The 57,671-nt window shown below is 59.1% G+C and carries 52 protein-coding genes (1 of these 52 cut by a window edge); 37 read left to right on the top strand and 15 right to left on the bottom strand.

The genetic code is table 11. The features are described from left to right. The first annotated feature begins 186 nt into the window (after positions 1–186). Together PP263_RS09875 and PP263_RS09870 are read left to right on the top strand one after the other, a co-directional pair. Complete coding sequence (locus tag PP263_RS09875) at positions 187–1,365, top strand: PepSY domain-containing protein (RefSeq protein WP_308368257.1); 1,179 nt, start codon at positions 187–189, stop codon at positions 1,363–1,365. Next, positions 1,362–1,538 (top strand): hypothetical protein, encoded by a 177-nt coding sequence (locus tag PP263_RS09870; RefSeq protein ID WP_308368256.1) that lies wholly within the window; start codon positions 1,362–1,364, stop codon positions 1,536–1,538. Before PP263_RS09875 ends, PP263_RS09870 begins: the two co-directional genes overlap by 4 nt. Here the strand turns inward: PP263_RS09870 and PP263_RS09865 are convergent. From PP263_RS09865 to pyrC, 6 genes are all read right to left on the bottom strand, one after another. Beyond that, positions 1,535–4,726 (bottom strand): DEAD/DEAH box helicase, encoded by a 3,192-nt coding sequence (locus PP263_RS09865; protein WP_308368255.1) that lies wholly within the window; start codon positions 4,724–4,726, stop codon positions 1,535–1,537. The two genes, PP263_RS09870 and PP263_RS09865, sit on opposite strands and share 4 nt — an antisense overlap. A 101-nt stretch (positions 4,727–4,827) precedes the next feature. Further along, a complete protein-coding gene (locus tag PP263_RS09860) occupies positions 4,828–5,157 on the bottom strand; it encodes an AzlD domain-containing protein (protein ID WP_308368254.1) in 330 nt (109 codons plus the stop codon). Further along, on the bottom strand, positions 5,157–5,867 hold the full coding sequence (locus PP263_RS09855) for an AzlC family ABC transporter permease (protein ID WP_308368253.1): 711 nt from the start codon (positions 5,865–5,867) through the stop codon (positions 5,157–5,159). The genes PP263_RS09860 and PP263_RS09855 overlap by 1 nt, the downstream gene beginning before the upstream one ends. A 268-nt stretch (positions 5,868–6,135) precedes the next feature. Further along, positions 6,136–6,975, bottom strand: coding sequence for an AraC family transcriptional regulator (locus PP263_RS09850; protein ID WP_308368252.1), 840 nt, complete (start codon positions 6,973–6,975; stop codon positions 6,136–6,138). 56 nt (positions 6,976–7,031) lie between these two features. Then, complete coding sequence (rnt, locus tag PP263_RS09845; protein WP_308368251.1) at positions 7,032–7,691, bottom strand: ribonuclease T; 660 nt, start codon at positions 7,689–7,691, stop codon at positions 7,032–7,034. Between the two features lie 151 nt (positions 7,692–7,842). Further along, positions 7,843–8,883, bottom strand: a complete 1,041-nt coding sequence (pyrC, locus tag PP263_RS09840; protein ID WP_308368589.1) for a dihydroorotase — start codon at positions 8,881–8,883, stop codon at positions 7,843–7,845. Positions 8,884–9,174: 291 nt separating this feature from the next. Between pyrC and PP263_RS09835 the strand changes: the two genes are divergently transcribed. The 11 genes from PP263_RS09835 (at position 9,175) to PP263_RS09785 (ending at position 21,656) form a co-directional block, all read left to right on the top strand. Then, complete coding sequence (locus PP263_RS09835; protein WP_308368250.1) at positions 9,175–10,395, top strand: argininosuccinate synthase; 1,221 nt, start codon at positions 9,175–9,177, stop codon at positions 10,393–10,395. A gap of 338 nt (positions 10,396–10,733) precedes the next feature. Then, the gene (gene ccoN / locus PP263_RS09830) at positions 10,734–12,188 is read left to right on the top strand and encodes a cytochrome-c oxidase, cbb3-type subunit I (RefSeq protein ID WP_308368249.1); all 1,455 of its coding nucleotides are present in this window, start codon (positions 10,734–10,736) and stop codon (positions 12,186–12,188) included. Between the two features lie 11 nt (positions 12,189–12,199). Beyond that, a complete protein-coding gene (gene ccoO / locus PP263_RS09825; protein ID WP_308368248.1) occupies positions 12,200–12,817 on the top strand; it encodes a cytochrome-c oxidase, cbb3-type subunit II in 618 nt (205 codons plus the stop codon). Between the two features lie 15 nt (positions 12,818–12,832). Further along, positions 12,833–13,057 (top strand): cbb3-type cytochrome c oxidase subunit 3, encoded by a 225-nt coding sequence (locus PP263_RS09820; protein WP_183462704.1) that lies wholly within the window; start codon positions 12,833–12,835, stop codon positions 13,055–13,057. Beyond that, entirely contained in the window at positions 13,054–13,962 is a 909-nt protein-coding gene (gene ccoP, locus PP263_RS09815) for a cytochrome-c oxidase, cbb3-type subunit III (RefSeq protein WP_308368246.1), read from the top strand. Before PP263_RS09820 ends, ccoP begins: the two co-directional genes overlap by 4 nt. A 146-nt stretch (positions 13,963–14,108) precedes the next feature. Continuing rightward, positions 14,109–15,527, top strand: a complete 1,419-nt coding sequence (gene ccoG, locus PP263_RS09810) for a cytochrome c oxidase accessory protein CcoG (RefSeq protein ID WP_308368245.1) — start codon at positions 14,109–14,111, stop codon at positions 15,525–15,527. A gap of 114 nt (positions 15,528–15,641) precedes the next feature. Then, the gene (locus tag PP263_RS09805; protein ID WP_308368244.1) at positions 15,642–16,166 is read left to right on the top strand and encodes a FixH family protein; all 525 of its coding nucleotides are present in this window, start codon (positions 15,642–15,644) and stop codon (positions 16,164–16,166) included. Then, positions 16,163–18,610, top strand: coding sequence for a heavy metal translocating P-type ATPase (locus tag PP263_RS09800; RefSeq protein WP_308368243.1), 2,448 nt, complete (start codon positions 16,163–16,165; stop codon positions 18,608–18,610). Before PP263_RS09805 ends, PP263_RS09800 begins: the two co-directional genes overlap by 4 nt. 42 nt (positions 18,611–18,652) lie before the next feature. Continuing rightward, a complete protein-coding gene (gene ccoS, locus PP263_RS09795) occupies positions 18,653–18,820 on the top strand; it encodes a cbb3-type cytochrome oxidase assembly protein CcoS (RefSeq protein ID WP_308368241.1) in 168 nt (55 codons plus the stop codon). Beyond that, the gene (locus PP263_RS09790; protein WP_308368240.1) at positions 18,820–19,527 is read left to right on the top strand and encodes a sulfite exporter TauE/SafE family protein; all 708 of its coding nucleotides are present in this window, start codon (positions 18,820–18,822) and stop codon (positions 19,525–19,527) included. The genes ccoS and PP263_RS09790 overlap by 1 nt, the downstream gene beginning before the upstream one ends. Positions 19,528–19,949: 422 nt before the next feature. Further along, a complete protein-coding gene (locus PP263_RS09785) occupies positions 19,950–21,656 on the top strand; it encodes a glycosyl hydrolase family 18 protein (protein WP_308368239.1) in 1,707 nt (568 codons plus the stop codon). 152 nt (positions 21,657–21,808) lie between these two features. On the opposite strand, the gene PP263_RS09780 is transcribed toward PP263_RS09785, so the two are convergent. Together PP263_RS09780 and nadC are read right to left on the bottom strand one after the other, a co-directional pair. Further along, on the bottom strand, positions 21,809–22,042 hold the full coding sequence (locus PP263_RS09780; protein ID WP_308368238.1) for a hypothetical protein: 234 nt from the start codon (positions 22,040–22,042) through the stop codon (positions 21,809–21,811). A 58-nt stretch (positions 22,043–22,100) separates the two neighbouring features. Continuing rightward, on the bottom strand, positions 22,101–22,955 hold the full coding sequence (gene nadC, locus PP263_RS09775; RefSeq protein ID WP_308368237.1) for a carboxylating nicotinate-nucleotide diphosphorylase: 855 nt from the start codon (positions 22,953–22,955) through the stop codon (positions 22,101–22,103). 255 nt (positions 22,956–23,210) lie between these two features. On the opposite strand from nadC, the gene PP263_RS09770 reads away from it, so the two are divergent. The 4 genes from PP263_RS09770 to PP263_RS09755 all read left to right on the top strand — a co-directional run bounded on the left by PP263_RS09770 (position 23,211) and on the right by PP263_RS09755 (position 28,933). Beyond that, positions 23,211–25,496 (top strand): DUF1631 domain-containing protein, encoded by a 2,286-nt coding sequence (locus PP263_RS09770; protein WP_308368235.1) that lies wholly within the window; start codon positions 23,211–23,213, stop codon positions 25,494–25,496. 106 nt (positions 25,497–25,602) lie between these two features. After that, on the top strand, positions 25,603–26,166 hold the full coding sequence (gene ampD / locus PP263_RS09765; RefSeq protein ID WP_308368234.1) for a 1,6-anhydro-N-acetylmuramyl-L-alanine amidase AmpD: 564 nt from the start codon (positions 25,603–25,605) through the stop codon (positions 26,164–26,166). Positions 26,167–26,442: 276 nt separating this feature from the next. Continuing rightward, entirely contained in the window at positions 26,443–27,324 is an 882-nt protein-coding gene (ampE, locus tag PP263_RS09760) for a regulatory signaling modulator protein AmpE (RefSeq protein WP_308368233.1), read from the top strand. A 178-nt stretch (positions 27,325–27,502) separates the two neighbouring features. Next, on the top strand, positions 27,503–28,933 hold the full coding sequence (locus PP263_RS09755; RefSeq protein WP_308368232.1) for an aldehyde dehydrogenase family protein: 1,431 nt from the start codon (positions 27,503–27,505) through the stop codon (positions 28,931–28,933). A gap of 144 nt (positions 28,934–29,077) precedes the next feature. Here PP263_RS09755 and fabF read toward each other — a convergent pair whose 3' ends face one another. Beyond that, complete coding sequence (gene fabF / locus PP263_RS09750) at positions 29,078–30,343, bottom strand: beta-ketoacyl-ACP synthase II (protein ID WP_308368231.1); 1,266 nt, start codon at positions 30,341–30,343, stop codon at positions 29,078–29,080. Positions 30,344–30,428: 85 nt separating this feature from the next. Here fabF and PP263_RS09745 point away from each other — a divergent pair, with 85 nt between their 5' ends. The 4 genes from PP263_RS09745 to PP263_RS09730 all read left to right on the top strand — a co-directional run bounded on the left by PP263_RS09745 (position 30,429) and on the right by PP263_RS09730 (position 34,224). Continuing rightward, a complete protein-coding gene (locus PP263_RS09745; RefSeq protein ID WP_308368230.1) occupies positions 30,429–31,094 on the top strand; it encodes a TetR/AcrR family transcriptional regulator in 666 nt (221 codons plus the stop codon). A 155-nt stretch (positions 31,095–31,249) separates the two neighbouring features. Next, a complete protein-coding gene (locus PP263_RS09740; RefSeq protein ID WP_308368229.1) occupies positions 31,250–32,251 on the top strand; it encodes a threonine/serine dehydratase in 1,002 nt (333 codons plus the stop codon). 71 nt (positions 32,252–32,322) lie between these two features. Continuing rightward, entirely contained in the window at positions 32,323–32,829 is a 507-nt protein-coding gene (locus tag PP263_RS09735) for a YbhB/YbcL family Raf kinase inhibitor-like protein (protein ID WP_308368228.1), read from the top strand. Between the two features lie 78 nt (positions 32,830–32,907). Continuing rightward, a complete protein-coding gene (locus tag PP263_RS09730; protein WP_308368227.1) occupies positions 32,908–34,224 on the top strand; it encodes an AmpG family muropeptide MFS transporter in 1,317 nt (438 codons plus the stop codon). Here PP263_RS09730 and PP263_RS09725 read toward each other — a convergent pair. Continuing rightward, complete coding sequence (locus PP263_RS09725) at positions 34,221–34,556, bottom strand: MGMT family protein (RefSeq protein WP_308368226.1); 336 nt, start codon at positions 34,554–34,556, stop codon at positions 34,221–34,223. The two genes, PP263_RS09730 and PP263_RS09725, sit on opposite strands and share 4 nt — an antisense overlap. A gap of 35 nt (positions 34,557–34,591) precedes the next feature. Between PP263_RS09725 and PP263_RS09720 the strand changes: the two genes are divergently transcribed. The 3 genes from PP263_RS09720 (at position 34,592) to PP263_RS09710 (ending at position 36,901) form a co-directional block, all read left to right on the top strand. Next, complete coding sequence (locus PP263_RS09720; protein ID WP_308368225.1) at positions 34,592–35,623, top strand: DUF481 domain-containing protein; 1,032 nt, start codon at positions 34,592–34,594, stop codon at positions 35,621–35,623. Between the two features lie 78 nt (positions 35,624–35,701). Next, positions 35,702–36,463, top strand: a complete 762-nt coding sequence (locus PP263_RS09715; protein WP_308368224.1) for an SDR family oxidoreductase — start codon at positions 35,702–35,704, stop codon at positions 36,461–36,463. Between the two features lie 36 nt (positions 36,464–36,499). After that, positions 36,500–36,901, top strand: a complete 402-nt coding sequence (locus PP263_RS09710) for a four helix bundle protein (RefSeq protein ID WP_308368223.1) — start codon at positions 36,500–36,502, stop codon at positions 36,899–36,901. Between the two features lie 17 nt (positions 36,902–36,918). Here the strand turns inward: PP263_RS09710 and PP263_RS09705 are convergent, their stop codons facing one another. Both PP263_RS09705 and cfa read right to left on the bottom strand, forming a co-directional pair. After that, entirely contained in the window at positions 36,919–38,145 is a 1,227-nt protein-coding gene (locus PP263_RS09705) for an IS256 family transposase (protein WP_308368583.1), read from the bottom strand. Positions 38,146–38,280: 135 nt separating this feature from the next. Continuing rightward, positions 38,281–39,429: a cyclopropane fatty acyl phospholipid synthase gene (gene cfa, locus PP263_RS09700; protein ID WP_308368222.1), complete on the bottom strand. Its 1,149-nt coding sequence runs from the start codon at positions 39,427–39,429 to the stop codon at positions 38,281–38,283. A gap of 145 nt (positions 39,430–39,574) precedes the next feature. Between cfa and PP263_RS09695 the strand changes: the two genes are divergently transcribed. The 3 genes from PP263_RS09695 (at position 39,575) to groL (ending at position 42,214) form a co-directional block, all read left to right on the top strand. Next, a complete protein-coding gene (locus tag PP263_RS09695; protein WP_308368220.1) occupies positions 39,575–40,027 on the top strand; it encodes an FxsA family protein in 453 nt (150 codons plus the stop codon). Positions 40,028–40,239: 212 nt separating this feature from the next. Next, positions 40,240–40,533: a co-chaperone GroES gene (gene groES / locus PP263_RS09690; protein WP_183462666.1), complete on the top strand. Its 294-nt coding sequence runs from the start codon at positions 40,240–40,242 to the stop codon at positions 40,531–40,533. Between the two features lie 40 nt (positions 40,534–40,573). Then, on the top strand, positions 40,574–42,214 hold the full coding sequence (gene groL / locus PP263_RS09685; protein ID WP_308368219.1) for a chaperonin GroEL: 1,641 nt from the start codon (positions 40,574–40,576) through the stop codon (positions 42,212–42,214). A gap of 127 nt (positions 42,215–42,341) precedes the next feature. Here groL and PP263_RS09680 read toward each other — a convergent pair whose 3' ends face one another. Further along, entirely contained in the window at positions 42,342–43,379 is a 1,038-nt protein-coding gene (locus tag PP263_RS09680) for an integron integrase (protein ID WP_308368218.1), read from the bottom strand. Positions 43,380–43,703: 324 nt separating this feature from the next. Here PP263_RS09680 and PP263_RS09675 point away from each other — a divergent pair, with 324 nt between their 5' ends. Further along, the gene (locus tag PP263_RS09675; protein WP_308368217.1) at positions 43,704–43,970 is read left to right on the top strand and encodes a hypothetical protein; all 267 of its coding nucleotides are present in this window, start codon (positions 43,704–43,706) and stop codon (positions 43,968–43,970) included. On the opposite strand, the gene PP263_RS09670 is transcribed toward PP263_RS09675, so the two are convergent. Beyond that, on the bottom strand, positions 43,962–44,903 hold the full coding sequence (locus PP263_RS09670; RefSeq protein WP_308365347.1) for an IS1595 family transposase: 942 nt from the start codon (positions 44,901–44,903) through the stop codon (positions 43,962–43,964). The genes PP263_RS09675 and PP263_RS09670 overlap by 9 nt on opposite strands. 524 nt (positions 44,904–45,427) lie before the next feature. On the opposite strand from PP263_RS09670, the gene PP263_RS09665 reads away from it, so the two are divergent. After that, positions 45,428–45,949: a hypothetical protein gene (locus PP263_RS09665; protein WP_308368216.1), complete on the top strand. Its 522-nt coding sequence runs from the start codon at positions 45,428–45,430 to the stop codon at positions 45,947–45,949. Positions 45,950–46,031: 82 nt separating this feature from the next. On the opposite strand, the gene PP263_RS09660 is transcribed toward PP263_RS09665, so the two are convergent. Beyond that, on the bottom strand, positions 46,032–46,982 hold the full coding sequence (locus PP263_RS09660) for an IS5 family transposase (protein WP_308365102.1): 951 nt from the start codon (positions 46,980–46,982) through the stop codon (positions 46,032–46,034). On the opposite strand from PP263_RS09660, the gene PP263_RS09655 reads away from it, so the two are divergent. The 8 genes from PP263_RS09655 to PP263_RS09620 all read left to right on the top strand — a co-directional run. Further along, on the top strand, positions 46,981–47,802 hold the full coding sequence (locus PP263_RS09655) for a hypothetical protein (RefSeq protein ID WP_308368215.1): 822 nt from the start codon (positions 46,981–46,983) through the stop codon (positions 47,800–47,802). The two genes, PP263_RS09660 and PP263_RS09655, sit on opposite strands and share 2 nt — an antisense overlap. 272 nt (positions 47,803–48,074) lie before the next feature. Continuing rightward, positions 48,075–48,554 (top strand): lysozyme inhibitor LprI family protein, encoded by a 480-nt coding sequence (locus PP263_RS09650; RefSeq protein ID WP_308368214.1) that lies wholly within the window; start codon positions 48,075–48,077, stop codon positions 48,552–48,554. A gap of 363 nt (positions 48,555–48,917) precedes the next feature. Continuing rightward, entirely contained in the window at positions 48,918–50,288 is a 1,371-nt protein-coding gene (locus PP263_RS09645; RefSeq protein WP_308368588.1) for a transposase, read from the top strand. A 1,183-nt stretch (positions 50,289–51,471) separates the two neighbouring features. Then, positions 51,472–52,779 (top strand): reverse transcriptase domain-containing protein, encoded by a 1,308-nt coding sequence (locus tag PP263_RS09640; RefSeq protein WP_308368213.1) that lies wholly within the window; start codon positions 51,472–51,474, stop codon positions 52,777–52,779. Between the two features lie 35 nt (positions 52,780–52,814). Continuing rightward, complete coding sequence (gene ltrA / locus PP263_RS09635; protein WP_308364412.1) at positions 52,815–54,020, top strand: group II intron reverse transcriptase/maturase; 1,206 nt, start codon at positions 52,815–52,817, stop codon at positions 54,018–54,020. A gap of 10 nt (positions 54,021–54,030) precedes the next feature. Continuing rightward, positions 54,031–54,630 (top strand): group II intron maturase-specific domain-containing protein, encoded by a 600-nt coding sequence (locus PP263_RS09630; protein WP_308368212.1) that lies wholly within the window; start codon positions 54,031–54,033, stop codon positions 54,628–54,630. Between the two features lie 664 nt (positions 54,631–55,294). Further along, positions 55,295–56,851, top strand: a complete 1,557-nt coding sequence (locus PP263_RS09625; protein ID WP_308368211.1) for an IS1182 family transposase — start codon at positions 55,295–55,297, stop codon at positions 56,849–56,851. Between the two features lie 249 nt (positions 56,852–57,100). After that, positions 57,101–57,671, top strand: the 5' portion of a protein-coding gene (locus PP263_RS09620) for a hypothetical protein (RefSeq protein ID WP_308368210.1). 53 nt of this gene lie beyond the right edge of the window; 571 of the gene's 624 nt are visible here — the first part of the coding sequence; the start codon lies at positions 57,101–57,103; its stop codon lies off the right edge, out of view.

Here is a 57,671-nt window from a genome sequence, read left to right as displayed (position 1 = left end):
TCTCCAGGGCGGGCGGGGTGCCTCTTTCCGGGACCGTATGAGGCATGGATGCCGATTACGAGCGTACAGGGACGTATTAAAGGGGGGCGCCCAGCCCGTGTCCCGGAAAGAGGCACCCCCGCCCGACCCCGCGCTGGGCGTGCAGCACCATAGAACGTAAACAGGCTCTAAGGGGGGCTTGGTGAAATGAAGGCGCAATCCATCCGCAACTGGTACCTGGTCCACAAGTGGACCAGCCTGATCTCCACCCTGTTTCTGTTGATGCTGTGTGTCACCGGCCTGCCGCTGATCTTCTACCACGAGATAGATCACGCCCTGGGCAATTCGGTGGAGCCGCCGGAGATGCCCGGGGTTGCCGCGACGGCCAGCGTCGACGATATCGCGGCGGCGGCCGCCGCGCGCAGACCGCAGGACGCGGTGCAGTACCTGTACCGGGAGCCTGAGGAGCCGGAGGCCTGGTACGTGGGGATGGCAAAAACGGTGGACGCCGCGGAGGCCACGGCCTTCTTCATGTACGACGCCCGCACCGGGGAATTCCTTCACGAATATCCCCTCCAGCAGGGATTCATGTATGTGTTCTACCGCCTGCACCTGGATATGTTCGCCGGGCTCGGCGGCACCTTGTTTCTCGGCTTTATGGGATTGCTGCTGGCGGCATCGCTGGTGTCCGGCGCAGTGGTCTACGGCCCGTTTATGTCGAAGCTGAAGTTCGGCACCGTGCGCCGCAACCGCTCGCCGCGGCTGAAATGGCTGGATCTGCACAACCTGCTCGGCATCGCCACCCTGGTGTGGGTGATGGTGGTCGGCGTCACCGGCGTGATCAACACCCTCGCGCTGCCGATATTCGGCCAGTGGCAGAACAGCGAGCTGGCGGCGATGACCGAGGACTACCGGAACGACGCCGTGTCCGAAGGTATGGACCACTCGGTGGTGCGTGCACTGGAAACAGCGCGGGCGGCGGCGCCGGAGATGGAGCCAAGCTTTATCGCCTTCCCGGGCAACCCTTTCGCCAGCCCGCATCACTTCGGCGTCTTTATGCAGGGGAATACGCCGTTTACTTCCAAGCTGATGACGCCGGTGCTGGTGGAAGCGGCCAGCGGCGAACTGACGGCGGTGGCGGAGATGCCCTGGTACGTGACCGCGTTGCTGCTGTCCCGCCCGCTGCACTTTGGCGATTACGGCGGCCTGCCGTTAAAAATTCTCTGGGCCCTGCTGGACCTTATCGCCATCTTGGTACTGGGCAGCGGCGTCTATCTGTGGGTGAAGAAGCGCAACGTTTCCATCGAGGAAAAACTCGCGGGGCTGCGCCCGGCTGAAAAAAAGTTCCCGCCGTTGGCGGCGCGGCAATCACAGGAGGCGCTGTGAGCAGGAAATTGACCCGCTCCCGGATATGGGGCGCGCCCATAGTGTTGGGGGTGCTCAGTGCCGCCAGCCTGTTGGCGGCGCTGCTGTCCGACGGCGCCGGAGATTGGCTGGCCTGGGCGACGCTGGCGGTGCCGGTAGTTGTCAGCGGTTGGTATTCTTTTCGGGAGAGTTAACGAAACAGCTCCAGAATCTCCTCCCCGCTCAACCGCGACAGCGCGCTGCCTTCGCCACTGAGCAGGGCGTCGGCGAGGGACTGCTTGCGCTGCTGCAGTTCCTGGATGCGCTCCTCGATGGTGCCCTCGGCGATCAGCTTGTAGACGAAAACCGCTTTCTGCTGGCCGATGCGGTGGGCGCGGTCGGTGGCCTGGTTTTCCGCCGCCGGGTTCCACCAGGGGTCGTAGTGGATCACCGTGTCCGCCGCGGTGAGGTTGAGGCCGAAGCCGCCGGCCTTGAGGCTGATCAGGAAGAGCGGCACCTCGCCGGACTGGAACAGATTGATCGCCTCGTCCCGCTTGCGGGTGCGCCCGGTGAGTTTGCTGTGGGCGATGCCGCGCTTGTTCAGTTCGCGCTCGACAATCGAAAGCATGCTGGTGAACTGGGAAAACAGCAGTATTTTGCGTCCCTCGGCGAGCATCTCCTCGAGCATTTCCAGCAGTGCCTCCAGCTTGGCGGAATGCTTGACCTTGGCCGCGCTGGGAATTTTCACCAGCGCCGGATCGCAGCAGATCTGGCGCAGCTTGAGCAGGGCGTCCAGCACCTGGATATGGCTCTTGGCCAGGCCCTTGTTCTGCAGCAGCTTGCGCACGGCTTTTTCCATGCTGGCGCGCACCGTCTGGTAGAGTTTCTGCTGGCTGCTACCGAGAGTTACCGTCTGTACGATTTCCGTCTTCGGCGGCAGTTCGCCGGCCACCTGCCCCTTGGTGCGCCGCAGCATAAAAGGCGCGGTGCGGTTGCGCAGCTGGCGCTGGCGTGCCTCCTCGCCGTGCTTTTCGATGGGGTTGCGGTAGAGACGGTTGAAGGATTTGTCATTGCCCAGCAGTCCCGGCATCAGGAAATCGAATTGGGCCCAGAATTCCCCCAGATGGTTTTCCAGCGGCGTGCCGGTGAGACACAGGCGCTGCGCGGCGCTGTACTGACGCAGCGCCTGGGAGACCTTGGCGCGGGGGTTCTTGATCGCCTGGGCCTCGTCCAGCACCAGCAGGCTGAAGGGGTGGGGGGCCAGAATCTCGGCGTCCCGCTGTGCCAGGGCGTAGCTGGTGATCACCAGGTCGTAGTCGGCGAGTTTGCGCAGTATTGGCTTCCTGTCGGTGCCGTGGCTGATTGCGACCCTGAGACCGGGAGTGAATTTCTCCGCCTCGTGCAGCCAGTTGCCCAGGAGGCTGGTGGGGGCGACGATCAGTGCCGTCGCGGGCAGTTCGCCGCGCTCTTTCAAGTGGAGAATAAATGTCAGGGTCTGCAGGGTTTTGCCCAGACCCATGTCGTCCGCGAGTATGCCGCCGAAGCGGAAGCGGTGCAGAAAGGCCAACCAATTGAGGCCCTCTTTTTGATAATCGCGCAGCTCGGCCCGCAATCCCTGTGGCGGCGCCACCGCTTCGATGCCCTGCAGGTTTTTTAGCTGCTGCGCCAGGGCGCGGCGCTCCTCGCCGCCACTCCACTGGAATTCGCGTTCGCCCAGCGCGTCCTCGAGTTGGCTGAGAGGTGCCAGGTTGTGGTGGTGCAGCCTGAGGCGGCCGTCGGCGTCGAGATCCGGCTCCTCGTGCAGCTCAATCAGGGTATCGAGCACCGGGCGCAGCCAGTCGCTGGGGATATTCAGCCACTTGTCCGGTTCCAGTTCCACCATCAGCCCGCCCTCGGGCAGTTGGTCCCCATATTCGAGGGCGCGCACCAGCAGCGGCAGCAGGGCGAGTTGTTCACCGCCGAAATTGACCCGGATGCCGAGGCTGTCTTCTCCCAGCTCGCCCGACAGGCTGTCGGCGCGGGTGATATTGAGCTGGAAACTCGGGTCCGTTTCCACCCGCCAGCCCTGTGCGCGCAGGGCTTCCGCGTCCCGCTCGAGGAATTCCTGCCAGCGCAGCGGCGAGGGGAGCATCTCGTCGTCGGGCAGCAGGAAGCCGATATCGCCCGGGTCCCCGGCGGACAGGCGGTAGCCGGTGAAGCCGCGCCTTTCCAGTTCGTCCTCGGCGTCGCTCTCGAAATCCCCGTTGCGCGCCAGCAGCCGCTGGCCATCCGCCGTCTCCACCATCTGGGTGGACCGCGAAGGGAAGGCCGGCACGCGGTGCTCCCCATAGAGGAAATACAGACTGGCGTAGAGGAAGCCCTGGGGCTCCCGGCGTGCCAGCCGCAAAAGCGGCACCGGCTTGCCGGCGACGTTGGCGGGTTGCTCCACTGGAAGCGGCAGGCTGTTGGCGGGCAGCTCCTCCGCCAGCAATTGGGCCGTTTCCAGTCGCGAGTGCTCCGGTACCGGGGGCATTTCCTGCAGCAGCAGTATCTGCTCGCCGGTGAGGGGGGTGTTGATCGGGCCGCAGAGGCCAGTTGCCAGGTCCAGGTAGTGGGGCGGTTCGGTGACGGCGACCAGCCACTCACCGGTGCAGTCTTCGATCGCAGCTTGCAGCCGCGTCTCCCCATCGGCGTCCTCCCAGGTGAAGGTCAGGCGGCGCTCGCCGCCGGCGGTGACAGGGATATTGCCGGAGGCGAGGAAGGCGCGGCCCGTGGCCAGTATTTCTGCCAGCGCGAGGGCGCCGAGGCGGCCGTCGGGGGCGAACTCCCAATTCGCGTTGCCGCAATTCGCGAGCAGTTCCGCGATGGTGCTGTCCCGGGCGGAAAGGTGATCGTTGCTGTTGTAGGACCAGGGGTTGCCGGGAATGGCTATTATCTTGCCCCAGCCGCCGTTCTTTCTGCGCCTTACCCGGCGCATAGCCACTTCGAGTTCGCCGTCGCTGTCGCTGTCGCGGTCGAACAGGTAGATCACCCGCTGGTCGCGGCGCTCCGGCAGCGGGGTGGAAGTTCGACTGAGGGCGTGCAGGCGCCGCTGCCAGCCGGACAGGGCGAAATTGCCGTTAGAAGCGTTGCCGCTTTCCAATTGCTGCATGACGGTCAGCAGCGCGGCGGCTACATGTTTGCAGTTGTGCCCTACCGGGCAGTCGCAGTAGCCGCTGATACGCGCCTGCCGCTGTCCCGGGGTCAGGTGGATTTCCTGTTCGTAGACGTCGCCGCCGGCCACCTCGCTGTAGACGACGCCGGCTTCCCCGTCGACCCTGATGTCCGTTACCCGCTGGTCCTTAGCGTACTGCTGGCCGCGCTGAAAAGCGCCGGCGCCACAGGCGGCGAGTATGGCACCGCGGGTGACGGTCGGTAACGGCATGGGAATGGCTCCGTGCGGGGAAAAGGCGAAATCCTATGCCAGTGTCGGGGAGGTGTCGAGGGGCTGGCACCTGCCGCGATACCCGGTCGGCAAAACCGCCTTCAGAGCGGCAACTGGCCCAATGCCCAGCGCAACAGGAAGAACACCAGCAGCCCGCCGCCGATGGTCGCCAGCAGGTGCCGGCTGAGGGCGGCGATGGCGATGGTTGCCAGCCCGGCCAGCAGGTAGGCATTGTCCGGGCCCAGGGACCAGTGCTCGCCGTCCGGCAGCAGCATGCCCGGCACCACGATGGCGGTGAGCACCGCGGTCGGCACGTAGTGCAGGCCCTGGCGCACCAGCGGCGGGAAGCGCAGGTCGGGAAAGGCGAACAGGCTGTAGCGGATCGAAAAGGTGATCGCCAGCATGCCGAGAATCAATAGCCAGTTGTCCATCAGGCCAGCTCCTCCACCATCTGTTCCTTGCGCCGCTCCAGCAACACGCCGACGGCTATCCCGCTGAATGCCGCCGCCATCAGGCCGAGCTTGTACGGCAGGCCATGACAGGCCAGGGCCACCGCGGCCGCCACCAGGGCTGCCGCCACCTGGGGGCTGTTGCGCAGCGTGGGCACGACGATGCCGATAAAGGTCGCCAGCATGGCGAAGTCCAGCCCCCACGCGCTTAGATTTGGCACGCTCTTTCCGAACAGTACGCCGATCAGGGTACTCAGTTGCCAGTTCAGGTACATGGCCAGCGCCGCGCCGAAGAAATACCAGTGCTTGTTCGGCGAGACATCGGCGTCGGTATAGCGATGCAGTACCACCGCGTAGGCCTCGTCGGTCAGCCAGAAGGCCAGCGGCATCCGCCAGCGCTTGGGCAGATGGCGCACGAAGGGCTGCAGGCTGGCGCTGTAGAGGGCGTGGCGCAGGTTGACGACGAAGGTGGTGAGCAACAGCACGATCAAGCCGGTGCCGGCGTTGAGCAGGCTGATGGCGATAAACTGGGCCGAGCCGGCGAACACCAGCAGCGACATGCCGAGGGTCTGCCAGGCGCTCAGCCCGGCGGCGCCGGCCAGGCTGCCGAAGATGATGCCGAAGGGCATGGCGCCGAGCAGCATCGGCAGCATGTCGCGGGCGCCCTGGGTGAATTCCTGCAAGCGGGTCATGGACGTTCTCCTCCTGACCCGGAAGCCTACCGCTACGCCATCGCCGGGTCTTGAACGATCTTGCGCAATGGCTTGTAAGAGCCTGTTTGGAATCTTGCACAGGGCTCTCCGGCCGGGCGGGGTGCCTCTTTCCGGGACCGTATGAGGCATGGATGCCGATTACGAGCGTACAGGGAAGTATTTACAGCGTGTCCTGGAAAGAGGCACCCCGCCCGGTCCCGCACTTAGGGTGGGAAAACGAGGAATTCAAACAGGCTCTAAGAGATATCTACCGGCTGCGAGTGCCGCAGGCCCTGCGGTATTCGCCGGGGCCGACGCCATAGGCCTGCTTGAACTGGCGGGTCAGGTGGCTCTGGTCGGCGAAGTCAAGCTGCAGGGCCACGTCGAGCGGCGCGCAGCCGTCCTTCAGCAGGGCGCGTGCATGCTCCAGGCGTCGCTGCCTGAGCCAGGCATGGGGCGGCAGGCCGGTGGCGCGGCGAAAAACCCGGGCGAAGTGGAACGGCGACAGGTTGACCGCCGCCGCCAGTTGCTCCAGCGATGGCGGCTCGGCCATACGGCTGCTCAACAGTTCCTTCGCCAGCGCCACCGCCTGCGGCTCGCGCCCCGGCGACGGCGCCTCGGGAATATGGGCATGGCGCTGGAACAGCAGGAGGATCGCCTCGCGCCAGGCGGTCTGTTGCTGCAAGGCGCTGGCGCCGCCGTCGAGCAGGCGGTGCAGCTGGGCAAAGCGCCGGTGTAACTGCGGGTCATGCAGCACGCTGGCCGAGAATGTGGGCAGCCCCCTCCGGCCCAGCTGCAGCTCCTCCAATACTCCGACAACCTGGGCATTGTCCGGGTAGAAACCGCGGTAACTCCATCCCTGCTCATGCGCCTTGGAGCCGGTGTGCACTTCGTCGGGATTGATCAGCACCATGCTGCCCACCGGCGCCAGGTGTTCGCCTCCCTTGTGACGGAAGCGCTGGGCACCCCGCTCGATCACCGTGAACACAAAGCCTTCATGCACATGGGGGGCGAAGCGCTGCTCAAGATATTGCGCGTGCAGCAACTCCACTCCGCCGAGCTCGCGGGATTGCCAGAAACGGGTCTGTTCGCTGCTGCCCTTGGCCATCGTTTACGCGCTGAATTCTTTCGGTTGTTGCTTGCGGCCAGTGACCGTCGAACAAGTCACTCGCCGCTCGATTCCTGCAGGGGCCATCCGCCCAGTTCCCGCCATCGATTCACGATACCGCAGAACAGTTCCGCGGTTTTCTCCGCGTCGTACTCGGCGGAGTGGGCGCTGCTGTTGTCGAACTCGATACCGGCCACCTGGCAAGCCTTGGCCAACACCGTCTGCCCGTAGGCGAGGCCGGCGAGGGTGGCGGTGTCGAAGCAGGAAAAGGGGTGGAAGGGGTTGCGCTTGATACCGCAGCGCTCCACGGCGGCGTTGATAAAGCCCAAATCAAAATGGGCATTGTGGGCCACCACCACGGCGCGGGTGCAGCTGTGTTTCTTTACCGCCGCGCGCACCTTGCGGAAGAGTTCCGGCAGGGCGATTTCCTCGGGGAGGGCGTCGCGATCCGGAGATTCCAGGTCCACGCCGATAAAGTCCAGTGCCGACTGCTCGATATTGGCGCCCTCGAAAGGGTCCAGGTGGAAGCTGTGGGTTTCCACTGGTTTGAGTACGCCGCTGTCGTCCATATCCAGGATCACCGCGGAGATTTCCAGCAGGGCATCGGTGCGCGCGTTGAAGCCCCCGCTCTCCAGGTCCACCACTACGGGCAGGAAGCCGCGAAATCGCTGTGCCAGAAGGCTCTTGGGTCCGGTGGGTTCTTCCGCGGGGGTCACTTGGGGTCCTTAAAAATCAAAAATCTGACTTGGTTTTGAAGCTTATTTGTAGGATGGGCAAAGGAGCGAAGCGACGTGCCCATCAGCGACGGTGTATTGATGGGCACTTCGCTTTGCCCATCCTACGATCTTTCCCTGCAGGAGGCCCCGATCATGCCAACCGCCAGCTCAATACCTCCCCGGCGGCCAGAGGAATCAATTGCTCCTCGCCCATGGCCAGGCTCTCCGGCAGGACCCAGGGCCGCTTCTCCAGGGTGATGGTATCCGTGTTGCGCGGCAGGCCGTAGAAATCCGGGCCGAACTCGCTGGCGAAGCCCTCCAGTTTGTCCAGCTTGCCGACGCGGTCGAAAACCTCGGCGTAGAGCTCGATGGCGCTGAAGGCGGTATAGCAGCCGGCGCAGCCGCAGGCAGTCTCCTTCTTGTGCTGGGCGTGGGGCGCGGAGTCGGTGCCCAGGAAGAATTTCGGGTTGCCGCTGGTGGCCGCTTCGATCAGCGCGGACTGGTGGTAGCTGCGCTTGAGGATCGGCAGGCAGTAGTAGTGGGGCCGGATGCCGCCTACCAACATGTGGTTGCGGTTGTACAGCAGGTGGTGCGCGGTGATGGTGGCGCCCACGCCGTCGCGGGCCTCGCCGACAAATTCCGCAGCCTGGGCGGTGGTGATATGTTCCAGCACGATTTTCAGCTGTGGAAAGTCGTCCACCACCCGGGACAGGATCTTTTCGATAAACACCCGCTCGCGGTCGAAGATGTCGATATCCGCGGTGGTGACTTCCCCGTGCAGCAGCAGTTTCATGCCGCAGGCCTGCATGGCCTCCAGCGCCGGGTAGATGTTGGCGATATCGGTGACGCCGGAATCGGAGTTGGTGGTGGCGCCGGCGGGATAGAGCTTGGCGGCGACCACGCCGGCCTGGTGGGCCTGGCGGACGATTTCCGCACTGGTCCGGTCGGTCAGGTAGATCACCATCAGCGGCTCGAAGGGGTTGCCCTCGGGAATCTGCTTGCGGATGCGCAATTGGTAAGAGACGGCGTCTCCCGCATCCACTACCGGCGGCACCAGGTTGGGCATCACGATGGCGCGGCGAAACTGCCTGGCTGCGTCGCCCACGGTGCGCGGGAGGGCGGCGCCGTCGCGCAGATGGATATGCCAGTCGTCCGGAGTGCGTAAAGTGACGCGGAGGGTGGGTTGCTCCATCATAGGCTGTGGTCAAATGGCCGGTGGTTAGTGGATGCGATCAGCGCCGCGAATGCTACCCGAAGCGCGGGCAAATTGCGATGAATTGTCTGGTTAAGAAATGTACAATGGCGAGTCGGTAGCCTGCTGGCGCTAGTCGTCCGCGAGTTGAGGCGCTACAATCGCGCCCCGAAAAAGGCGGGCCAATCGCCTGTCCTGGGTACACTTCCAACAATAACCCCTCCCAGACCGACACTCACCGGGGCGTGGTAGCGCTCTGTGTGGCGGCTTATTTCCCAGCAGAGGACAGCAATGAGCAAGATCGACAAAGTGGTACTAGCGTACTCCGGCGGACTGGACACTTCCGTGATTGTGCGCTGGCTGCAGGAAACCTACGGCTGCGAGGTGGTGACCTTCACCGCCGATATCGGTCAGGGCGAGGAAGTGGAACCGGCGCGCGCGAAGGCGCAGGCTCTGGGGGTGAAGGATATCTATATCGACGACCTGCGCGAGGAGTATGTGCGCGATTTCGTCTTCCCTATGTTCCGCGCCAACACCATCTATGAGGGCGAGTATCTGCTGGGCACTTCCATCGCCCGCCCGCTGATCGCCAAGCGCCTGATCGAGATTGCCAACGAGACCGGTGCCGACGCCATTTCCCATGGGGCCACCGGCAAGGGCAACGACCAGGTGCGCTTTGAGCTCGGCGCCTATGCGCTCAAGCCGGGTATCAAGGTGATCGCCCCCTGGCGGGAGTGGGATCTCACTTCCCGCGAAAAGCTGATGCAGTACTGCGAACAGCACAAGATCCCGGTGGACTTCTCCTCCGGCAAGAAGAAATCCCCCTATTCCATGGATGCCAACCTGCTGCATATCTCCTATGAGGGCGGCATCCTGGAGGACCCATGGGCGGAAGCCGAGGAGGATATGTGGCGCTGGAGCATGAGTCCGGAAGCGGCACCGGATGAGCCTGTGTATATCACCCTGACGTTTGAGAACGGCGATCCGGTGGCCATCGACGGCGAGCGCCTGAGCCCGGCGACCCTGCTGGAGAAGCTGAACAAGCTGGGCGGCGCCAATGGCATTGGCCGCCTGGATATCGTCGAGAACCGCTACGTGGGCATGAAGTCCCGGGGCTGCTATGAAACTCCCGGCGGCACCATCCTGCTCAAAGCGCACCGCGCCATCGAGTCCATCACCCTGGACCGGGAGGTGGCACATATGAAAGACGAGCTGATGCCGCGCTACGCCAATCTGATCTACAACGGCTACTGGTGGTCCCCGGAGCGCCGCATGCTGCAGGCGGCCATCGATGAGTCCCAGCAGGTTGTCAACGGCGAGGTGCGCCTGAAACTGTATAAAGGCAGCGTCAGCGCCGTGGGCCGCCGTTCCGCGGAGAGCCTGTTCGACGAGCGCATCGCCACCTTTGAGGAGGATGCCGGCGCCTATGACCAGAAGGACGCCGAGGGCTTCATTAAATTGAATGCCCTGAGACTGCGGATTGCCGCCGGTAAGGGACGCAAATTGATATAGATCAGTTCCCGCCGGCAACGGGTGCGTTTAAATCCCTGCCGGTGAGTTACATCTGTGTACCCGGCCGGGCAGTTCGCTGCGTCGGATTGTTCCAGGCAATCCGGTCGCCGGCAGACGGGCTCCTACACTGTAGGCTCTTTCGGTAGGAGCTGCGGCGGTCACGGATGACGGAGCGCCGCCCAGTGGGGTGCCGCCCAACGGAATGCCGCCCGGCCGAAGGCGCCGTGAATACCTGAAGCGACCTGGGCAAAATTTGTCCGTGGCCGCAATCGATGCCCGCTCTGACAGCGACCGTTCCCGCGAGAGCACGAATTTTAAAAAGTAACGGAAGTAAGACGATGACGACAACCGTGGTAAAGGCCGGCGATACGCCGGACTATGACTACACAGTGGTACGCCAGTTCACCATCATGGCGGTGGTCTGGGGTATCGTTGGTATGGCTGTAGGCGACCTGATTGCGGCCCAGTTGGCCTGGCCCCATCTGAACGATCTCTGGCAACCCTTCACCCACTTCGGCCGCCTGCGCCCGCTGCACACCAATGGGGTGATTTTCGCCTTCGGCGGCAGTGTGCTGTTCGCGACTTCCTATTACGTGGTGCAACGCACCTGCCAGACCCGCCTGTGGGGCGGCTGGCTGATTCCGTTTACCTTCTGGGGCTGGCAGGTGGTGATTGTCGCCGCGGCCATCACCCTGCCCATGGGCTACACCTCCACCAAGGAATACGCCGAGCTGGAGTGGCCGATCGATATCCTGATTGCGCTGATCTGGATCGCCTACGCACTGGTGTTCTTCGGCACCATCGCCAAGCGCCGGACCTCGCACATCTATGTGGCCAACTGGTTCTTCGGTGCCTACATCATCACCATCGCCGCGCTGCATATCGTCAACAACCTGGAGATTCCGGTCGCGCCGTTCAAGTCCTACTCCATCTTCTCCGGTACCAAGGACGCGATGATCCAGTGGTGGTACGGCCACAACGCGGTGGGCTTCTTCCTCACCGCCGCCTTCCTCGGCATCATGTACTACTTCGTGCCCAAGCAGGCGGGGAGGCCGATCTACTCCTACCAACTGTCCATCGTGCACTTCTGGGCGCTGATCTCCATCTACGTCTGGGCCGGGGGCCATCACCTGCACTACTCGGCGCTGCCGGACTGGACCCAGAGCCTGGCGATGGTGATGTCGATCATCCTGCTCGCGCCCTCCTGGGGCGGCATGATCAACGGCATCATGACCCTGTCCGGCGCCTGGCACAAACTGCGCACTGACCCGACCCTGCGCTTCCTGGTGGTGTCCCTGTCCTTCTACGGCATGTCCACCTTCGAGGGACCGATGATGTCCATCAAGACAGTCAACGCGCTGTCCCACAACACCGACTGGACCGTGGGCCACGTGCACTCCGGTGCCCTGGGCTGGGTGGCGATGATTTCCATCGGCGCCATCTATCACCTGGTACCGGTGCTCTTCCACCGCAGGCAGATGTACAGCGTGAAGCTGATCAATGCCCACTTCTGGCTGGCCACCGTGGGCACGGTGCTATACATCGCCGCCATGTGGGTCAATGGCATCACCCAGGGCCTGATGTGGCGTGCCTTTAATGCCGACGGCACTCTGACCTACAGCTTTGTGGAGAGCGTGATTGCCAGTCACCCGGGTTATGTTGTGCGCTGGTTGGGCGGGGCCCTCTTCCTGTCGGGGATGTTTGTGATGGCCTACAACGTGTTCCGCACCGTCACCGAAGAAGAAGATGTGGCCCGCAATGACAACACAGCGCCAGTGCCGCACGCAGTTTAGGAGGTCGAATCGTGAAAAATCATGACATAGTAGAGAAGAACGTCGGCATCCTGATCATATTCACCATCATCGCCATCAGCTTCGGCGCTCTGGTGGAAATCGTGCCGCAGTTTTTTATCGAGGCGAACGTGGAACCCGTCGCCGGCCTCAAGCCGCTGGGGCCGGTCGAACTGGAAGGCCGGGATATCTATATCCGCGAGGGCTGCCACGTGTGCCACACGCAGATGGTGCGCCCCCTGCGCGCGGAAGTGGAACGCTACGGCCACTACTCCATGTCCCAGGAGTCCGTCTACGATCACCCCTTCCTGTGGGGTTCCAAGCGCACCGGCCCGGACCTGGCCCGCGTGGGCGGCCGCTACTCCGACGAGTGGCACCGCGCGCACCTGTACAACCCGCGCAACGTGGTGCCGGAATCCAATATGCCTTCCTTCCCCTGGCTGTTTGACAATGTGGTCCACGGCGATCGCACTGCCATCAAGATGCGCGCGCTCCGCACAGTGGGTGTGCCCTATACCGATGAGGATATCGCCAAGGCCGGCGAGCCCTTCGTGGGCGGCCGGGTAAAAGAGATCGACGCGCTGGTCGCCTACCTGCAGCAGTTGGGTGTTCTGGTTCAGCAGAAACGCTAACGGAGCGGGATATTCGTGGATATCAACACATTGCGAGTAATCGGCGTCGTCCTGGGGGCGCTGGCATTTTTGGGAATCTGTTGGTGGGCGTTTTCCCCCAAGCGCAAAAAGCGCTTTGAAGAGGACGCCAAACTGCCGTTTGCCGATGAAGAGCTGTCCGAGCGGTCAGCGAGAAAGGCTGGCGAGAAAAAAGAAAGCGGAACACCGGCAAAACAGAATACGAGGCAAGACGATAAATGAGTACCTTCTGGAGTATATGGGTCATTGTGCTCACGCTCGCCAACCTGGCATTGGTCACCTGGATATTATTCGCTAACCGCAGGGTTGCAGTGAGCGACCAGGAAGATCCGGAGAACCGCACCACTGGACACGTGTACGACGGCATTGAAGAATACGACAACCCCCTGCCCAGGTGGTGGTTTCTGCTGTTTATTGCCACACTGGTTTTCACCGGCATCTACCTGGCGATCTACCCCGGCCTGGGCAACTTCAAAGGCTTCAGCGGCTGGACCTCCGTGGGTCAACTGGAGAACGAGGAGGCCAAGGCCCGCGAGAAATTCGACGAGACCTTCGGCCTGTATGTAGAAATGCCCATCGAGGAGATTGCCGACAACCGCGAAGCGCTAAAAATGGGTGCGCGCATCTTCGCCAACAACTGTGCCGTATGCCACGGCGCCGATGGTGGCGGCAACTACGGCTTCCCGAACCTGACCGACAGCGATTGGCTCTACGGCGGCTCTCCGGAAGACATCCTCAAGACGATTCACGAAGGTCGCAAAGGTACCATGCCGCCCCAGGGACCGGTGATCGGCGAAGCGGGCGTGAGGAATGCCGCGGAATACGTACTGGCTCTGAACGGACTGGAACACGATACCGCCATGGCCACTGAGGGCCAGAAGATCTTCGGCAGTGTGTGCTATGTCTGTCACGGTCCGGATGGCAAGGGCAACCAGGCCATGGGCGCCCCCAACCTCACCGACAATATCTGGCTCTATGGTGGCAGCCGCGAGCAGATACAGCACACCATTCGCAGCGGCCGCAGCAACCAGATGCCAGCGCAGAAGGAAAAGCTGCGCGAGGACAAGATCAAACTGGTGGCGGCTTATGTGTACAGCCTGTCCCGTCAGGAAGAGGTGGAACAGTAGTCGGTGATCGGCTGGTGGGGTGGGCATAACTCGGCAGCTCATCCCGCCGGCAGAAACTGCGGCAGACAGGGAAGAAAAAGAAAAGCCTCATATCTTTTGAAACAGCGCCCTGTTGTCATATTTGCGAAGGGTATCAGTGAGGTTTTGTGAACGATCGAATTCCCACACGCGAAGAGCAGGACGGCGATGGCGAAGTGCGCTATCGCATGCTCTACGAGTCCGAAGACAAGGTCTATATCCGCCATATCCGCGGCTTTTACACCCGTATCCGCAAATACACCGGCCTGCCGCTGCTGGCGCTATTCTTCTTTATCCCCTGGCTGAATATCGAAGGCCGCCAGGCGGTACATTTCGATCTGCCCGCGCGGCAATTCCACATTTTCTGGACCACCTTCGGCCCCCAGGACGGCTTCCTGCTCGCCTGGCTGCTGATCATCGCCGCCTTTGCGCTGTTCGCGGTCACCACCTGGCTGGGGCGGGTCTGGTGTGGTTTCACCTGTCCCCAGACCGTGTGGACGCTGATGTTTATATGGGCCGAGCGCATCTGTGAAGGCGACCGCAACAAGCGCATGAAGCTGGACGCCGGCCCCTGGAATGCGGAAAAGATTTTGCGCAAGGGCGGCACCCACGCCATCTGGATTTTTATCTCCCTGGCCACGGCGCTGGCATTCGTGGGTTATTTCTACGGTATTCGCGACCTGGTGGTGGACCTGGCTGGTTTCCAGGCTCATCCCCAGGGGGTCTTCTGGGTGGGTTTCTTTACCTTTGCCACTTATATGAATGCCGGTTTCCTTCGCGAGCAAGTGTGCAAATACATGTGCCCCTACGCGCGCTTCCAGTCGGTGATGTACGACCGCGACACCCTGACAGTGCACTACGATGCCCGCCGCGGCGAGACCCGAGGCCCGCGCAAAAAAGGTATCGACTACCGCGCCGAGGGGTTGGGGGACTGCATCGACTGCTATTGGTGCGTGCAGGTATGCCCGGTGGACATCGATATCCGCGACGGTCTGCAGTACGAGTGCATCAATTGCGGCCTTTGCGTGGACGCCTGTAACAGCGTGATGGACAAAATGGAATATCCGCGCGGGCTGATTCGCTACACCTCGGAAGACGAACTGGAGACCGGCAAAACCCAATTGCTGCGCCCGCGCCTGTTCGGCTATGCCCTGGTGCTGTTGTTGATGATCGGCCTGTTCGTGCAGCAGGTGGTTACCCGCAGCCCTATCGAGGCGGAAGTCCTGCGCGACCGCGGTGCGCGGCTGTTCCGTGAATCACAGGGGCTGATCCAGAATGTGTACACCGTCAAGATCAACAACATGGACCAGGCTCCACACGAATTTACCATTCGCGTGGAAGGTAAAGTCGGATACGACTACACATTGCGCATGCCACGGGATATCTACCTGAAGGCCGGCGAGATTTTTGCCGTGCCCATCCGCGTGAGCATAGCGAAGGAGCAGTTGAAGGACGCGAAGCACGATATTTATATCGTGGTGCAGGCAGTGGACAAGCCGGAACTGGTGGACAAGCACCAGACGGTGTTTATTGGACCGAAACGGTAATATTGAGGGCTCAGGGGAAGGCTACTGGGGCTTAATGAGAAGCCCCCGGCAGCAGGGCCGCCACCCGCCTGGCTATAGAGCGCCGGGGAAGAGGTAACCATTTTTAATAGCATTATGAACGAACACAATTCGAAACCCTGGTACCGCGAGCCCTGGCTCTGGCTGGTGCTGTCGCCGATCATCCTGGTGGTCGTGGTCTCCGCGATCACCGTTACCATCTCGGTGCGCTATGCCGACGACACCGTGAGCGACACCTACTACAAAGACAGCCGCATGTATCACTACAGCGCCCACCAGGACGAGCGCGCCCGCGAGCTGGGGCTGGCTGGGATGGTGCAGTTCCAAAGCAGCGCCGGCAAGGTGGTGCTGGAACTGAACGGCGATCTCGAATACCCGCAGCGGCTGCTGCTCACCCTGAGCCACCCGGTGGAGGCGGACCAGGACCGGCATATCCTGCTCACCCGCGAGACCGGCGGACGCTACGCCGGGTCCATAGACCAGCCTCTGCAGCACCGCTGGTACCTGCGCCTGATGCCGGAGCTGCACCCGGACCGACACCTGAAGGCGGAGTGGCGCCTCAAGGGCGAAATCGATTTCGACCTGGGAGACGCCGCGCCCCTCAGCCCCACGATGCAATGAGCAAGACCAGCTGTTTTCACTGCGGTCTGCCGGTTCCCTCCGGCAGCCGCCATTCGGTATTGATCAACGGAACTGAACGACCCATGTGCTGCCCTGGCTGCGAGGCAGTGGCCGGCGCCATTGTGGCCGGGGGCCTGGACAACTTCTATCGCTATCGCGATACCCGCAGCGAGCGCCCGGAGCCGGGAGCATCGGGTTCCAACCCCGCCAACTGGGCCGCCTACGACCTGCCGGAAGTTCAAAAACAGTTTGTGCGCGAACACGAAGGCGGCCTGAAAATTGCCGGTCTGTTGGTGGGCGGTATCAGCTGTGCCGCCTGCGTATGGCTGATCGAAAAGCACCTGGGCCGCCTGCCCGGAGTGGAAAAAGTATCGGTCAATGCGAGCAGCCAGCGCGCACAAATCTGTTTTGATTCCCAGGTTATACAGCCGGGCCAGCTGTTTGCCGAACTGGCGCGCATCGGTTACCGCCCGGCGCCGGCCACCGCCGCGGAAAGCGAGCGGCTGATCCGGGACGAACAACGCAGCGCCCTGCGCCGCCTGGGCGTGGCCGGGCTGGGCACCATGCAGGTGATGATGTTCGCCATCGCCCTCTACTTCGGCGCCAGTTCCGGCATCGATCCGCAGTTGGAGCGCTACTTGCGCTGGGTGTCGCTGCTGGTGGCCACCCCGGTAGTGCTCTACGCCGCGCGGCCTTTTTTCTCCGCCGCCCTGCGCAGCCTGCGCGGCGGCCAGTTGAGTATGGATGTGCCGGTATCCCTGGCCATCGGGCTGGCCTACGCGGCGAGCTTCTACGCCACGGTATTCAATACCGGCGACGTGTACTTCGAATCCATCTCCATGTTCACCTTCTTCCTGCTGCTGGGGCGCACCGTGGAAATGCGCGCGCGCCACCGCGCGGGGCTGGCCCGGGGCGGGTTGGCACAGCTGCTGCCGCTGACCGCGACCCGCCTCACCGGCTCCGGCGAGGAATCGGTACCGGTGGCGGCGCTGGCACCGGGAGACCGCCTGCTGTTGCGCCCGGGGGATACCATTCCCGCGGACGGCGAGGTCTGCGACGGAGAGAGCGGGGTGGACGAATCCCTGCTCAGCGGCGAGTCGGCACTGCAGCAAAAGACCGTCGGCGATCGGGTTTTTGCTGGCAGCGTCAACGGCGATTCCCCGCTCAGGATAGAAGTGCTGGCCGCTGGCGAGTCCACCCGACTGTCGGCGATCGAAAAACTGGTGGAGCGGGCGCAGTTGGAAAAGCCGCTACAGGTGGCGCTGGCGGACCGGGTCGCGGGGGTGTTCGTCGGCCTGGTGCTGCTGGCGGCGCTGGGCGCCTTCTCATTTTGGTGGCAGGTGGAGCCCGAGCGGGCCTTCTGGGTTGCGCTGTCGGTGCTGGTGGTGACCTGTCCCTGTGCGCTGTCCCTGGCCACCCCGGCGGCGCTGGCGGCGGCCACCCTGCGCCTGCAGCAGTTGGGGCTGCTGGTGGCCGGTGGCCATGTGCTGGAAACACTGCCCCGGCTCACCCGGGTGGTGTTCGACAAGACCGGCACCCTGACCCGGGGCGAGCCGCGCATCCTGCACATCGAAATCCTGCGCGAGGGTTGGACACCGCAGCGGGTGAAGGATTGTGCGGCGGCGTTGGAATCGGAGAGCAACCATCCGCTGGCGCGGGCCTTTCGCGCCTGGACCGGCAACCTCTCCGCCACCGAATTGCGCGTGCACACCGGCCGGGGGCTGGAGGGCGTGATCGAGGGGATCCGTTACCGGCTGGGGCGCGCGGACTTCGCCCTGTCACAGCCCCTGCAGGCGCCCACGGGCGAAGGGCAGTGGCTGTTGCTGTCAGATGAGGACGGGGCCGTCGCCTGGATAGCCCTGGGCGATCGCCTCCGCCCCACGGCGAAAGCGGCGGTGACTCAGTTGGCGGGGACAGGACTGGCGGTGGAACTGCTCAGCGGCGACCAGTCCGCGGAAGTGGCGCGCCTGGCGGCGCGGGCCGGCATTGATGAATATCGCTCCGGCGCCTCCCCGGAGGACAAGCTGGCGCGGCTGCGCGAGTTGCAGCAGCGCGGCGAGCGGGTGTTGATGGTTGGCGACGGCCTCAACGATGTGCCGGTGCTGTCCGGTGCCGACGTGTCCGTGTCGATGATGTCCGCTGCGGACCTGGCCCAATCCAGGGCCGATGCGATTCTGTTGCGGGGCGACCTCGCCGTGCTGCCCCGGGCTGTGGCGCTGGCACTGAAATGCCGGCGCATTCTGCGCCAGAATCTGACCTGGGCGCTGGGTTACAATGCGCTGGCACTGCCGCTGGCGGTGTGCGGCCTGGTACCGCCCTGGGCGGCGGCCATCGGTATGTCGCTGAGTTCGCTGGTGGTGGTGCTGAATGCATTGCGCCTTTCCAGGACTTCCGTATCGGTGCGCACGGCGCACCCCACAGCTGCGTCCTGTGCGCACCAATAATCCCCTGCGTAGGGTGCGCCGTGCGCACCGTTGGAGTTGACGTTGGACAGCCTGTATATCCTGATTCCCATCGCGATCGTTTTTATCGGCACTGCAGTCAAGCTGTTTTTCTGGGCGGTCAACAGCGGCCAGTACGACGACCTGGAGACCGAGAGCCGGCGCATTCTCTTCGACGACGACCTGCCCGACGACGAGCGCGGGGAGGAGTAGTGGAAAGCTGGGGGTTTCTCGCCGCGGCACTGGCGATCGGTTTTCTCGGCAGCAGCCACTGTATCGGCATGTGCGGCGGTATCGCCGGCGCGCTGGGTATGGCGGTGCCGGGGCGGAGACCGGCCTGGAGCCAGTTGATCGGCTATTCCGCCGGGCGCCTGGGCAGTTATGCGCTGATGGGTGCGCTGGCCGGTGCCCTGGGCGCCGCGATCCTGCCGGCACTGGGGCCGCTGCGCCTGGTGGCCGGATTGATGCTGGTGGCGATGGCACTGTATATCGCCGGAATCTGGCGGGGCCTGGTGTGGCTGGAGCGGGGCGGGGCCTATCTGTGGCGCTATCTGCAGCCGCTCTCCGCTAAGCTGCTGCCAGTGCGCAGTGCGGGCAGCGCGGTGGCCTTGGGATCTCTCTGGGGCTGGTTGCCCTGCGGGCTGGTATACAGCGCGCTCACTTTCGCCCTGGCTCAGGGCGGCAGCCTGCGCGCAGCGCTGGCGATGCTGGCCTTCGGCCTGGGCACGGTGCCGGCAATGCTGGCCACCGGGGCCGCCGCTGCGAAGGTGCGCAGTTTTGTGCGGCGCCCGGCGGTGCGGTTGTTGTTTGCAGGTTTGATTCTTCTGTTCGGTCTTTGGACCCTATGGGGAGCTGTTGGGCACGGGGCTCATGGTGCCTCGGCCGAAGCGGATAGCGTACACCACGAGCATCACCACTGAGTTTGCCGCGGTTGGCTAGTCGGTGCTGTGGCGGCACCAGGGCCTTCGCATTAGTTGGTTATTCCTCCCGAGTCTCGAGTCCCGTAGGGTGCGCCGCGCGCACCATTTACCCTGACGATCCAACATCCTGCACATCAATGGCGGCATCTCGCGCCAGTCCGCTGGTACTTTCATAAAAATGACGTTATCTTTCATTTCGCACGAATGACAGCGTTATCATTTTTTAATGACAGCGCTGTCTGAAGGCGAGGTCAGCTGTTCGATGCCAGTCCTCCCTGACAGGCAGCACCGCTCAGCACAGCCATTTGTACTCGGAGAAGTACGGCAGTTGTAATGCGGCGTTTTGCCCTGTTGGTATTTTGTGGCGAGTTATACGCCGTTGGCCGGTTTCGGAATCCATCCAACAAGCAACGGTGACAATAATGATGAAAATAACGATAACGACAAGGATGAAGCTGGCAGCGATACTGCTGCTCGGTCTCTTCGCCGGACACGGCTACGCCTACGATTGCGGCGGTGTCCAGGTCTATGTGGACGGTTCCCCCTACAGCACTGGCGATATAGTGCAGAACAACGATGTGGCCTACCGCTGCGACGTGGGCGGCTGGTGCAGCCAGGGTGGCCCCTACGAACCCGGTGCGGGCTGGGCCTGGACAGAGGCCTGGAGCGATCTCGGCGCCTGTGGTGGTGGCGGAGGCTCGTCGTCGAGCAGTTCATCCTCTTCTTCCAGCAGTTCCTCTTCCGGCGGCTCTTCCGGTGGTGGCAGCTGTGCCAACCTGGCGGTATGGTCCGCTTCCGCCGTGTATGTGGGCGGCGACCGGGTGCAGCACCAGGGCAGTGAGTACGAGGCCCAGTGGTGGACCCAGGGCAACGATCCGGCAACCAATTCCGGTGAGTACGAAGTCTGGAAGCGGATCGGCCCCTGCGACGACAGCGGTTCCAGCTCGTCCAGTTCTTCCAGCTCTTCCAGCAGTAGCTCTTCGTCGAGCAGTTCCGGTTCCGGGGGCTCCTCCAGTGGCGGTGAGCGACTGGGTGGCTACTTCGTGGAGTGGGGCGTGTACCAGCGCAACTACCATGTGAAGAACATCGTCACCAGCGGTTCCGCTGAGAAGCTGACCCATATCTACTACGCCTTCGGCAATGTGCAGAATGGCCAGTGCACCATCGGCGATTCCTATGCGGACTACGACCGCTTCTACAGCGCCGCCGAGAGCGTTGACGGCCAGGCGGATACCTGGGATGCCGGCGCCCTGCGCGGTTCCTTCAATCAGCTGCGCAAACTGAAGCTGATGTATCCGCATATCAAGATTCTCTGGTCCTTCGGCGGCTGGACCTGGTCCGGCGGCTTCGGCCAGGCGTCGCAGAACCCGCAGGCGTTTGCCGACTCCTGCTACAACCTGGTACACGATCCGCGCTGGGAGGGCGTCTTTGACGGTATCGACCTGGATTGGGAGTACCCCAACGCCTGTGGCCTGAGTTGCGACGAGAGTGGCTACTCCGCCTTCACCGACATGATGGCGGCGATGCGCGCGCGTTTCGGCGATGAACTGGTGACTGCGGCAATTACTGCCGACGGTACGCCGGGCGGCAAGATTGCCTCCGCCGATTACGAGGGCGCAGCGCAATACGTCGACTTCTACAACGTCATGACCTATGACTTCTTCGGTGCTTTCGACGCGGACGGTCCCACCGCGCCGCACTCGGCCCTGACCGATTTCCCGACCATTCCACAAGCGGGCTTCTACTCCGACTACGCCATTCAGGCGTTGAAGAACAAGGGAATCCCGGCGGAAAAGCTCAACCTGGGTATCGGCTTTTACGGCCGCGGTTGGACCGGGGTAACCCAGTCGGCACCCGGTGGTTCCGCCACTGGCGCCGCGCCCGGTACCTACGAGGCGGGTATCGAGGATTACAAGGTGCTGAGAAACAGCTGCCCGGCGAACGGCACAGTTGCGGGTACTGCCTACGCCCACTGCGGCAACAACTGGTGGAGCTACGACACCCCCTCCACCATCGCGGGCAAGATGCAGTACATCGCCAACCAGAATCTGGGCGGTTCCTTTTTCTGGGAGCTGTCCGGGGATACCGGCAATGGCGAGCTGATTGAAGCCATGCACAGCAATCAGTAGATTGGTACGGTTTCCCGGGAGCGCGGAGCTATTTACCTTTGCGCTGAAGGCTCCAGTTCCGCTTGCGGGCCGCGAGGCCCGCTCCCGGCGAGCCCCGGGGATCTGAAAAAGCGCCTTGCGAGCCTGCTTGCAGGCGGATTGACGTATTGTCGCTAGGCGCGATCGACTACTTCATCGTGCCCTGCCGCGGAGGCGCAGTGGGCGCAGCAGTAGAATTCATCGCCCACCTCGGTGCCGTGACCGAGAATCCGGCAGTTGCAGTGCGCGCAGGTGGGCGCCAGGGCCTGGATGGCACACTCGAAGCTGTCGAATGTGTGGCTCTGGTTGTGCAGGGTGATTTCCATGGGCTTGTCATACTGGTTGCCACAGGTCTCGCACTGTTTCATGGCGTCGCTCTCCTCTTTTGGTAAGCGCTTACCAGTAGAATAGCCGCTACCCGCTGACTCACAGGTCGATGCGCAGGGAGAGGTCGATTGCGCGCAGGTGCTTGGTCAGACTGCCGGAGGAGATATAGTCCACATCCAGTTGAGCCAACTGTCGCAACCGTTCGCTGTCCACGCTGCCGGAGATCTCGATCTTGGCTTTTCCCCTGGCCAGGGAGAGGGCGGCCTGGGTGTCCGCGTCGGTGAATTCGTCGAGCATAATCACGTCGGCGCCGCTCGCCAGTGCCTGTTTCAATTCGTCGAGATTTTCCACCTCCACTTCCACCAGGGCTTCCGGCTTGATGGTGCGCGCCTGGGCCACCGCCTTGTCGATGCCCCCGGCGGCGGCGATATGGTTCTCCTTGATCAGGAAGGCGTCGTAGAGGCCGATGCGGTGATTGTGGCAGCCACCGCAAAGCACGGCGTATTTCTGTGCGCTGCGCAGGCCGGGGATGGTCTTGCGCGTATCCAGTATCCTGATTTGCGTACCCGCCGCGCGCGCGGCGTATTGGGTGGCCGTAGTGGCGGTGCCGGAGAGTGTCTGCAGAAAGTTCAGCGCGGTGCGCTCGCCGGTGAGAATGCTGCGGGCGCTGCCCTCCAGTTCGAAGATCACCGACTCCGCCGGGACCCGGTCGCCGTCCTCGAAATGCCACTCGAGGCGCAGTTCCGGATCCAACTGGCGAAAGACCTCCTCGGCCCAGGCGCGCCCGCACAGGGTGCAGTCTTCGCGGGTGATCACCCGCGCGCGGGCCCGTTGGTCGGCGGGGATCAATTGGGCGGTGATATCGCCGGAGCCCACGTCCTCCGCCAGGGCTGCACGCACCGAGTTCAGCATATCGGCGACCAGGTTGGGGATGGCGGTGTCTTGCGGGTGCATGGTCGGACCTCGGAAATTCGGGGGCGCAATATTAACAGAAGCGGCCCCTCCCGGTTTATTCGCAATCGGCTGTGACTGGCGTCTCAAATTGCCATTGCTCCGTTGTTAAGGGGCCTGTGGTGGGCGGTAGAATAATGCCCGGTTGCGGACTTCAGCCGGGCGGTGCCACACAAACGAAAAGAACAGACGGTTACCGGGCGCCAACCGCATTCACTATCAACAGCGCAGTGCGTCCGGCGGGCGCGCGAGGTCCTAATGGATATGAAAGACTCGAACAAGGTGGTGTCCCTGGCGGAGAAAAGTGCCGGGCCGGGTTTCTCCGCGCGCAAGAATACCCTCCTGCCTTCGACGGTGGCGGCCCTGCGGGAGAAGGCGAGCAATTTGCTGCTGGAGCAATTCAAGCAGCTGTTCGGCAAGGTGGACGATTCCCTCTTCTCCATGGCCGAGCGCGCCCACGGCCAGGAAGAGCAGGACGGCCTGTTCCAGGCGCTGCGAATGCTGCGGGTGGAGCGGCGGGCGATCGCCGAGCGCTTTGCCGACAATATCGACCGGGCTTTCCAGGTCCGGGAGGAGAGCGGGGAGGACTCCTTCGCCTCCGAGAATCTCTCCCTGGTACACAACGACGACCTGGAACAGCTGGTGGCCGCGGATACCATGGTGGCCAATGCCAAGCGCGATTTCGCCGAGCCCATCACCGAGCTGTCCCTGCGACTGGATACCCTCTATCCAGTCAAGATTTATGACAAGAACAACCCCCTGGGGCCCGACGCCATCTGCGACGCTTTCGTAGAGGCCGTTCGGCCCCTGGATCTGCATATCCGCGCCCGCCTGACCCTGCTGAAGAAATTCGAACAGGTAGTGATGCTGCAGCTGAGAGACTTCTACGACCGCTGCAACCAACTGCTGATGGAACGGGGAATCCTCCCCAACCTGCGCGAACAGCGGCGCCTGGTCCGGCAGCGGTCGTCGCGCCCCGTGCCAACAGCGCCCGCGGGCGGGTCGTCGGCGCCCGCCCAGGGTACCGGCACCCAGGGTACCGGCGGCGGTGGCACGGGTATGTCCGGCGGTATGGTTTCCGGCAATTTCGCCCCGGGATTGGTGCCCGCCAATGCGGGACTCGCCCCCATGCCCTCCGGTGACCTTCTGGGCCATCTGGGAGAGTTGCAGAGCGCCGCGCCCTATCACAGCGGTGGGGAGATACAGTTGCTCAATGTGGCCGAGCTGCTGCAGCAGCGACTGGTGCAGGCCAACCAGTCCGCATCCCTCGCCAAGGTGGACAGCGACATCATCAAGCTGGTGGAAATGCTGTTTTCCTTCATCCTGGACGACCGCAACCTGGCGGAGCCGCTCAAGAACCAGTTGGGGCGCCTGCAGTTGCCGCTGCTGAAGGTGGCGATCGCCGACAAGTCTTTCTTCAGCAAGGGCGGCCACCCGGCGCGCAAACTGCTCAACGAGCTCGCCGATGCGGCCACCGGCTGGCAGGCGGGGGAGCACTACGAGACCGATCCCCTGTACCGGGAGGTCAGCAAGGTCGTCGACCGGGTACTCGAGGAGTTCGACCGCGACGTCAACATCTTCTCCCTGCTGCTGGAATCCTTTCGCCAGTTTATCCAGCGCGAGCGCAAGCGCGCGGAGATGCTCGAGCGCCGCATCGTCGATGAGGCCGACGGTCGCGCCAAGACCCAGGCCGCGCGTGCCCGCGTAGCCGCGGTGATGGACGCCCTGGTCGCCGAGCGGGAGCTGCCCCCGGTAGTGCTGGAATGGCTGCAAAAGGTGTGGAACAACATGCTGTTTCTCACCTGCGTGAAAGAGGGCACAGAAAGCGAGGCCTGGAGCCGCGACGTACGCACCGCCCGCGACCTGGTGTGGAGTGTGCAGGCCCCGATGCCGGACAGCCGCCAGCAACTGCTGGGCCTGCTGCCGGCGCTGCAGGAGCGCCTGCGGGAGGGCGTCGAGGCGGTATCCCTGAACCCCTTCGAAGCCCGGCGCCTGTTCGCCGAGCTGAAAGAAGTCTACCGGGAGCGCTTCGCCCTGGCCCAGCGGCTCAGCGAGGAGCGCGAGCGGCAGGCCCGGGAACAGGCGGAACAGGACCTGACGGAGGAGCGCGAAGTAGAGCAGCTCGCGGCGGCCGAACCGGAGCCGGAACCGCAAGTGGCTGTGCCGCAGATGGAGGAACTGGAGCAGGTAGTGGCCGAGGCGGAGGTCGCCCCGGTAGAGCCGGAGGGCGAAAGCCTGGCGGCACTCCCGGAAAACGACCCTCACTGGCAGCAGACTTTCCGCCTGGCCCAAGGCAGCTGGTTCGAACTCAAGCGCTCCGACGATGAGCAGTTCCGCTGCCGCCTGGCTGCGGTGATCAAGGACATCGACCAGTTTATTTTCGTCAACCGCAACGGCGCCAAGGTGGCGGAGTTCTCGCGCCTCGAACTGGCCCACGCCCTGCGCACCGCCCAGCTGATGTCCCTGGACGACGGTATGCTGTTCGAGCGGGCGCTGCAGTCGGTGATCGGCAATGTGCGCAAGAAGCGCAGTGAGATGAGTTAACCGGAAGCCTGCAGCACCGTAGAACGTAAACAGTCTTCTACAGTATTCTCGCCACTTTCATGGCTCTTCCCATAGAATTGTCTCCAGTCGTACTGGAGAAATCATAGTGAAATACCAATTCGAATCCGGCTGGCTGTCCGGTGCCCGCCGGGTACCGAGCCCCCACTGCAACGATCGTCCCGACGGCACCGAGGTGGATCTGCTGGTGATCCACTGTATCAGCCTGCCGCCGGGACAGTACGGCGGCCCTTACATCGACGACTTCTTTCTCGGGCAGTTGGATATCGACGCTCACCCCTACTTCTCCGAAGTTGCCGGATTGCGGGTTTCCGCCCATATCCTGATCGATCGGGGCGGCCGGGTCACCCAGTACGTGCCTTGCGGCAAGCGGGCCTGGCACGCCGGCCAGTCGGAGTTCTGCGGGCGCTCGGACTGCAACGACTTCTCCATCGGCATCGAGCTGGAGGGGCTGGACACGGATACCTACACCGACATTCAGTACCGCACACTGGCGGAGATCACCGGGGCGATTATGGACACTTACCCGGCGATCGGCCGCGACAGGATCACCGGCCACTCCGATATTGCCCCCGGACGCAAACTGGACCCGGGCCCAGGGTTCGACTGGCAGCGCTACTTAACATTGCTCGATCAGGTGGTCGGTGACTAGCCCGGATATTGCACCACGCCGCTCAGCCTTTTGTATAACGCTATGATTTTCAATAAATTTCCCGACATATCCCCGGGTGACATTTTGCTGCCCACCACCACCGCCGGCCGCGCCCTCGCGTGATCTCTGCACGATAATCACGGCCCGTGGCGCAATATCCGGGCTAGTGATCGGCTGTTCCCCGCGAATCACTGACCACTGACCGCCAACCACTGGTTTTTCCTGTGCCGCTGGCGTTATTCTTCTCGACCAATAATTGTTCGACTGGACCTGACTATGGCTCTTTTCACGGTACTGCTGGCCCTGGGGCTGGTGCAGTTCTGGGGTTCCGGCGCGCCCCTGCACCGGGACGACTGGTTCCACTGGTGGTGCGGTCGCCTCTCCGGCCGCGGCGAGCTGCAAGGCCACCCGGAGCGGATGCTCGCCGTTGCAGTGCTGCCGCCGGTGGTGGCCGCAGCGATACTGATGGTGCTGGTGGAAGCCGCGCTGGGCGGCCTGGGGGCACTGTTGCTGGGGGCACTGCTGCTGCTCTACTGCCTGGGGCGGGGCAACTTCAACGAAATGGTTAGCAGTTACCTGCGCAACTGGTATCAGGGTGACCTGGAAGCGGCGCGCAAGGCCGCCGCGCCGTTGTTGCGCGAACTGCCGGAGGCACCGGCGGATGAACCGCAGGTACTGCACGAGCAGGTTTTTCGCGGCGCGGCCTATTGCGCCTTCGAGCGCCTGTTCGCGGTGCTGTTCTGGTTCCTGTTACTGGGGATACCCGGCGCGGTGATGTACCGTCTCAGCGCACTCTACGCGGACGCGGCGCCAGAGGGTGGGAACAGGGAAACCGCCGCGCGCTGGCTGTGGCTGCTGGAGTGGTTGCCGGTGCGGGCAATGGGATTCAGCTTTGCCATCGTGGGTAATTTCGCCGGCTGCTACCGCGCCTGGCGCCAGTGTCTCACTTGTCGCGAGCGGAGTACCCCGGAGGTGCTGGAGATCTACCTGGAGGGCGCGCTGGGCGGTATCGACGCCAGTGAGTGCAGCGCCGGCGTGGAGGTGGCCGAGGGGCAGCGGGCCTGCGGTGCGCAATTGGAAGGATTGCAGGCGCTGTTGTCCCGCGCCCTGTTGTTGTGGATCACGGTACTGGCGCTATTGGTGCTGTTTGATTTCTGATCGACCTGTAGGATGAAAGAAGTGAACTGGCGCCAAGTTTGGAACTTTGTTCCAATTGGCGGCTTGACTTGGTGCCGGCTGCCCCGGATATTGCGCGGCAAGGTCAAGGCCGATAAGTGGCCTTTGTTATACGGAGTTCAAAAGAACAATAAGAATTCAAGACGGGGCAGAATTATTTATGCAAGCATTCACCCTGGAGCCGCAAATGGCAGCCAATCTGGACGGTGGTACTGGCGGCGAACTCAATGCCGCGGCCCTGATGGGCGGTTTGAGAACCTACTTTCGCAGCGGCACCACGGCGGATCTCGCCTGGCGCCGCCAGCAGCTCAGCCAGCTGCGCAAAATGCTCTCGGACAACGAGGAGCAGTTCCTGCAGGCCCTGCGCGAGGACCTGAACAAGGCGCCGCAAGAGGGCTATACCACCGAGATTTCCGCTCTATATGGCGATATCGACCACGCCCTCAAACACCTGAAGAAGTGGACCGGCAAGCGCCGCGTCTCCACTCCGGTCATCGCCCAGCCGGGCAGGAGCTACATCCAGCCTGAACCGCTGGGGGTAGTGCTGATCATCGGTGCCTGGAACTACCCGCTGCAATTGCTGCTGTCGCCGCTGGTACCGGCCATCGCCGCCGGCAACTGCGCGGTGGTAAAACCCTCTGAGCTTGCTCCCGCCACATCAAAGCTGGTGGCGGAACTGTTGCCCCGCTATCTGGACAATGACGCCTTCGCCTGTGTCGAAGGCGCGGTACCGGAAACCACCGCGCTGCTGGAGCAGCGCTGGGATCATATTCTCTACACCGGCGGCGGTGCCGTGGGCAAGATAGTGATGAGCGCGGCGGCCAGGCACCTGACGCCGGTTACCCTGGAGCTGGGGGGCAAAAGCCCCTGTATCGTTGCCGACGACGCAAATATCGATGTGGCCGCGCGCCGCATCGCCTGGGGCAAGTTCACCAACGCCGGGCAGACCTGCATAGCGCCGGATTACCTGTTGTGCACCAGGGCTACCGCCGACCGGCTGCTGCCGGCGATAGAGAAGGCTGTGCGCGAAATGTTCGGCGACGACCCGGGCCAGTCCGCCGACTACGGGCGTATCGTCAACCGCCGCCACGCCCAGCGCCTGGCCGACTACCTGGCCGACGGCGATGTGGTATTCGGCGGCCGCGTGGAGGTGGAGAGCCGCTATGTGGCGCCCACCGTGCTGCGCAACGTGGGCGTGCAGGCCCCGGTGATGCAGGAGGAGATATTCGGCCCGGTGCTGCCGGTGATCGAGCTGGAAGATTTCGGGCAGGTGGAGGCGTTCGTCAACGGGCGGGAGAAGCCGCTGGCGCTTTATGTATTCACCCGGGACGAGCACCTCGCCGACCGCATCCTCAGCCACTGCAGCTCCGGAAATGCCTGCGTCAACGACTGCATGATGTTTATGGCCGCCCACGACCTGCCGTTCGGCGGTGTGGGCCCCAGCGGCATGGGCGCCTACCACGGCGAGCACGGCTTCAAGACCTTCAGCCATTTCAAGGCGGTGATGAAGCGCAGCTATCTATTCGACCTGGACCTGCGCTACGCGCCGTTTACCGGCAAAAAATTCAAACTGCTGCGCCTGTTGCGGTAGTCTGTTCCGCGCTGTAGAGCCCTCGGTAGGATGGGCAAAGGAGCGCAGCGACGTGCCCATCAATCTGCGCCGGACGATGGGCACGTCGCTGCGCTCCTTTGCCCATCCTACAAAAAGAGGTCGATCAACTCAGAGCCTTTCCAATCAGACCTGGGAAACCAGCAGCGACGCGTTGACCCCACCAAAACCAAAACCGTTGCACAGCGCGTGCTGCGTCTGCTGGCTCCGGCTCGCGTTCGGCACCAGATCCAGATCCTGCATACATTCATCCGCACACCCGAGATTCAGCGTGGGCGGCAGCCTGTTCTCGCGTACGGCCATGATGGTAAAGATGGCCTCCACCCCGCCGGCGGCGCCCAGCAGGTGGCCGGTGGCGGATTTGGTGGAGGAAATGGGGATGTGCGCCAGCTGTTCACCGAAGACATTGCGCAGCGAGGTGATCTCCGCCCGGTCGCCCACCGGGGTCGAGGTGGCGTGGGCGTTGATATAGCGCACATCCTGTGGCGCCAGGCCGGCCATGGCCAGGGCGCTGCGTATGGCCGCGGCGGCACCGGCGCCGTCCTCCGGGCCGGCGGTGATATGGTGGGCATCGGCACTGGTGCCGTAGCCGTTGATCACCGCCAGCGGTGTGGCGCCGCGGGCCTCGGCGTGCTCCAGGGTTTCGATCACCAGCAGGCCGGCGCCTTCCCCCATCACAAAGCCGTCGCGGTCGCGGTCGAAGGGGCGGGATGCCCGGGGCGGATCGTCGTTGCGGGTGGAGAGCGCCTTCATGGCGTGGAAGCTCGCCAGCGACAGGGGATCGACACAGCCCTCGGCGCCGCCCACCAGCGCCACTTCGGCCTCACCGCTGCGGATCAGGCGCATGCCGTCGCCGATCGCCTGCAGCCCCGCGGCGCAGGCGGTCACCGGGCAGCCCATGGGACCTTTGAAACCGTAGCGGATCGACAGGTTTCCCGCCGCCAGGTTGGCGAGAAATGCCGGCACGGTGAAGGGGGAGAGGCGCTTGTGGCCGCGCTCCACCAGGGTCTGCTGGGCCTGGGTGATGGTGGGAAAACCGCCGATGCCGCTGCCCACGACTGTGGCCGTGGCGCGGCGCTCGGCTTCGGTGCGCGGCTGCCAGCCCGACTGCGCGAGGGCTTCCTGCGCCGCCGCCAGGGCAAACACTGTGAAGCGGTCCATTTTCTTGCGCTCTTTGGCGCCGGCCACGGCCTCGCCGTCCAGCCCGATCTCAGGGTCCTGCGCAAGGTCCGGTACCATTCCGGCCAGGCGGACGGGAAAATCGTCGGTGTCGAAATGTTCGATGGCCCCCACGCCGGACATGCCGGCGCACAGCCGTTGCCACACCGCGTCGACGCCGCAGCCGAGCGGGCTGACCAACCCCATACCGGTGACGACAATTGGTGAATTCATACAGCCTCCCAGTGATTCATACCTCGGAAGCAAATTACCCACAGCTAATATATGATCAAGATAATATTTCGGGGGAGGGGAGACCGTGCCTTATTCCAAAACCCATAAATCGCAAACGAAAGACCGTATCCTGCGCTCGGCCACCGAGCTGTTTTGCCGCCACGGTTTCGATAAGGTCTCCATCGGCCAGATCATGGAAGTGGCGCGCATGACCCACGGGGCCTTCTACACCCACTTCGAATCCAAGGAGGCGCTGTTCAATGCCTCTTTTCTGGAGAGTTTCAAGCGCAGCCGGGTCGCGCGGCTGGCCAAGGCTCCCTTTTCGATAAAACACCTCACCGCGCTGGTCACCGACTACCTGAACCTGCGCGCGCTCAGGGACCGGGGCGCCCCGGGCCCGGAAGCCCTTCTGTTCAATGAAATCGGCAGTGATCGCCCCCCCATCAAAAAATTGTATGAAGAGGCCTACGAGCGCATGAAAAAAATGCTGGAGACGCGCATCACCGCTCTCGGGCGCTTGAAGAAACTGCCCTATGCAGCGGATCGGGAAACCGTTGCGGAAAAGGCCCGGGGAATTATCGCGGCTATGGTCGGGGCGGTGGCCGTGGCCAGAAGTATTTCCCAGGAGCGGGAGCAGCACCTGATTCTGCAGGCCGCGCAGAAACAGATCCTGGGAATTCTGGGGGTCAATGAAACGGAGTTTGACCCGGCGGTGAGAACGGGTAGCGCCATGCGGCTTGAACACGCGTGAACCCGGCTCCGTGAATTTTATCTTTGACTGGTCTCGGCTGCTGGGTCACCATGCTTTTTGGCGGACCGGGCTGTGGTGGCGTTTTGACCTGGAGCCCGCTGTTCTGCCAACTCCGGCCAATAGCGGACCACTACCACGACGGATTTGTCGATAACATGCCAACCGATCGCAATGACCTGCCCACCAGCGCAGAAGTCTTCACCGCCGCACAGAATATCGCCGGCCGTGTACACCGCACTCCCTTGATCAGCAGTGGTCAGATCAATGGCATCACCGGCGCCAACCTCTGGTTCAAGTGCGAGCATCTGCAGAAAGTCGGCGCCTTCAAGGCCCGCGGTGCCAGTAATGCGCTGGCCCAGTTGCCGCCGGACACCCGCCGGGTCACCACCCACTCCTCCGGCAACCACGGCGCCGCCCTGGCCTGGGCGGCGGCGGAGCGCGGCCTGGCCTGCACCGTGGTTATGCCGGAGACCGCGCCGGCGGCCAAGCGCGCTGCGGTGGCCGGCTACGGCGCGGAGATAGTCACCTGCGGTCCCACCCAGGACGACCGCGAAGCGGCCCTGAAGAAGGTGGTAGCCGAGACCGGAGCCCATGTGGTGCCGCCCTTCGACGATCGGCGAATCATCGCCGGCCAGGGCACAGTGGCACTGGAAATCATGCAGCAGTGCCGCGAGCAGGGTTTTACCCCGGACATCGTCTTGGCCCCGGTGGGCGGCGGGGGGCTGCTCGCCGGGGTGGGGCTGGCGATCGCCGCGCTGGCGCCGGATGTGCTGGTGATCGGCGCCGAGCCCGCCGGTGCCGACGACGCCCAGCGCTCCCTGCGCGGCGGTGTACATATCACCACCCAGGAACCACGCACGATAGCCGACGGCCTGCGGACCACCCTCGGGCGCCGCAACTACGCGATAGCGAGGCGCACGGTGCGGGATGTCGTCACCGTTTCCGAGCGGAGTATAGTGAACGCCATGCGACTGCTGTGGACCCGCACCAAACAGCTGGTGGAGCCCTCCGCGGCGGTGCCACTGGCCGCGGTGCTGGAGCACGGCGCGCGCTTTCGCAACAAGAATGTTGCCCTGGTGCTGACCGGTGGCAATATGGATTTCGACAGAGTCGCCGAACTCTTTTCCGAATCGAGCGAGGAGGGTGAATCGCCATGAACTCACGCAAACTGCGCTGTTTGGGGGCTGCTAAACTGGTGGCTGCCACAGTTCTTTCGGTACTTGCCGCTATGTCTTCAACAGCATCTTCCGCCGCGGGGCTAGTGCTCACTTCGAAAACCCTGGCGCCGGGTAAGCGCATGCCGGATTTGCATGTCTACAACGGCTGTGGCGGGGAGAATGTTTCCCCCCAACTGAGCTGGAGCGGTGCCCCCGAGGGCACCAAGAGCTTCGCCCTGATGGTCCACGATCCGGATGCGCCCACCGGCAGTGGCTGGTGGCACTGGGTGATGTTCAATATTCCCGCCGATGTGACCGAACTGGCGGAGGGCGCCGGGGATCCGAAAACCGGTTTGATCCCCGAGGCGATCCAGGGCCGCAACGACTTCGGCAGCCTCGGTTACGGGGGCGCCTGTCCTCCCGAGGGACACGGTGACCACCACTACCAGTTCAAGGTATTCGCGCTCAAAGTCGAGCAACTGCCGCTGGACGAGATGGACACGCCGGCGAAGGTGGGCTTTTACGTCAACGCCAACAAATTGGCGGAGGCGCAGCTGGAAGTGGTCTACGGTCGGTAGTGGGCCGCTGAAGTGCTCTAAATGTCACGAGGGGCACCCCTCAACGAATAATACTCGGAGGCACCCTTCAGGGATCGCATGAGCGGAAATACACTAAGGGAAGCCATATTCAACCGGCGTATGCTGATCTGCATCGCTACCGGATTCAGTTCGGGGTTGCCGCTCTACGTACTGATACAGCTCGTTCCCGCCTGGCTGCGCTCCGAAGATGTCAGTTTGGCAGCTATCGGCCTCTTTTCTCTGGTGGGCTTCCCCTATACATGGAAATTTCTGTGGTCTCCCCTGATGGAGCGCTATCAGATGCCCTTTTTGGGCCGGCGCCGCGGTTGGCTGCTGGTCACACAGCTGCTGCTGCTGCTTACCATCGGTGTGCTGGGCCTGCTGGACCCCAAGGTTTCCATCTGGACCGTGGCCGTATTATGTGGCGGTGTGGCGTTCTTTAGTGCCAGCCAGGATATAGTGCTGGACGCTTTTCGCAGGGAAATCCTTCCGGATCGCGAACTGGGCCTGGGTAACTCCTTCCACGTCAACGCTTACCGGATCGCCGGGCTTATACCCGGGGCGCTGAGTCTGGTGCTCGCCGATATTCTCCCCTGGGATCAGGTGTTTTTAATCACTGCCGCCTTCATGGGCGTGGGCCTGGTGATGACCCTGATGGTGAGTGAACCCACTCATCCGGCGGCGAGGCCAAAGACTTTGGCGGAAGCGGTGACCCTGCCGTTTATAGAGTTTTTCAAACGCAACGGCGTCAGGCAGGCATTGTTGGTGCTCACCTTCATGTTCCTCTACAAGTTGGGGGACAACATGGCCACTGCACTCGCTACCCCCTTTTATCTGGATATGGGTTACAGCAAAACCGAAATCGGCCTGGTTGCCAAAAACGCCGGCCTTTGGCCAATGGTCATCGGCGGTATTCTGGGCGGCCTTCTGATGGTGCGTATCGGTATCAATAAGAGTCTATGGCTATTTGGGGTTGTGCAAATGGCGTCAATCCTGGGCTTTATCCTGCTCTCCGAGGCGAATGTGGGAAGGGTGGGAACGCCGGGCTTTGAACCCAACCTGTGGTTGCTGGCACTGGTGATCAGTTTTGAATACCTCGGTGTAGGGCTGGGTACCGCGGCATTTGTGGCGTTCATTGCGCGAACGACCAGCAAACACCACACAGCGACGCAGTTGGCCCTGTTCACCGCACTCACCGCGCTGCCGCGTACCTTCGCCAATGCCACTACGGGATTTATCGTGGAGAGAGTGGGTTGGACCGAGTTCTACCTGATTTGCACAGCACTGGCCGTGCCCGGGATGCTGCTGCTGATGGTGGTGGCGCCCTGGAAGGGGAACAGCAAGCCCGAATCGGTCACCGTTATGGCCAAGCCGATAGAGCGAAACCCGGATTAGGGATTCCATCGGTACTTCTTCAAATCCACCCTGCCGTTCAGCAGCGTAATCCCCTCCTTCTGCAATCGTTCGATCTGCCGCTGCGACGCCGGCTCCGGCAGGGAGATCCGCCCCTGGGCGTTGATTACCCGGTGCCAGGGAAGTTTGGTGCCGCGGGGCAGCTTGCGCAACGTCTGGCCGGCGAGCCTCGCCGCGCGGGGGTAGCCGGCCATCTCGGCGAGGTCGCCGTAAGTGATTACATACCCCCGAGGTATCTCCGCCAGTACACGGCAGATTCGAGTTGTGGCATCATTGCCCTCATTTCGTGCGTTATCTCCCGCAGAAAAATTCACTTTCGATAACTCCAGTAATTCCAGGATTTTCTTTCGTGGTTCAAGCTGTTCATAAATTAACCTCTATCTTCCTGTTTTTTCTTTCCCTTGTCTCCCTCAATGCTGCGGCCGGTGTCCTCACCCTGAGCAACGGCGACCGGGTGCACGGGGAACTGGTGCTGGTGGAGCGGGAGCATGTGGTGTGGAATTCGGAGAACTTCGGTGAGGTTCGCATCGACAAGGCCAAAATCCTGTCGCTGGATACGGATCTGGACTTGAAGATTGCCGGTCGTGATGAGCCCTGTACCCTGGCGGGTCACCGGCGCGAACAGTGGGAACTCTACTGCGACGAGGGCTCTGGCTGGGTGATGGATTTTCCCGCAATCGAACGCGCCGAACCCTATGTCAAGTTTGTCGGTAACCCCACGATTCTCCATGGCAATGTCAGTGCGGGCGGGGTCTTCGAACACGGTAACCGCGAGCGCAAAGACCTGGATGTCAATGCGAATCTGGATATCCGCCATAGCGATTTCCACCACCTGTTGAATGTGCTTTACCAGAACCAGAACAATATCGAAGTGGGTTCCCTGGAAAAGTACCAGCTCAGCTACAACTTGCGCTGGATCTTCGCGGAGAAGTGGTTCGCCGCGGCCAACAGCGCGCTGGAGCACGAGGAAGCGCGCAACCTGGACCTGGGCACCACCGTGGGTCTCGGCATGGGTTACCTGTTCTACGATACCGACAAGACCGCCTTTTCGGTGCAAGGTGGTATCAGCAGCCTGAAAGAGGATTTTATAGACAGCGAGCTGAGCGAGAACCAGGACGACCGCTACGCTGCGGCCCGGGCGGCGGTGGATTACCGCTACAAGTTCTCCGTGGGGCCGGAGATCTACTTCAACCAGGAGATGCTGCAGTCCATCGACAGCGGCGACGACTACCAGAGCAACGCCAAGCTGGGAATGCGCACGCCGCTGGTGAAGGGGGTACTGATGGAGGTCGCCTACCACTGGCTCTACGACAACACCCCCTCCCTGGAGAGCGAGAAAGAAGACACCAAGCTGACCGTGGGCGTCGGCTACCAGTGGTAGCAGTCTTCGGTTTCCCCTCTCCCTGACCCTCTCCCCGGAGGGGAGAGGGAACTAATAACGATTACGACGAGGAATCAAATGCAAGTTGCCGAAAGCATTGTGGTCATCACCGGCGCCGGACAGGGCCTGGGCCGGGCCATGGCGGAGTACCTGGCAGCCCGCGGCGCCCGCCTGGCGCTGATCGACGTGAACGGGCCGGGCCTGGCGGAGAGTGTCGCCGCCTGTGAAAAGCTGGGGGCCGAGGCGCGCAGCTACCGCATCGATGTGTCCTCGGAAGAGGAGGTGGACAGCGGCCTGGCGCAGATCGCCGCGGATTTCGGTGGGCTCGATGTGCTGGTCAACAACGCCGGCATCATGCGTGACGGCATGCTGATCAAGGTGAAGGACGGCAAACTGGCCGACCGCATGTCCCTGGCCCAGTGGCAATCGGTGATCGATGTCAACCTCACCGGCGTTTTCCTGTGCGGCCGTGCGGCGGCGGGCATCATGGCAGAGAGCAGGCGGGGCGGAGTGATCGTGAACATTTCCAGCCTGTCCCGCGCCGGCAATATGGGCCAGACCAACTACTCCGCGAGCAAGGCCGGGGTGGCCGCCATGACCGTCACCTGGGCGCGGGAACTGGCCCGCTACGGCGTGCGCGTTGCCGCTATCGCACCGGGCTTTATCAATACCGATATGGTGGCGCAGATGCGCCCCGAGATCCTCGAGTCCCTGGTTAAGCAGGTGCCCCTGCGCCGGCTGGGTGAACAGGACGAAATCGCCTCCACGGTGGCGTTTATCCTCGAAAACGATTTCGTCAGCGGCCGCGTACTGGATATCGACGGCGGCGCGCGGATTTAGTCCGGAATGCGGAATGCGGAATGCGGAATAACTAGGATGAGTGCCAACTGGAGTATTGTCGAGAGAACCAAGCGCTTTGCGTTGCGGATTATTCGGCTTTACTCCAGTTTGCCGAAATCCACCGAGGCACAGGTCATCGGAAAGCAAATGTTACGTTCGGGCACTTCGGTCGGGGCACATATCAGAGAGGGTAAACGAAGCCGCTCCGATGCGGAGATGATCAGCAAGATCGAAGTGGCACAACAGGAGCTGGAGGAAACCCTCTATTGGCTCGAACTCCTGATAGGTTCCAATTTGGTGAAGAGAGAGCGGCTGGACGATCTCATGGAGGAGGCTAATGAGCTGATCGCCATACTGGTAACCAGCTCAAAAACCATCAAGCACCGGAAAAAGGCGACAACGAAGAGCGAGAGTGAGGCTGTAAATAATTCTGTGTAACCGCCCGTACCAGTTGGTTACTGGTAATCGGTCAAGCGATCACCAAATTCAATCATAAAACGGTTCAGTGCTGGCTTCCAGTTGCGGATGGGCATCGTCCACTTTTTCGCTGCGGACTGCATGGCCAAGAAGACTACCTTCATCGCCGAGTCGTCCGTTGGGAACACCTTCCGCTGTTTCGTCGCCTTGCGGATAACGCTGTTTAGGGACTCAATGGCGTTGGTGGTGTAGATCACTTTCCGGATCTCTGGCGGATACTCAAACAGAGTGATCAGGTTTGGCCAGTGGGTTGCCCAGGACTTGCTGATCTGCGGGTACTTGTCGTCCCACTTCTCCGCAAAGCGCTCCAGCTCCGCGTGTGCTGCCGTTTCGGTAACTGAGGTGTAGACCTCCTTCAGGTCAGCCGTTACGGCCTTGTAGTCCTTCCAGGAAACGTATTTCAGCGAGTTACGGATCATGTGCACAATGCACAGTTGAACCTTGGTCTCCGGGTATTCCGCCGCGATGGCTTCCGGGAAGCCTTTCAGGCCATCCACGCAGGCGATCAGGATGTCTTGCAGTCCGCGGTTCTTCAGCTCGGTGAGTACGGATAGCCAGAACTTGGCGCCTTCCGTTTCCGCCAGCCACAGACCCAGCAGCTCCTTCTGTCCCTCCATGTTGACGCCAAGGGCGACGTACATGGCCTTGTTGATGACCCGCTTGTTCTGGCGGATTTTCAGAACGATGCAGTCCAGGTAGACAATCGGGTAGACGGCATCAAGGGGGCGGCTCTGCCACTCGGTGACCGTCTCCATGACCTGCTCGGTGACCTTGGAGACGAGTGTTGCCGAGACGTCCGCATCGTACATCTCCTTGAAAGCATCCACGATATCGCGGGTGCTCATCCCTTTCGCGTACAGCGCCAGAATCTGGTTGTCCATCTGCGTCAGGCGGGTTTGCCCTTTGCGCACAAACTGGGGCTCGAAGGTGCCAGAGCGGTCTCTGGGGGCATTGATCTCGACTTCGCCGTGCTGGCCCTTCAGGCGTTTGGAGCTGGTGCCGTTGCGGCTATTGCCGGAACCACGCCCTACTGGATCATGCTTGTCGTAGCCCAGGTGGTCGTCCAGCTCCGCGCCTAGCGCCGCCTCCACTGTCATCTTCACCAGCTTCTGGGTAAGGTCGTTCAGGTCGGCCTCGGACTTGACGCCCTTGGCCAGCTCAGTGACGTGGGCTTTGAGTTGTTGTTCCAGGTCGTGGTTTTTCATTGTTCTGCTCATAGTATCCTCTGGTGCAGAGTACGGAGGCATGAGCAGTTACACAATTTAATTTACAATCTCGCGAGAGTTAGTTTCGCCATTCCGCATTCCGCATTCCGCATTCCGCATTCAATCATTCCGCATTCAAGACACCCTCTGTACGCCGCCCTCCAGCCTTTCCGAGAACATCCACTGCCACAACTGGATATGCCGCGCGCGGAAGGCGCCGGCGCAGGATAGCAGGTAGTAGCGCCACATACGGTAGAAGCGCTGGCCGTACTGCCCGGCGAAGCGCGGCCAGTGCTCCTCGAAGTTACGGTGCCAAGCCATCAGGGTGCGGTCGTAGTCGCTGCCGAAGTTGTGCAGGTCCTCGCAAACCAGCAGGTTGTTGGCGGCGTCGCCGATCTGGCCCGCCGAGGGCAGCTCGCCGTTGGGGAATATGTACTTCTCAATCCAGGGATCGGTGGTGGAGCGGCGCTGGTTCTTGCCGATGGTGTGGAGCAGCAACAGCCCGTCCCTCTTCAGGCAGCGCCTGGCCACGCGCATGAAGGCGCGGTGGTTTTTGTGGCCCACGTGCTCGAACATGCCCACACTGGCGATGCGGTCGAACGATTGGTTGAGGCTGCGGTAATCCTGCAGGTGTACGGTGATCGGCAGGTCCTCGTAGTGCTCCCGGATATAGTCGCACTGGGCCTTGGAGACGGTGACCCCCACACATTCAACCCCATAATGCTCTGCGGCGTAGCTCACCAGGCTGCCCCAGCCGCAGCCGATATCCAGCAGGCGCATCCCCGGCTTCAGGCCGAGTTTGCGACAGATCAGGTCCAGTTTGGCGGTCTGCGCCTGCTCCAGGGTCTCCGCCTCGCGCCAGTAGCCGCAGCTGTAGGTAAGGCGGCGGTCGAGCATGGCGCTGTAGAACTCGTTGCCCAGATCGTAGTGGCGCTCGCCCACCTCAAAGGCGCGGCCACGGCTCTGCAGGTTGATCAGGTAGCTGCGAAGAATACGCCCGGCGTGGCGCCAGGGTTTGATATGGCGGGTCAGGTCGGCGCGCAGTAAGCGGTAGAAGAACTGGTCCAGGGCCGGTACGTCCCAGTCGCCCCGCATATAGGTCTCGCCCAGCCCCAGGCTGTGGCGCGCCACTATCTCGTCCAGCGCTTCGGCGCGGTGTAGTTGAAGATCCCAGGGCCTGTCGCCGTTGATGCGGATATCCGCTTCGCCGAGCACCTCGTCCAGTAGATGGCGGTTCCGGGACAACGCCGGGGTGGGTACCGCGCTCTGCTGTTCGCTCTCCATGAAAGCCTCCTTTGCTTCCGGCCGCATTAGGTTGATTGCGGCGCCCTTGAAGTATTTGCCAGCACTCCTCATTTATTACAGCATATTGAAAAATACCCAGTTTCGCTTGAAGCAACAAGTGAACTGCCCCGGAGGAACCCACCCCATGCGTCCACTGCTGTTGCTGTTCATTATCATGCCCATTCTGGAGATGTGGCTGCTGATCACCGTGGGTCGCGAAATTGGCGCGCTACCCACTATCGGCCTGGTGCTGCTCACCGCGGTGGTCGGGCTGGCGCTGCTGCGCCGCCAGGGCCTGTCCACCGTTATGCGGGCCCAGCGCAAGATGGAGGCCGGCGAACTCCCCGCCAGGGAGATGGCGGAGGGGATCTTTCTCGCTGTGGGTGGCGCATTGCTGCTCACCCCGGGCTTTATCACCGATGCCCTCGGCTTCGCCTGCTTGATCCCGGGACTACGCCAGCTGTTGCTGGGACGTATTCTGCGCCATGTAACGGTGGTGCGTGGCCCCGGCTACCCCCCGGGAGAGGGGCGTGGGCGAGAGCGCGACCAGGACGTCATTGAGGGAGACTACAAGCGCGAAGATGACAAGCGTGAATAAAAAGTAATCAGTTTTGCCGCTGGCGCTCCCCGTTCGTACAGTTTTTTTTTCCACTCCTGTTGAAATCTCTACGGCTGCCCATAGATAGGGAGCACCCCAAGTTTTTGCCCCGGCTCTGCCGGTCAGAGTGGGGCACTCGGGCCCGAAAGCCCACTGGGTTCAGGGCCTTTCTGACATTGGAAACCTCAAACGACTCAATGGAGAGCTTATCCATGAAAATTCGTCCTTTACACGACCGCGTCGTAGTGCGCCGTAAGGAAGAAGAAGAGAAGACCGCCGGTGGCATCGTGCTGCCGGGCGCCGCCAAAGAGAAGCCGAACCAGGGCGAAGTCGTCGCCGTGGGCGAAGGCAAGCTGCTCGACAACGGCGACGTGCGTGCGCTGTCCGTAAAAGTGGGCGACACCGTGGTATTCGGCCGCTACGCCGACAGCAACACCCTCAAGATGGATGGCGAAGAGCTGATCATCATGAGTGAGAGCGACATCTACGGCGTGCTGGAAGGCTAAATCCGGCTTCCACTTCACACAGAATTGAGGAAAAAGAATCATGGCAGCTAAAGACGTAAAATTCGGAGACAGCGCCCGCCAGAAGATGCTCAAGGGCGTAAATATTCTGGCCGACGCAGTTAAGACCACCCTGGGCCCCAAAGGCCGCAACGTGGTACTGGACAAGTCCTTCGGCGCTCCCACCGTCACCAAGGACGGCGTATCCGTAGCCAAGGAAATCGAACTGAAAGACAAGTTCGAAAACATGGGCGCGCAGATGGTGAAGGAAGTGGCCTCCAAGGCTTCCGACACCGCCGGTGACGGCACCACCACCGCCACCGTACTGGCCCAGGCCATCGTTACCGAAGGCCTCAAATCCGTCGCCGCCGGCTTCAACCCCATGGACCTGAAGCGCGGTATCGACAAGGCCGTGATCGCCGCCGTGGATCATATCGCCGGCCTGGCCACCCCCTGTGAAGACAGCAAGTCCATCGCCCAGGTGGGCACCATCTCCGCCAACAGCGACGAGAGCGTGGGCACCATCATCGCCGAAGCCATGGAGAAAGTGGGCAAGGAAGGCGTGATCACCGTGGAAGAGGGCAGCGGCCTGGAGAACGAACTGGACGTTGTGGAAGGTATGCAGTTCGACCGCGGTTACCTGTCCCCCTACTTCATCACCAACCAGGAGAACATGACCGCTGAGCTGGAAGCGCCTTACATCCTGCTGGTGGACAAGAAAATCTCCAACATCCGCGATCTGCTGCCGCTGCTCGAGCAGGTAGCCAAGGCGTCCAAGCCGTTGCTGATCGTCGCTGAAGACGTGGAAGGCGAAGCTCTGGCCACCCTGGTGGTAAACAGCATGCGCGGTATCGTGAAAGTGGCCGCCGTCAAGGCACCGGGCTTCGGCGACCGCCGCAAGGCCATGCTGCAGGACATCGCCATCCTCACCGGCGGCACTGTGATCTCCGAAGAAGTGGGCCTGGAACTGGAAAGCGCCACCCTGGAACACCTGGGCAGCGCCAAGCGCGTCACCCTGTCCAAGGAGAACACCGTGATCGTGGACGGCGCCGGCGATGTCAAAGACATCGAAGCCCGCGTCGGCCAGATCCGTGCCCAGATCGAAGACTCCTCTTCCGACTACGACAAAGAGAAACTGCAGGAGCGCGTGGCCAAGCTGGCCGGTGGTGTTGCAGTGATCAAGGTTGGCGCCGCCACCGAAGTGGAAATGAAAGAGAAGAAAGCCCGCGTCGAAGACGCCCTGCACGCCACCCGCGCCGCGGTTGAAGAGGGCGTGGTGCCCGGCGGCGGTACCGCACTGCTCCGCGCTGTTCAGGCGGTCAAGGTGACCGGCGACAACGAAGACCAGAACCACGGCATAGCCGCCGCCCTGCGCGCCATGGAAATGCCGCTGCGCCAGATCGTAGAGAACGCTGGTGACGAGTCTTCCGTCGTGGTGGACAAAGTGAAGCAGGGTTCCGGCAACTACGGCTACAACGCCGCCACCGGTGAGTACGGCGACATGCTGGAAATGGGTATCCTCGACCCGGCCAAGGTAACCCGCACTGCACTGCAGGCGGCCGCCTCCATCGCCGGCCTGATGATCACCACCGAAGTCATGGTCGCCGAACTGCCGGAAGACAAGCCCGCAGCACCCGACATGGGTGGAATGGGCGGCATGGGTGGAATGGGCGGCATGATGTAAGCCAGCCTTATCCGGCCAAGCCAACGAAAAGCCCCGCATTTGCGGGGCTTTTTTATTCCCCCCCCTCTCCCCTTGGGAGAGGGGCCGGGGGAGAGGGCCTAACCCAAGCAACCCCAGTCCTTTTTCTTCAAGCTGCCATTCCATACACCACCATCGGCTCAGCGATTCCGCCCGGCGGCTGCATTCGGTCTACCGGACTGAGTACACCTTTACCACCACGGTTCACCACATGGGTATAGATCTCTGTAGTGCTGATGTCCGAATGACCCAGTAACTCCTGAATTGTGCGCAGGTCATAACCTGCCTCCAGCAGATGGGTGGCAAAGCTGTGGCGGAAGGCGTGGGCGCGAGCTGGCTTTCTCACACCGGTGGCCTGCACAGCCCGGCGGATCTGTTTCGCGAGAGCCGTTGGGTGCAAATGGTGGCGACGCAAAACACCAGAGCGTGGATCGGGGCCGACCTTCGAGGCCGGGAAAAGGTACTGCCAGGCCAGGGAGCGGGCCGCACTGGGATATTTGCGCTCTAAAGCATCAGGCAAATATACATCGCCAAAGCCATCCTCAAGGTCCTGAGCATGTAGCAGCTCCACGTACTCAATTTGTTTTTCCAGCGCGGGGACCAGAGACTGAGGCAGCATAGTCGTGCGATCCTTATTTCCCTTGCCGCCGCGAACGAAAATATTATTGCTGCCGAAATCAATATCTTTGATTCTCAGTGACAGCAACTCTGCGCAACGCAACCCCGAGCCGTACATCAGTTCCACCTGCAGGCGATGGGCGCCCCGCAGGTGTGCAAGGATGGCCTGAACTTCCACTCGGCTATAAACCGTAGGCAGGCGGCGGTACTGCCGGGCAGGGGTGAATTCAAGATTGGATACATCGACTTCAAGGAAGCGCTTATAAAGGTAAACCAGCGCGTTCAGGGCGATCTTCTGAGTGTTAATTGAACAGTTGCGGTTTATTGCCAAATGATTGAGGAACCGCTCTATATCAGAGACGCCGAGCATCTTCGGGTGGCGCAATTCATTGAAATGAATGTAGCGTTTGATCCAGTGGACGTAAGTCTGTTCTGTACGGTAAGCCAGCCCTGACTCGCGAATATGCCGGCGTAGAGAGGGGATAAACTTACCGGATTCCTTCGGGATAGGGGGGCGAACGTCATCCATGAGCTGTCCTCAATTACTGTTTTTTTATACAGTATTGAGGAATATAGACCCTGTCAACCGCTGAATTCAAGAGCCATGAGCTTCTATTTCTGGAAGAAATCGCGTAAGTTATTGATTTTCCTGGTGGGTTACTTATATTCAATTGCTAAGTATATAATCAGGCGACTTGAGCCTGGGGCTTTATAATTCCGGCTGAAATCTGATCGATCCTGGATAAGTCCTTGAATTTTAAAGAAATGTAGATCCCTGATTTTGGAAAGCGCGGTAAATAGTAGCCAAGGAGATATAAAGCCCCAGGCTTTTGAATAAACTGTTAGCAATCATATGAAAAATCTACCACTTTTATTAATTCTCGTAACTTTATGTAGTTCAATTATGGCGAGTCCCTTTACCTATGATATCCAATATGCAGGTTACGATTTTGATCAATATGATTTAAAAGGAAATGCCAATTACGAAATTTTTGTAAAAGAATTCCGTGAATTTCCATGGAAAGACCAAGTTGGGAAAAGCAATGGTGGCTCCGAACCAACTATTTCAGTAAAGAATCAACAATCGAACATAGATCTACCTAATTACCACCTAAGCTAAGCCGAGTTTAAGCAATCTTTCCGGCATTGGTGGAGTCCGGAGAGAGGCGTAGATAAGCCGGGGAATGAGCGCGCAAAGATCGAATCTGCGGTTGAATCGGTACTGGAATTCCGCCAGATAGCGCTGCGCATATTTAGGCCGGATTGCGTGGTAGGTACTGCGCAAAGCGCTCTTTAAATTGCCGAGTACAGTATTCACCCAATAGAACTCGGGCTCTTCAACGGAAGCGCGGCCACCACCACAGACAATCTTATCGTGTGCGCAACCTGCTTCAGTGACGGCATTGAAACACGCGAGGCCATCCGAGATGACAGTGCTGCCTTCACTCAGATGGCGCTTACTCCAGGCGGAAATCTCGGTGCTTCGGAAACCCTTGATGATGGAGAGCTTGATCCGGGATGGCTGGCCTTCCTTGGTGGTTTCAACAGCGGCAACAAAGGGTGTCTTGCCGTCAGCGCCGCGTCCTGGCTTGCATCCGGTACGCTCGCCGCCAAGATAGGCGTCATCCAGCTCGATGAAGCCGGACAGCTTGTAGTGCTGGTCCCGCTCCAGCATTACCTGCATGAGCTTCTGCTTCATGCGCCAGGCAGCGTTGTAGGAGATACCCAGGTGACGGGCCAGCTCCATGCAGGAGATGCCCTTCTTATCCTGGGTAATGAGGAAGATACCAAGAAACCAGGTGGTAAGGGGTAGCTTGGTGGAGTCGAAGATAGTGCGCGAGGTTATCGACGTCTGGCGGCGACATCGGTTGCACTGCTTCAGCTTGCGGTGAGACAAGTCGCAATACTTGTCATGCCCGCAGTGGGGACAGCGGAATCCGTCTGGCCATCGCCACCGGCAGAGCGCATCGAAGCACTGGTCCTCGGTTCCGTGCTCCTTGAGGAATTTGGTCAAACTGATGCCCTTCTGGAACTGTACCTTGTTGCGAGCCATGGCGGATTCCCTTGCAGATCAACGAGATAACTGTATTTATATACAGGTAATCGTTACTTAGCAAGAGTGGTAATTAGGATACGTTTTAACCACAGATTCGACCTGTGCGCGCTTACTCCTCGGCTTGGCTTACCTTAGATGGTAATTAGGTAGATCTATGGGTCTCAGTCATTGGAAGTTCGGATGAATACGCCTATTTAGTTGGCATAGTTCAGCCTAAAAAGGTAAAAACCTTATTAGGCTTCGGAAAAGAAAAGGAAGTACTTTGGGTGAGCGCCTACGTCTTTGAACAAGCCGAATGGGTAGAACAGGCATTTAAATTGTATTTTGAGGGTAAAATTGGAGTACTAAATTCCAAATTATCCGATTTAACTGTATTTTTTGAGCAAGAGGCTAGACAGTAAAGTGCTAACAAACTGGTCAACTCGACCTCCACTGCGCAGCTTGTTTTGTGCTTTAGTAGCACAAAACAAGCTACTCCGTTCCGTCGAGTTACCAGGGCGTTATGCTCAAAGAGATGGTAGATGATTTCAAGCACACTCTATGATGGACTCACGGCTGATAATGGCAAGTTTGATGCGGGGAAATTTGTTGAATCATTTTTGCTATATGAGACGATCATAATATCAAATCCTGCAATTATTCCTCGAATTTCCGAATCAATTGGAGTTGAAGGGCTTTGCAATTTAATTCAAGAGGGACGAATTGCAGTGGAATGTGGCGGCCCGACAGCTCAGGCCACCTGTGACCACAAAAGTCCAGGACTTTTTGCAAATAGACCCTTGAATTGTCCGCTTCGGTTTGCCTTCGAAACTGTTTACGTCAATCCAAACACGTCTGGCAATTTAAATATTGAAGATAGATTGGCCCGCACGTACAAAGATGCTAAAGGCAATGAGCTTACAAAAAACGATCTTGAAAGGCTTCACGCTGTAACTTTGTCAAATAAACGAGTTATTGACGGTTCACAACTTAGGGAACCTCTGATCAACTCGCCATTCCCTCGGGAATTAACCGGGAGGGTCAAAAAGTCGATCGCTTTATAGTCAAATTTCCGATGTTTTCACGTAATTCTCCCAGTTTTCCTTGCCTGAAGCCCGCTATCCGCGGATTTCAGGCGCACTGCCCCTAGGCGGGCAGGTATTTTCTCCCGATTAACAGGTTGGTGAAGCCTGCCAACAGACACAGGCGTTCGGTATTCTTCTCCAGCCCACGATAGCGTACCTTATCGTAGCCAAACACGCGCTTGATATAACGGAAGGGGTGCTCCACCTTCGCCCGAATTTGAGCTTTGATCTTTTCCATTTTCCGAACGGCGTCTTGTCCGGGAAGGGTTTTCTGCTTGCTCGGTTTAATCGCTATATGCCATTCGACTTCCCGATATTTGAGCTCTTCCCGGTTCTCTGCGCCGGTGTAGCCAGAATCACCCCAAACTCTTTTTTCTTCTCCGTGGAGAACCTGCTCAGTCGCGGTAATGTCATGCGTATTTGCGGCGGTTGTGTCCACGCTATGAATGATTCCCAACACGTCATCGACGCCAATATGCATCTTCATACCAAAATGCCACTGGTTGCCTTTCTTGGTCTGGTGCATCTCTGGATCTCGAGCCTTCTCCCGGTTCTTGGTTGAGCTCGGCGCAGCGATAATAGTGGCATCCACGATACTGCCTTCTCTCAACAGCATGCCATGACTCTTGAGATGGCTATTGATCTCCTCAAATAGCTGGCGACCAAGTTGATGCTGTTCAAGTAGATGGCGGAAGTTAAGGATAGTGGTTTCATCCGGAATTCGGTCTGTCAGTGTCAATCCGCTAAAATGGCGCATGGACTCAATCTCGTAAAGTGAGTCCTCCATCGCGGGATCACTGAGGTTGTAGGACAGCTGCATACAATGGATTCTCAGCATGACCTGTAGCGGGTACGGTTGGCGACCGCGCCCGGCCTTCGGATAAAAGGGCTCGATCTTCGCTTCCAGGCGCTCCCAGGGAACCAGAGATTCCATCTGCTCTAGGAACTTCTCGCGGCGGGTCTTGCGGCGCTTGTTGCGGTATTCGGCTTCGGCAAAGCTGACTTGGTGCATGGCTTGTGCTATTTTCGTTGGCTCAATGCTATTTTACCCCATCTGGCTGGGACTTATTCAGAGGTTCCTTAATACAAGCAATGATTTTCGTGATGACTTAAATTCAAAGCCAAATCTAATAACTAGTACGTTGTTGGATTCGCTGGCCAAAGATTATACGATTCCGGTGTATGCTCTAAACATCGAGATTGGGTTAGAAGAAGTGTCGCAAGATGTATTTCAAATTAATACAAATCTCGGCGCGCTTCTTGGTAAGAATGATGTTGAAATTCATGAATTATTCAAGAAACGCTTTTTTGAAATAACTGGAACAAACTTGCAGATTCAGCGGATGCAGGCTGTCAATGCTATTGCTGGTTTAAATCCTGTCCAGGCTAGTATAACGGCAATACGGCTCGATTTTCTTTCAGGAGTTCTGACCGAAAATGACACTCGAGGCGAACTGACCAGAATTATTGAAATTGCAGACATTCCTACATTACCTGTCGGCTCGAAATTTGATATAGACTCTTTGATAAAGCTTCGTGAATCTGATGAGGCTGCCGCCTTCCGTAATTGGATTCATAAATCTTTGAACATGTCGGATCAAGAAATTAAAGATATCATATATAGCTGGAGGAAGAGATTGGGGGAAGTTATTAGAACAGACAATGCGAAGGGCTTGCGGTGGTTATCCTCTACAGGACTGGGTTCTCTTGAACCAATATCGGGAACTATATTCAGCGGTGTAGATTTCTTTCTCGATAAATTTCTACCGGGAATGGGGCCTATTGGCTTCATTACCGGTAACTACAAGAAATATGTTCGATCTCAGTTGTAAATCCGCGAAGCATAACAAGCGCAGCCACGGCGACGTGTTTTTCGCTGCGCTCAAAAAACGCGCGTGCTGCGGGCGTTCAGGCTGTAGAAAAACTCGAGCACTTCTTGAAGTGGCAAATTTTTCGTGCGGAGAGTGCTCTGAAATGCTTTTCGCCATACAAAACAGGTCCAGAATTCACGTAGGAGCGCGATTTTCTGGGCAAAATATAACCAGAACGAAAGGCCGGAGTTTTTCTACAGCCTCGTTATGGCAAATACGTAGAGACAGTATTTATGAGAAATATTTTCCTTGTTTTGTTTTTTCTATCTGGTGTTGTGTTTGCTTCAGAAGAAGGAGGCGCCTGTTCTGGCATGGAACATTCTGGCGATTTATTATGTAAAGGAGATACTTTCGTTAAGCCTTGTGATCTCGGTTCAAATTGGGGAGTCACAGGGTGCAACTATCTGAGAATTGTAGAAGCAGAAAGTGAGCTGAGCTCTATCTATGAAAAAGTACTGACTCAGATCGAGAATAATGAAAGTGCAAGCAAAGCAAAAAATGAGTTTATGTCAGCGCAAGAAAAATGGATTGAGTTCAAAGATAGTACGTGCCTATTCATGGACAAATCTTCAATAGCAAGAGGTGAATGGAACGAGCAGTACTGTATCTTGCAGATGACAAAAAGTAGAATGGAAGCACTAAAAAGTTACCTGGCTCATTTAGAATCCTTAAAGTGCGGCTCTCTTGAATGCCATAAGTCAGCTCAGTGGTAGTCCGCCATAACAAGGCCAGGCTGTACGCTCCGGCGCTGCGCGCCTCCGCGGGACGGCCTACGCTATGCGCTACGCGCATAAACAGCGCAGGCCGCCCCAGCTGGCAACGTTCAGGCTGTAGAAAAACTCTTAAAACCCAGCGTTTTTTGGTAAAATTTGACCCTCAAAGGGAGGGGATATGCCAAATTTCAGAAAATACAGCTACAGCCAGGACGCCATGGTCGTCATTAACTTCGAAGACCAACTCCAGCCTGGCACTTTCGAGTTCACTCTCCACCGTTTGATCGACGGGCGTATAGACCTCTCCCCTTCTACGACAAATACAGCAATGATCAGGGCGGCAGAGCCGCTTACGATCCAGCGATTCTGCTCAAGATCATCCTGTTTGCTTACGCCAAAGGCATCACCTCCAGCCGCGAGATCCAATGGCAATGTGAAAACAACATCATCTTCAAAGCCCTTTCCTGCGACACCGTCCCCCACTTCACCAGTATCGCGAGCTTTGTCAGCGGCTACCCCGACGCCATTGAGTCTGTCTTCGAGCAGGTACTGCTTGTCTGCGACCAGCAGGGCCTACTGGGCAATGAACTCTTTGCCATTGACGGCTGCAAGATGCCCTCAGACGCCTCCAAAGAGCATTCCGGCACTTTCAAAGAACTGGAACAGAAGCGAGACAAAATCCAGAAGAAGATCCGGCATTGCATCGAAGAGCACAAACGGCTCGACGGGCGAAAGCCCAAAGAGCGAGACCGAAAGAAGCAGCTCGCCCAGGCCACTGAAACCCTCCAAAAGCACTTCGACAAGATTGATCAGTTCCTAAAGACGGCAACCCCAAGGAAGGGGCAAGGAAAGAACCAGAAAGAAGTAAAGAGCAACATCACCGATAACGAATCCGCCAAAATGACCACCAGCAAAGGCACAATACAGGGCTACAACGGTATCGCCGCCGTCGATAAGGAACACCAGATCATTGTCGAAGCCCAGGCCTTTGGCTCCGGCCAGGAACAGCATACGTTGAAGTCGATTCTGGACGGTATCAGAAAGCGGTATCGTGATACCGGAATCCATGACGATATCCTCAAAAGTCAGGTAATCATAACCGCAGATACCGGGTTCTCCAGTGAGGAGAATAATGATTATCTCCGCAAAGAGAACATCAACGCCTACATCCCTGACAATAAGTTCCGATCCAGAGACAAAGCTTTCTCTAAGCAGAAAAAGAAGTATGGTAAGCGGAATCAGTACAATGCCAAAGGCCAGAAGAAGATCATCCCGGCCAGCGAATTTCAAATCGATGCCAAGAACAAGATCTGTATCTGTCCGGCCGGAAAGTCTCTTTGGTTCGTTGGTGAATCTCGACCTGTCAAAGGTAAAAGAAAGCTGGTCTTTGAAGGTAACCTGACCGACTGTCGCAGCTGCCAACTGAAAGACCAGTGTATGCGCAATCCAAGTGCCGCCGACACAAGGGAGGGGCACGGTCGCCAGGTCTCGATTACAGTGACCAATGGCCACACCGCGACAGATTGGATGAAGCGACGCATCGACAGCCAGGAAGGAAAGTTGATCTACGGGCACCGAATGTCCGTGGTGGAGCCGGTATTTGGCAATACAGGCACCAACAAGGGCCTAAATCGATTCACGTTACGCGGCCTGGACAAGGTCCAGGGGCAATGGCGGATGTTCTGTTTGGTGCATAACATTGAAAAGCTGATGAATTATGGAGCGATTCACTGAGCCAGAAGGCTCTTGACGAAGCCTCTCTATTGGCTGCGCAGATTGGATGACTATGTGAAAGGACTGTGTTTTAATCGGGTTCAATGATCAATCAAAATATGGCTGGAAGAGCTGATTCTCCGAAATAGTTTTTCTACAGCCTCGTTATGCATAAATGAAAATCGTCCGAGATTTCAAACAACAAGATGACGCAGTTAACTTTGCTTTCAAATTAAGAGAGCGAGGAATTCCTACTCATGTAGGAGTATTTAAAAGTAACAACAGCCATTTCTACACGGGAGGAGGGCCTAGAACATACGGAGTATGGGTACTTGATGAAAAACAGCATCATGATGCAGTTCTTCTCATAAAAGGTGGGAGGCATAAAGTAGAAAACCCTCTCTCTGAAGAACAAATGGTGCACCTAGAGAGGGAGCTATCACGTAAAAACATACGTATTGTAGTTCGAGATCTCATTCTATTTTCATTGGGGCTCGGTACACTTATCGTTCTACTGGTGGGCCTGTGGCACTCCAATGCATAACGATGCAATGCAGCCGACGTCTTACTTTGTGCACTTTTTGCACGGTCGCTACGCTCCCATTTTCGTGCAAAAAGCAAACAAAGTAAGCCGCGGCTGATTGCGGCGTTAGTGCGACAAGCAAAGCTTGTCGCATCTTGCAGGGTGAAAGTCCCTGTCGGGTAAGGCCTAGCCAGCCACCCGTATCGAGTCTTGCGCGCTGTGCGGAACCCGGAAATTAGGAATATTTGTGTGGCAGGAAGCACAAGGCGAACAAGCAGCGTGAAGCGTAGACAGAGAATTACATAGGCCATAGGGCGTGCCGTGCGCCTGAAGTGTTGGTATCGCTCCGAAAATAGCGAATCCTGGTTGACGAGGCTTGTAACGCCGTCGAAGTCCATGCAAAACAGCCGCCAAGGGCGAGGTTGTGGCGAGCCAGCGGAGTTATCAAACCGTGGCATGTGTAAAGAGATGCGACAGGAACTTGTGAGATCCAAGGAGGTTCCCGCAGGAAGTGGGTAGGGCTGCCGAGTAAAACGCGAGGCGAACGAAGGCCCCTTGGAAGTCGGATCGGTTCATAGTAGTCCGAAAGCGGGAAAGCCGCTTGCATGGCGAAGGGGCCGACAATGGAATCGTGGCGTTTAACAGAAACATAGTCCGGACAGGGTAGGGCTGGAAACCACTATGACAACCGCCTTAAACGCCATAGCATTTAAAGCACGTACCCATCCCCGGCACCGGTTTCAGAATTTATATGGAGAACTGAATCCCGGTTTGCTGACGCGGGGCTGGGCTAACCTCAACAAGCGATCTGCTCCCGGTGTGGACGGCGTAGAAGCCGAAGACTTCGGGGCGCGATTGCCGGAAAATATCCACCGCATCCATCAGAATCTCAAGGCAAACCGCTTTCGGGTAAATGATGTAAAGCGGGTATACATCCCCAAGGCAAACGGCGCAGAGCGTCCCCTCGGACTGCCCACGATAGAAGACAAGCTGGTGCAGCAAAGTGTTGCGGAGTTACTCCAGAGCATCTGGGAGCAAGACTTTTTGCGCAATAGCTACGGCTACCGCCCGCACAAAAGCGCGCATCAAGCCGTACACAGCTTACAGCTCAATCTTCAGTTCAAGGGCTACGGGTACATCGTCGAAGCGGATATTAAAGGCTTCTTCGATAACATGGACCACGGGTGGCTGCTGCGGATGCTGGAACAGCGCATCGACGACAAACGTCTACTCAACCTGATCAATCAATGGTTGAAGGCGCGCATCATCGAGCCGGACGGCCGTTATCACAAGCCGCTTAGCGGAACCCCGCAAGGGGGCGTGATCAGCCCGGTGCTGGCCAATATCTACTTGCACTACGTGCTCGACCTGTGGTTCGAGAAAAGGGTCAAGCCCGGACTCAGGGGGCGCGCCATGCTCATCCGTTACGCGGACGACTGTGCGCCACGAAGGCGCACTGGAGGATGTGAATCCTCCGTGCAGCCGTGCTGCACAAGAGATGAGGGCGGGCCCCTCGGAGCCGCCGTGCAGGCGGAGGCTTCAAACCACCTACTGCTGCTGCACTTAAAAGGTGTGGTAGTGAGCGAGTATGGAAAAGGCCGGTCAAGAACCGGTCAGGTAAGGGCCGTGAAGTCGAACGCAAGTGAACCGCTGATGACGTGTCGAAAGCGTAGGGACGACGTCAAAACCGGGGGGAAGTCGTTAACCCGGGATAAGTCTGGGAGAAACCTGTCTACTGCCCAGGCGGCGTCCGGCATAAAGGCGGCGAGAACACGGCTCAGGCTCTTGTGTGGAACGTGGGAACCTGTCACCCCGATGCTAGGGGAGCGATGCAAGTGGAAGCCCCACGAGTATCTGAGTACCAATGCGGGGTACAGGGGCGGAGCAACCTGTAGTAGTGAGGAAGGCTCTGTAATGGAGCTGGAGCGAAGGGGTTGCCCTATCCAGCCTGAGACAAGAGTGCAACCAGCAATGGGAGGACACTCTTGAATCAGGCGAAGTCATTTCCTATCACTAAACGTCAGGTGTGGGAAGCCTACAAACGAGTCAAGGCCAATAAGGGCGGGGAAGGCGTAGACGGTCAGACCCTGGAGATGTTTGAAGAGAAGCTGGAAGGCAATCTCTATAAACTCTGGAATCGACTGGCGTCTGGTAGCTACATACCCCCACCGGTCAAACGCGTGGAGATTCCCAAGGCGGACGGTGGTGTTCGTCCACTGGGAATTCCAACGGTTGCGGACCGGGTTGCCCAAATGGTAGTCAAACAAGCCCTGGAGCCGGACCTGGAACGTCATTTTCATCCGGACTCCTACGGCTATCGGCCGGGCAAGTCAGCCCGTCAGGCGATTGGACAGGCGCGCAAGCGCTGCTGGCGCAACGACTGGGTCGTTGATCTGGATATCAGGGGTTTCTTCGATAACATCGATCATGAACTCTTGATGCGAGCGGTGCGCCACCACACCCAAGACAAATGGGTGCTGCTCTACATCGAGCGATGGCTGACAGCCCCGGTGCAACTGAATGGTGGGGCATTACAGGAGAGGACCAAGGGCACCCCGCAAGGGGGTGTGGTCAGTCCTCTGCTGGCGAACCTGTTCTTGCACCATACCTTCGATGCGTGGATGCAAAGGCACTATCCGAGCATTCCCTTCGAGCGGTACGCCGATGATAGTGTTTGTCACTGCCGCACACGGAAGCAGGCCGAACATCTGAAAAATGCGCTGGAACAGCGCTTTGCAGATTGTGGACTGGAACTTCATCCGGAGAAGACCAAGATTGTCTACTGCAAAGACGACGATCGACGTCTGGACTATCCCGCCACCAGTTTCGATTTTCTGGGTTACACCTTTCGCCCGAGAAGATCGAAAAATCGGAAGGGAAAGTTCTTCATCAACTTCAGTCCGGCGATCAGCAACAAAGCGGCGAAAGCAATCCGGCAGGAAGTACGCAGCTGGAAACTGCATCTGCGCAGCGACAAGTCACTGGAAGACTTGGCAAGGATGTTCAACGCGGTGATCCGCGGCTGGATCAATTACTACAGCGCATTTTACAAGTCAGCGCTGTATACAACCCTCCGGCGGATTGACCGTAGGCTCGTAATTTGGGCAACTCGCAAGTTCAAAAGACTGCGGGGCCACAGGAGGCGAGCAACCCACTGGTTGGAGCGTATTGCGCGCAGACAGCCGGGGTTGTTTGCCCATTGGCGTTTATTACATGGACAGGCTGGGTAGGAGGAGCCGGATGAGCGGAGACGTTCACGTCCGGTTCTGTGAGCGCCTCGGGGGGAGGGTCCCCGGGGCGACTCGACTTGTTGTAGCGTTTCAGTACCGCGACGAGGCCAACGCCTTCTACCGAGCGTTGCCATCGAGATTAAAGCAATTTAACCTTGATGTCACGGCCGGTAAAACATCGCTCAAACGCTTCAGCCGCTTTCATCCGGGCCAGGAGCGGAGCTTTGAATTTCTGGGTTTCAGGTTCTATTGGGATGTTGACTTCGGTGGCGGACCTCGTCTGCGGCGGAAGACCGCCCCGAAGAAACACAAATCTCTGCTGCAAGCGCTCTACACATGGATCAAGGAGAATCGCCACAAACGGCTGAATCGCCTGATGCCCATGCTGAAGAGGAAGCTTGACGGAATCGGGAATTACTTCGCCCTGCCGGACAACAGTCTGAGCGTATCCCGTATCTACGGGCATGTTTTGCATAGCCTGTATAAGTGGTTGAATCGACGCAGTCAAAAGCGGAGTTTCAACTGGGGAGGCCTGAAGGAAATGTTGAGATATTACCGAATCCAGCCGTTAACAGTGCGTAAGCGCGCTGTCCCGGCGGATTGGTACTGAGGGGCCTGTGCTTTACACGGGCAATGATTCTATTGAAGAGCCGGATGCGGTAATTCCGCACGTCCGGATCTGTGTGGGGGCGTCCCGGTGACGGGGCGTTCTACCACGACTACGCGTAATTACGTATGAAGAACACAATAATCACTATTCTAGTTTTCTTATTAATCGCATCACTCGGGCTTTCCTACTTTGTGGCCAAAGACCTGACATTCGCTGAGCCGAAGTACGAGGCCATACATTGGTCTAAGAGTGAGCAAGTCATCTTAAATAAAGCATATGCTGAGCTTGGTAATGCGTCAAAAGTTCCTTTTGGCTACTATCCTTACAAAATAATTCAAGATGAAAATGGAACGTCAGTAAGGTTTAGAAGTTATAATTTTCTCCAGCTAAGGAAGTCTGCGTTACTTGATGAAGATATAATGGATGGTTGTGTATACATTCATTTTGATAAATCTATGAAGTTGCGGAAGGTCTCTTACTGTGGTTAAGCGTATAACAAGGCCAGGCTGTACGCTCCGGCGCTGCGCGCCTCCGCGGGACGTCCTACGCTATGCGCTACGCGCATAAACAGCGCAGGCCGCCCCAACTGGCAACGTTCAGGCTGTAGAAAAACTCTTAAAACTCAGCGTTTTTTGGTAAAATTTGACCCTCAAAGGGAGGGGATATGCCAAATTTCAGAAAATACAGCTACAGCCAGGACGCCATGGTCGTCATTAACTTCGAAGACCAACTCCAGCCTGGCACTTTCGAGTTCACTCTCCACCGTTTGATCGACGGGCATATCGACCTCTCCCCCTTCTACGACAAATACAGCAATGATCAGGGCGGCAGAGCCGCTTACGATCCAGCGATTCTGCTCAAGATCATCCTGTTTGCTTACGCCAAAGGCATCACCTCCAGCCGCGAGATCCAGTGGCAATGTGAAAACAACATCATCTTCAAAGCCCTCTCCTGCGACGCCGTCCCCCACTTCACCAGTATCGCGAGCTTTGTCAGCGGCTACCCCGACGCCATTGAGTCTGTCTTCGAGCAGGTACTGCTTGTCTGCGACCAGCAGGGCCTACTGGGCAATGAACTCTTTGCCATTGACGGCTGCAAGATGCCCTCAGACGCCTCCAAAGAGCATTCCGGCACTTTCAAAGAACTGGAACAGAAGCGAGACAAAATCCAGAAGAAGATCCGGCATTGCATCGAAGAGCACAAACGGCTCGACGGGCGAAAGCCCAAAGAGCGAGACCGAAAGAAGCAGCTCGCCCAGGCCACTGAAACCCTCCAAAAGCACTTCGACAAGATTGATCAGTTCCTAAAGACGGCAACCCCAAGGAAGGGGCAAGGAAAGAACCAGAAAGAAGTAAAGAGCAATATCACCGATAACGAATCCGCCAAAATGACCACCAGCAAAGGCACAATACAGGGCTACAACGGTATCGCCGCCGTCGATAAGGAACACCAGATCATTGTCGAAGCCCAGGCCTTTGGCTCCGGTCAGGAACAGCATACGTTGAAGTCGATTCTGGACGGTATCAGAAAGCGGTATCGTGATACCGGAATCCATGACGATATCCTCAAAAGTCAGGTAATCGTAACCGCAGATACCGGGTTCTCCAGTGAGGAGAATAATGATTATCTCCGCAAAGAGAACATCAACGCCTACATCCCTGACAATAAGTTCCGATCCAGAGACAAAGCTTTCTCTAAGCAGAAAAAGAAGTATGGTAAGCGGAATCAGTACAATGCCAAAGGCCAGAAGAAGATCATCCCGGCCAGCGAATTTCAAATCGATGCCAAGAACAAGATCTGTATCTGTCCGGCCGGAAAGTCTCTTTGGTTCGTTGGTGAATCTCGACCTGTCAAAGGTAAAAGAAAACTGATCTTTGAAGGTAACCTGACCGACTGTCGCAGCTGCCACCTGAAAGACCAGTGTATGCGCAATCCAAGTGCCGCCGACACAAGGGAGGGGCACGGTCGCCAGGTATCGATTGCAGTGACCAATGGCCACACTGCGACAGACTGGATGAAGCGACGCGTCGACAGCCAGGAAGGAAAGGTGATCTACGGGCACCGTATGTCCGTGGTGGAGCCGGTATTTGGCAATACAGGCACCAACAAGGGCCTAAATCGATTCACGTTACGCGGCCTGGACAAGGTCCAGGGGCAATGGCGGATGTTCTGCTTGGTGCATAACATTGAAAAGCTGATGAATTATGGAGCGATTCACTGAGCCAGAAGGCTCTTGACGAAGCCTCTCTATTGACTGCGCAGGTTGGATGACTATGTGAAAGGACTGTGTTTTAATCGGGCTCAATGATCAATCAAAATATGGCTGGAAGAGCTGATTCTCCGAAATAGTTTTTCTACAGCCTCGTTAGCCGTCGAAATTTTAACACCATCGATCGCAAACTATTTGCCATTATGCACACAGTTGGCTAATTTGTATCAATAAAAGAAAATATTTACACAAGGACCTTGTATGCGAATTCCATCAAAAATGTTGTTATTAACTGCTACACTTTTAATCCTGGCTGGGGAAGCAATCGCTTCCGAGGCTACTGTAATTAATCCGACAAGCAAAGCGCCTCTTTTCGATGGTCGTTGTGATAAAGCTGAATGGCAAGTTGCAACAATACTTGAATTACCAGCGCAGACTGCCATTTATCTTATGCACGATAAGGATTCTTTATTCGTTTGCGCCAAAGGCAAAGCTGGAGATTACACGGTTATTGATCTTTACATTGAACATGCTGAAACCGGTCATCTCTATAATCTACATGCTTCCGCCCAATTGTCAGAGCGGTCACTCCGTGACAAAGACTGGAGTAAATCTGAGTTTTGGAATCACAAAGATTGGAGTGGTTATTGGGTGCCATACGCAGGTGAAGAAGATGCTGATAAAGGCAAACGCACTAAATTCTTGGAAGGATCCCACAGGGAAATTCAGGTGTTGCGAAAGAAATTTGTCGGTAACACTTGGAATATGATGATTCGTCTCAGTGCTATTTATCAAGACGGAAAGTATGGCGCAGAGTTCTTTTATCCTGAAA

The sequence above is a fragment of the Microbulbifer sp. TB1203 genome, from assembly GCF_030997045.1.
In the GTDB taxonomy this organism is placed as follows: domain Bacteria; phylum Pseudomonadota; class Gammaproteobacteria; order Pseudomonadales; family Cellvibrionaceae; genus Microbulbifer.
Note: the sequence above shows the minus strand (reverse complement) of the source record. Positions and strands in the feature narration are given on the sequence as shown.

What these genes read in the sequence shown, in the direction of transcription:
- PP263_RS09875 (WP_308368257.1), top strand. Translation starts at nt 187, where the DNA reads ATGAAGGCGCAATCCATCCGCAACTGGTACCTGGTCCACAAGTGGACC.
- PP263_RS09865 (WP_308368255.1), bottom strand. Translation starts at nt 4,726, where the DNA reads ATGCCGTTACCGACCGTCACCCGCGGTGCCATACTCGCCGCCTGTGGC.
- PP263_RS09860 (WP_308368254.1), bottom strand. Translation starts at nt 5,157, where the DNA reads ATGGACAACTGGCTATTGATTCTCGGCATGCTGGCGATCACCTTTTCG.
- PP263_RS09855 (WP_308368253.1), bottom strand. Translation starts at nt 5,867, where the DNA reads ATGACCCGCTTGCAGGAATTCACCCAGGGCGCCCGCGACATGCTGCCG.
- PP263_RS09850 (WP_308368252.1), bottom strand. Translation starts at nt 6,975, where the DNA reads ATGGCCAAGGGCAGCAGCGAACAGACCCGTTTCTGGCAATCCCGCGAG.
- pyrC (WP_308368589.1), bottom strand. Translation starts at nt 8,883, where the DNA reads ATGGAGCAACCCACCCTCCGCGTCACTTTACGCACTCCGGACGACTGG.
- PP263_RS09835 (WP_308368250.1), top strand. Translation starts at nt 9,175, where the DNA reads ATGAGCAAGATCGACAAAGTGGTACTAGCGTACTCCGGCGGACTGGAC.
- ccoN (WP_308368249.1), top strand. Translation starts at nt 10,734, where the DNA reads ATGACGACAACCGTGGTAAAGGCCGGCGATACGCCGGACTATGACTAC.
- ccoP (WP_308368246.1), top strand. Translation starts at nt 13,054, where the DNA reads ATGAGTACCTTCTGGAGTATATGGGTCATTGTGCTCACGCTCGCCAAC.
- PP263_RS09805 (WP_308368244.1), top strand. Translation starts at nt 15,642, where the DNA reads ATGAACGAACACAATTCGAAACCCTGGTACCGCGAGCCCTGGCTCTGG.
- PP263_RS09800 (WP_308368243.1), top strand. Translation starts at nt 16,163, where the DNA reads ATGAGCAAGACCAGCTGTTTTCACTGCGGTCTGCCGGTTCCCTCCGGC.
- PP263_RS09785 (WP_308368239.1), top strand. Translation starts at nt 19,950, where the DNA reads ATGATGAAAATAACGATAACGACAAGGATGAAGCTGGCAGCGATACTG.
- PP263_RS09780 (WP_308368238.1), bottom strand. Translation starts at nt 22,042, where the DNA reads ATGAAACAGTGCGAGACCTGTGGCAACCAGTATGACAAGCCCATGGAA.
- nadC (WP_308368237.1), bottom strand. Translation starts at nt 22,955, where the DNA reads ATGCACCCGCAAGACACCGCCATCCCCAACCTGGTCGCCGATATGCTG.
- PP263_RS09770 (WP_308368235.1), top strand. Translation starts at nt 23,211, where the DNA reads ATGGATATGAAAGACTCGAACAAGGTGGTGTCCCTGGCGGAGAAAAGT.
- ampE (WP_308368233.1), top strand. Translation starts at nt 26,443, where the DNA reads ATGGCTCTTTTCACGGTACTGCTGGCCCTGGGGCTGGTGCAGTTCTGG.
- PP263_RS09755 (WP_308368232.1), top strand. Translation starts at nt 27,503, where the DNA reads ATGCAAGCATTCACCCTGGAGCCGCAAATGGCAGCCAATCTGGACGGT.
- fabF (WP_308368231.1), bottom strand. Translation starts at nt 30,343, where the DNA reads ATGAATTCACCAATTGTCGTCACCGGTATGGGGTTGGTCAGCCCGCTC.
- PP263_RS09740 (WP_308368229.1), top strand. Translation starts at nt 31,250, where the DNA reads ATGCCAACCGATCGCAATGACCTGCCCACCAGCGCAGAAGTCTTCACC.
- PP263_RS09735 (WP_308368228.1), top strand. Translation starts at nt 32,323, where the DNA reads ATGTCTTCAACAGCATCTTCCGCCGCGGGGCTAGTGCTCACTTCGAAA.
- PP263_RS09730 (WP_308368227.1), top strand. Translation starts at nt 32,908, where the DNA reads ATGAGCGGAAATACACTAAGGGAAGCCATATTCAACCGGCGTATGCTG.
- PP263_RS09715 (WP_308368224.1), top strand. Translation starts at nt 35,702, where the DNA reads ATGCAAGTTGCCGAAAGCATTGTGGTCATCACCGGCGCCGGACAGGGC.
- PP263_RS09710 (WP_308368223.1), top strand. Translation starts at nt 36,500, where the DNA reads ATGAGTGCCAACTGGAGTATTGTCGAGAGAACCAAGCGCTTTGCGTTG.
- PP263_RS09705 (WP_308368583.1), bottom strand. Translation starts at nt 38,145, where the DNA reads ATGAAAAACCACGACCTGGAACAACAACTCAAAGCCCACGTCACTGAG.
- cfa (WP_308368222.1), bottom strand. Translation starts at nt 39,429, where the DNA reads ATGGAGAGCGAACAGCAGAGCGCGGTACCCACCCCGGCGTTGTCCCGG.
- PP263_RS09695 (WP_308368220.1), top strand. Translation starts at nt 39,575, where the DNA reads ATGCGTCCACTGCTGTTGCTGTTCATTATCATGCCCATTCTGGAGATG.
- groES (WP_183462666.1), top strand. Translation starts at nt 40,240, where the DNA reads ATGAAAATTCGTCCTTTACACGACCGCGTCGTAGTGCGCCGTAAGGAA.
- groL (WP_308368219.1), top strand. Translation starts at nt 40,574, where the DNA reads ATGGCAGCTAAAGACGTAAAATTCGGAGACAGCGCCCGCCAGAAGATG.
- PP263_RS09680 (WP_308368218.1), bottom strand. Translation starts at nt 43,379, where the DNA reads ATGGATGACGTTCGCCCCCCTATCCCGAAGGAATCCGGTAAGTTTATC.
- PP263_RS09675 (WP_308368217.1), top strand. Translation starts at nt 43,704, where the DNA reads ATGAAAAATCTACCACTTTTATTAATTCTCGTAACTTTATGTAGTTCA.
- PP263_RS09670 (WP_308365347.1), bottom strand. Translation starts at nt 44,903, where the DNA reads ATGGCTCGCAACAAGGTACAGTTCCAGAAGGGCATCAGTTTGACCAAA.
- PP263_RS09665 (WP_308368216.1), top strand. Translation starts at nt 45,428, where the DNA reads ATGATTTCAAGCACACTCTATGATGGACTCACGGCTGATAATGGCAAG.
- PP263_RS09655 (WP_308368215.1), top strand. Translation starts at nt 46,981, where the DNA reads ATGGCTTGTGCTATTTTCGTTGGCTCAATGCTATTTTACCCCATCTGG.
- PP263_RS09660 (WP_308365102.1), bottom strand. Translation starts at nt 46,982, where the DNA reads ATGCACCAAGTCAGCTTTGCCGAAGCCGAATACCGCAACAAGCGCCGC.
- PP263_RS09650 (WP_308368214.1), top strand. Translation starts at nt 48,075, where the DNA reads ATGAGAAATATTTTCCTTGTTTTGTTTTTTCTATCTGGTGTTGTGTTT.
- PP263_RS09640 (WP_308368213.1), top strand. Translation starts at nt 51,472, where the DNA reads ATGACAACCGCCTTAAACGCCATAGCATTTAAAGCACGTACCCATCCC.
- PP263_RS09630 (WP_308368212.1), top strand. Translation starts at nt 54,031, where the DNA reads ATGAGCGGAGACGTTCACGTCCGGTTCTGTGAGCGCCTCGGGGGGAGG.
- PP263_RS09625 (WP_308368211.1), top strand. Translation starts at nt 55,295, where the DNA reads ATGCCAAATTTCAGAAAATACAGCTACAGCCAGGACGCCATGGTCGTC.